Annotated in this window: 51 protein-coding genes and 2 pseudogenes (2 of these 53 running past the window's edge); 17 read left to right on the forward strand and 36 right to left on the reverse strand. The window is 57.7% G+C overall.

The features are described from left to right. From JKA62_RS14330 to JKA62_RS14340, 3 genes are all read right to left on the reverse strand, one after another. Positions 1 to 429, reverse strand: partial view of a TonB-dependent siderophore receptor gene (locus JKA62_RS14330; protein ID WP_201818334.1) — the beginning only. The gene continues 1818 nt to the left of window position 1, outside the view; only the first 429 of its 2247 coding nucleotides appear in the window; the start codon lies at positions 427 to 429; the stop codon falls past the left edge of the window. A 145-nt stretch (positions 430 to 574) separates the two neighbouring features. Further along, positions 575 to 2320 carry a phosphoethanolamine transferase CptA gene (locus JKA62_RS14335; RefSeq protein ID WP_201818336.1) on the reverse strand — a complete coding sequence of 582 codons (1746 nt, stop codon included), beginning with the start codon at positions 2318 to 2320 and terminating at the stop codon, positions 575 to 577. A 211-nt stretch (positions 2321 to 2531) separates the two neighbouring features. Next, the gene (locus JKA62_RS14340; RefSeq protein WP_011334000.1) at positions 2532 to 2714 is read right to left on the reverse strand and encodes a DUF6026 family protein; all 183 of its coding nucleotides are present in this window, start codon (positions 2712 to 2714) and stop codon (positions 2532 to 2534) included. 272 nt (positions 2715 to 2986) lie between these two features. Here JKA62_RS14340 and gnd point away from each other — a divergent pair, with 272 nt between their 5' ends. Genes gnd through JKA62_RS14355 form a run of 3 tightly spaced genes read left to right on the forward strand, consistent with a single transcriptional unit; the run spans position 2987 to position 6293 of the window. Continuing rightward, positions 2987 to 3967: a phosphogluconate dehydrogenase (NAD(+)-dependent, decarboxylating) gene (gene gnd, locus JKA62_RS14345; RefSeq protein ID WP_085654068.1), complete on the forward strand. Its 981-nt coding sequence runs from the start codon at positions 2987 to 2989 to the stop codon at positions 3965 to 3967. After that, positions 3964 to 5487 (forward strand): glucose-6-phosphate dehydrogenase, encoded by a 1524-nt coding sequence (gene zwf / locus JKA62_RS14350; RefSeq protein WP_201818338.1) that lies wholly within the window; start codon positions 3964 to 3966, stop codon positions 5485 to 5487. Before gnd ends, zwf begins: the two co-directional genes overlap by 4 nt. Then, on the forward strand, positions 5484 to 6293 hold the full coding sequence (locus JKA62_RS14355; RefSeq protein WP_201818340.1) for an HAD family hydrolase: 810 nt from the start codon (positions 5484 to 5486) through the stop codon (positions 6291 to 6293). The genes zwf and JKA62_RS14355 overlap by 4 nt, the downstream gene beginning before the upstream one ends. A gap of 45 nt (positions 6294 to 6338) precedes the next feature. On the opposite strand, the gene nhaB is transcribed toward JKA62_RS14355, so the two are convergent. From nhaB to JKA62_RS14370, 3 genes are all read right to left on the reverse strand, one after another. Continuing rightward, positions 6339 to 7841 (reverse strand): sodium/proton antiporter NhaB, encoded by a 1503-nt coding sequence (gene nhaB / locus JKA62_RS14360; RefSeq protein WP_201818347.1) that lies wholly within the window; start codon positions 7839 to 7841, stop codon positions 6339 to 6341. A 74-nt stretch (positions 7842 to 7915) separates the two neighbouring features. Beyond that, on the reverse strand, positions 7916 to 9205 hold the full coding sequence (locus tag JKA62_RS14365; RefSeq protein ID WP_201818349.1) for a hypothetical protein: 1290 nt from the start codon (positions 9203 to 9205) through the stop codon (positions 7916 to 7918). A 285-nt stretch (positions 9206 to 9490) separates the two neighbouring features. Next, a complete protein-coding gene (locus tag JKA62_RS14370; protein WP_011334006.1) occupies positions 9491 to 9757 on the reverse strand; it encodes a hypothetical protein in 267 nt (88 codons plus the stop codon). A gap of 344 nt (positions 9758 to 10101) precedes the next feature. Here JKA62_RS14370 and JKA62_RS14375 point away from each other — a divergent pair, with 344 nt between their 5' ends. Next, positions 10102 to 11427, forward strand: a complete 1326-nt coding sequence (locus JKA62_RS14375) for a sigma-54 dependent transcriptional regulator (RefSeq protein WP_201818350.1) — start codon at positions 10102 to 10104, stop codon at positions 11425 to 11427. An 82-nt stretch (positions 11428 to 11509) separates the two neighbouring features. Here the strand turns inward: JKA62_RS14375 and JKA62_RS14380 are convergent, their stop codons facing one another. From JKA62_RS14380 to JKA62_RS14420, 9 genes are all read right to left on the reverse strand, one after another. Beyond that, the gene (locus JKA62_RS14380) at positions 11510 to 12814 is read right to left on the reverse strand and encodes a hypothetical protein (protein WP_201818351.1); all 1305 of its coding nucleotides are present in this window, start codon (positions 12812 to 12814) and stop codon (positions 11510 to 11512) included. 45 nt (positions 12815 to 12859) lie between these two features. Continuing rightward, a complete protein-coding gene (locus JKA62_RS14385) occupies positions 12860 to 13606 on the reverse strand; it encodes a hypothetical protein (protein WP_201818352.1) in 747 nt (248 codons plus the stop codon). Positions 13607 to 13649: 43 nt separating this feature from the next. After that, positions 13650 to 14330 carry a C39 family peptidase gene (locus JKA62_RS14390; protein ID WP_108561817.1) on the reverse strand — a complete coding sequence of 227 codons (681 nt, stop codon included), beginning with the start codon at positions 14328 to 14330 and terminating at the stop codon, positions 13650 to 13652. Between the two features lie 63 nt (positions 14331 to 14393). Next, on the reverse strand, positions 14394 to 15383 hold the full coding sequence (locus tag JKA62_RS14395) for a hypothetical protein (RefSeq protein WP_011334011.1): 990 nt from the start codon (positions 15381 to 15383) through the stop codon (positions 14394 to 14396). A 71-nt stretch (positions 15384 to 15454) separates the two neighbouring features. After that, positions 15455 to 16024 carry a hypothetical protein gene (locus JKA62_RS14400; RefSeq protein WP_011334012.1) on the reverse strand — a complete coding sequence of 190 codons (570 nt, stop codon included), beginning with the start codon at positions 16022 to 16024 and terminating at the stop codon, positions 15455 to 15457. Beyond that, positions 16025 to 16474, reverse strand: coding sequence for a hypothetical protein (locus JKA62_RS14405; RefSeq protein ID WP_011334013.1), 450 nt, complete (start codon positions 16472 to 16474; stop codon positions 16025 to 16027). A 357-nt stretch (positions 16475 to 16831) separates the two neighbouring features. Further along, positions 16832 to 17356, reverse strand: a complete 525-nt coding sequence (locus JKA62_RS14410; RefSeq protein ID WP_011334014.1) for an AAA family ATPase — start codon at positions 17354 to 17356, stop codon at positions 16832 to 16834. Next, positions 17353 to 17916 (reverse strand): nicotinamide riboside transporter PnuC, encoded by a 564-nt coding sequence (gene pnuC, locus JKA62_RS14415; RefSeq protein WP_201818353.1) that lies wholly within the window; start codon positions 17914 to 17916, stop codon positions 17353 to 17355. The genes JKA62_RS14410 and pnuC overlap by 4 nt, the downstream gene beginning before the upstream one ends. An 82-nt stretch (positions 17917 to 17998) precedes the next feature. Continuing rightward, positions 17999 to 19633, reverse strand: a complete 1635-nt coding sequence (locus JKA62_RS14420; protein ID WP_041475262.1) for a methyl-accepting chemotaxis protein — start codon at positions 19631 to 19633, stop codon at positions 17999 to 18001. A 303-nt stretch (positions 19634 to 19936) separates the two neighbouring features. Between JKA62_RS14420 and JKA62_RS14425 the strand changes: the two genes are divergently transcribed. Next, the gene (locus JKA62_RS14425; protein WP_011334017.1) at positions 19937 to 20767 is read left to right on the forward strand and encodes an undecaprenyl-diphosphate phosphatase; all 831 of its coding nucleotides are present in this window, start codon (positions 19937 to 19939) and stop codon (positions 20765 to 20767) included. Next, positions 20764 to 21192 (forward strand): DUF1294 domain-containing protein, encoded by a 429-nt coding sequence (locus JKA62_RS14430; RefSeq protein WP_011334018.1) that lies wholly within the window; start codon positions 20764 to 20766, stop codon positions 21190 to 21192. Before JKA62_RS14425 ends, JKA62_RS14430 begins: the two co-directional genes overlap by 4 nt. Here the strand turns inward: JKA62_RS14430 and JKA62_RS14435 are convergent. After that, positions 21189 to 21548, reverse strand: a complete 360-nt coding sequence (locus tag JKA62_RS14435) for an MmcQ/YjbR family DNA-binding protein (RefSeq protein ID WP_011334019.1) — start codon at positions 21546 to 21548, stop codon at positions 21189 to 21191. The two genes, JKA62_RS14430 and JKA62_RS14435, sit on opposite strands and share 4 nt — an antisense overlap. Next, positions 21545 to 22453, reverse strand: coding sequence for a LysR substrate-binding domain-containing protein (locus JKA62_RS14440; protein ID WP_011334020.1), 909 nt, complete (start codon positions 22451 to 22453; stop codon positions 21545 to 21547). Before JKA62_RS14440 ends, JKA62_RS14435 begins: the two co-directional genes overlap by 4 nt. Positions 22454 to 22580: 127 nt before the next feature. Between JKA62_RS14440 and JKA62_RS14445 the strand changes: the two genes are divergently transcribed. Beyond that, complete coding sequence (locus tag JKA62_RS14445; RefSeq protein WP_011334021.1) at positions 22581 to 23192, forward strand: FMN-dependent NADH-azoreductase; 612 nt, start codon at positions 22581 to 22583, stop codon at positions 23190 to 23192. Between the two features lie 235 nt (positions 23193 to 23427). Beyond that, positions 23428 to 24465 (forward strand): alpha/beta hydrolase family protein, encoded by a 1038-nt coding sequence (locus tag JKA62_RS14450; protein WP_011334022.1) that lies wholly within the window; start codon positions 23428 to 23430, stop codon positions 24463 to 24465. A gap of 4 nt (positions 24466 to 24469) precedes the next feature. Here the strand turns inward: JKA62_RS14450 and JKA62_RS14455 are convergent, their stop codons facing one another. The 4 genes and pseudogenes from JKA62_RS14455 to JKA62_RS14465 all read right to left on the reverse strand — a co-directional run bounded on the left by JKA62_RS14455 (position 24470) and on the right by JKA62_RS14465 (position 29732). Beyond that, complete coding sequence (locus JKA62_RS14455) at positions 24470 to 25657, reverse strand: MFS transporter (RefSeq protein ID WP_011334023.1); 1188 nt, start codon at positions 25655 to 25657, stop codon at positions 24470 to 24472. A gap of 144 nt (positions 25658 to 25801) precedes the next feature. Beyond that, entirely contained in the window at positions 25802 to 27388 is a 1587-nt protein-coding gene (locus JKA62_RS14460; protein WP_011334024.1) for an ABC-F family ATPase, read from the reverse strand. A gap of 72 nt (positions 27389 to 27460) precedes the next feature. Beyond that, positions 27461 to 27619: pseudogene (locus tag JKA62_RS28935) on the reverse strand (site-specific integrase); the annotation flags it as partial. A gap of 163 nt (positions 27620 to 27782) precedes the next feature. Further along, positions 27783 to 29732 (reverse strand): acyltransferase family protein, encoded by a 1950-nt coding sequence (locus tag JKA62_RS14465; protein WP_041475263.1) that lies wholly within the window; start codon positions 29730 to 29732, stop codon positions 27783 to 27785. A gap of 383 nt (positions 29733 to 30115) precedes the next feature. Between JKA62_RS14465 and lpxO the strand changes: the two genes are divergently transcribed. Beyond that, entirely contained in the window at positions 30116 to 31015 is a 900-nt protein-coding gene (gene lpxO / locus JKA62_RS14470; RefSeq protein ID WP_011334027.1) for a lipid A hydroxylase LpxO, read from the forward strand. A gap of 43 nt (positions 31016 to 31058) precedes the next feature. Here lpxO and ku read toward each other — a convergent pair whose 3' ends face one another. Next, positions 31059 to 31919, reverse strand: a complete 861-nt coding sequence (gene ku / locus JKA62_RS14475; RefSeq protein ID WP_201818354.1) for a non-homologous end joining protein Ku — start codon at positions 31917 to 31919, stop codon at positions 31059 to 31061. A 193-nt stretch (positions 31920 to 32112) separates the two neighbouring features. Between ku and JKA62_RS14480 the strand changes: the two genes are divergently transcribed. Then, positions 32113 to 32454: a hypothetical protein gene (locus JKA62_RS14480; protein ID WP_201818355.1), complete on the forward strand. Its 342-nt coding sequence runs from the start codon at positions 32113 to 32115 to the stop codon at positions 32452 to 32454. Positions 32455 to 32504: 50 nt separating this feature from the next. Then, a complete protein-coding gene (locus JKA62_RS14485) occupies positions 32505 to 33650 on the forward strand; it encodes a PQQ-dependent sugar dehydrogenase (RefSeq protein WP_201818357.1) in 1146 nt (381 codons plus the stop codon). A gap of 5 nt (positions 33651 to 33655) precedes the next feature. Here JKA62_RS14485 and rimI read toward each other — a convergent pair whose 3' ends face one another. Next, positions 33656 to 34759: a ribosomal protein S18-alanine N-acetyltransferase gene (gene rimI, locus JKA62_RS14490; RefSeq protein ID WP_201818359.1), complete on the reverse strand. Its 1104-nt coding sequence runs from the start codon at positions 34757 to 34759 to the stop codon at positions 33656 to 33658. 92 nt (positions 34760 to 34851) lie between these two features. Between rimI and JKA62_RS14495 the strand changes: the two genes are divergently transcribed. From JKA62_RS14495 to ilvA, 3 genes and pseudogenes are all read left to right on the forward strand, one after another. Further along, the gene (locus JKA62_RS14495) at positions 34852 to 36426 is read left to right on the forward strand and encodes a RimK family protein (RefSeq protein ID WP_007957450.1); all 1575 of its coding nucleotides are present in this window, start codon (positions 34852 to 34854) and stop codon (positions 36424 to 36426) included. 7 nt (positions 36427 to 36433) lie between these two features. Beyond that, positions 36434 to 37357 (forward strand): magnesium transporter CorA family protein, encoded by a 924-nt coding sequence (locus JKA62_RS14500; protein ID WP_085683743.1) that lies wholly within the window; start codon positions 36434 to 36436, stop codon positions 37355 to 37357. A 204-nt stretch (positions 37358 to 37561) separates the two neighbouring features. Further along, positions 37562 to 38551: pseudogene (ilvA, locus tag JKA62_RS14505) on the forward strand (threonine ammonia-lyase, biosynthetic); the annotation flags it as partial. Between the two features lie 26 nt (positions 38552 to 38577). Here ilvA and eco read toward each other — a convergent pair. Beyond that, complete coding sequence (gene eco, locus JKA62_RS14510) at positions 38578 to 39063, reverse strand: serine protease inhibitor ecotin (RefSeq protein ID WP_201818362.1); 486 nt, start codon at positions 39061 to 39063, stop codon at positions 38578 to 38580. Positions 39064 to 39433: 370 nt separating this feature from the next. On the opposite strand from eco, the gene JKA62_RS14515 reads away from it, so the two are divergent. After that, positions 39434 to 39703: a DUF1652 domain-containing protein gene (locus JKA62_RS14515; RefSeq protein WP_011334036.1), complete on the forward strand. Its 270-nt coding sequence runs from the start codon at positions 39434 to 39436 to the stop codon at positions 39701 to 39703. Here the strand turns inward: JKA62_RS14515 and JKA62_RS14520 are convergent. Further along, positions 39700 to 40098, reverse strand: coding sequence for a hypothetical protein (locus JKA62_RS14520; RefSeq protein WP_011334037.1), 399 nt, complete (start codon positions 40096 to 40098; stop codon positions 39700 to 39702). The two genes, JKA62_RS14515 and JKA62_RS14520, sit on opposite strands and share 4 nt — an antisense overlap. Positions 40099 to 40188: 90 nt before the next feature. After that, positions 40189 to 40449, reverse strand: a complete 261-nt coding sequence (locus JKA62_RS14525) for a DUF2790 domain-containing protein (RefSeq protein ID WP_011334038.1) — start codon at positions 40447 to 40449, stop codon at positions 40189 to 40191. Between the two features lie 489 nt (positions 40450 to 40938). Here JKA62_RS14525 and JKA62_RS14530 point away from each other — a divergent pair, with 489 nt between their 5' ends. Beyond that, positions 40939 to 41235: a hypothetical protein gene (locus tag JKA62_RS14530; protein WP_011334039.1), complete on the forward strand. Its 297-nt coding sequence runs from the start codon at positions 40939 to 40941 to the stop codon at positions 41233 to 41235. A 99-nt stretch (positions 41236 to 41334) separates the two neighbouring features. Here the strand turns inward: JKA62_RS14530 and JKA62_RS14535 are convergent, their stop codons facing one another. The 7 genes from JKA62_RS14535 to JKA62_RS14565 form a co-directional block, all read right to left on the reverse strand. Next, positions 41335 to 42231 (reverse strand): tetratricopeptide repeat protein, encoded by an 897-nt coding sequence (locus tag JKA62_RS14535; protein WP_285355686.1) that lies wholly within the window; start codon positions 42229 to 42231, stop codon positions 41335 to 41337. 77 nt (positions 42232 to 42308) lie between these two features. Further along, positions 42309 to 43280, reverse strand: coding sequence for a tetratricopeptide repeat protein (locus JKA62_RS14540; protein ID WP_041475264.1), 972 nt, complete (start codon positions 43278 to 43280; stop codon positions 42309 to 42311). Positions 43281 to 43485: 205 nt separating this feature from the next. Then, a complete protein-coding gene (locus tag JKA62_RS14545; protein ID WP_111539340.1) occupies positions 43486 to 44460 on the reverse strand; it encodes a sel1 repeat family protein in 975 nt (324 codons plus the stop codon). A 177-nt stretch (positions 44461 to 44637) separates the two neighbouring features. Beyond that, positions 44638 to 45624, reverse strand: a complete 987-nt coding sequence (locus JKA62_RS14550; RefSeq protein ID WP_011334043.1) for a tetratricopeptide repeat protein — start codon at positions 45622 to 45624, stop codon at positions 44638 to 44640. Beyond that, positions 45621 to 48911: a hypothetical protein gene (locus JKA62_RS14555; protein WP_236676533.1), complete on the reverse strand. Its 3291-nt coding sequence runs from the start codon at positions 48909 to 48911 to the stop codon at positions 45621 to 45623. Before JKA62_RS14555 ends, JKA62_RS14550 begins: the two co-directional genes overlap by 4 nt. A gap of 35 nt (positions 48912 to 48946) precedes the next feature. Then, positions 48947 to 49810 (reverse strand): DUF4123 domain-containing protein, encoded by an 864-nt coding sequence (locus tag JKA62_RS14560; protein ID WP_011334045.1) that lies wholly within the window; start codon positions 49808 to 49810, stop codon positions 48947 to 48949. After that, positions 49801 to 51855 carry a type VI secretion system Vgr family protein gene (locus tag JKA62_RS14565; protein WP_011334046.1) on the reverse strand — a complete coding sequence of 685 codons (2055 nt, stop codon included), beginning with the start codon at positions 51853 to 51855 and terminating at the stop codon, positions 49801 to 49803. Before JKA62_RS14565 ends, JKA62_RS14560 begins: the two co-directional genes overlap by 10 nt. A 362-nt stretch (positions 51856 to 52217) precedes the next feature. Here JKA62_RS14565 and JKA62_RS14570 point away from each other — a divergent pair, with 362 nt between their 5' ends. Continuing rightward, a complete protein-coding gene (locus JKA62_RS14570) occupies positions 52218 to 53519 on the forward strand; it encodes an OprD family porin (RefSeq protein ID WP_201818364.1) in 1302 nt (433 codons plus the stop codon). 57 nt (positions 53520 to 53576) lie between these two features. On the opposite strand, the gene JKA62_RS14575 is transcribed toward JKA62_RS14570, so the two are convergent. The 3 genes in view from JKA62_RS14575 to xylB are tightly spaced (at most 44 nt apart) and all read right to left on the reverse strand, a layout consistent with a single transcriptional unit that may run on beyond the window. Beyond that, complete coding sequence (locus JKA62_RS14575; RefSeq protein ID WP_011334048.1) at positions 53577 to 54197, reverse strand: transglycosylase SLT domain-containing protein; 621 nt, start codon at positions 54195 to 54197, stop codon at positions 53577 to 53579. Between the two features lie 44 nt (positions 54198 to 54241). Then, positions 54242 to 55180 carry a carbohydrate kinase family protein gene (locus JKA62_RS14580; RefSeq protein WP_201818365.1) on the reverse strand — a complete coding sequence of 313 codons (939 nt, stop codon included), beginning with the start codon at positions 55178 to 55180 and terminating at the stop codon, positions 54242 to 54244. 13 nt (positions 55181 to 55193) lie between these two features. Next, positions 55194 to 56515, reverse strand: the 3' portion of a protein-coding gene (xylB, locus tag JKA62_RS14585; protein ID WP_201818366.1) for a xylulokinase. The gene runs 175 nt beyond the window's last position; 1322 of the gene's 1497 nt are visible here — the last part of the coding sequence; the start codon falls outside the window, past its right edge — the gene reads right to left on this strand; the stop codon is at positions 55194 to 55196.

Consider the following 56515-nt stretch of genomic DNA (forward strand, 5'->3'; position numbering starts at 1 on the left):
GCTGAAAGTGTTGAGCATCCCGTCAATCTGAAAGTTGTTGATCGAGTAGCCACGGGATGAATAGTTGACCCGATCCGAGTCGTAATGCTGCACCACGACGCCGGTGGTCTGGCTCATGGCCTGGGTCAATGTACCGAGCTTGAAATCATCCATCTGCTGACGAGTGACCACAGACACTGACTGCGGGGTTTCCTTGAACGACAGGTTCAACCGCGTTGCCGTGCTCATGGCACCGGTGGTGTAGGCGTGGGTGTTTTCAGTGGTGCTGCCCAGGCCTTGGGCGGTGATGTTCGTGGAGGCCAGTTCCAGCGCCGGTGTAGCGGGGGGTAACTGTTTTTCTGTGTCGGTTTCAGCCAGCAGATCCGGGCTCAATGCAACGCTGCACAGGCCCAGGGTGAGGGTCATGGAACGGGTGATGGGCGCGAACATCGCAGCCGACTCCTTGTCTTTGAGGGAAAAATTCCGTTTGTTCAAAGACGAAGGTGAAGAGGGCGATTTAGTACCAAACGAGAAATATTATTATTTGAAGGTGTTTCAGTCAGACGAAAAAAAGGGCCGTTTCCGGCCCTTCTCGTTACTGCTGCAGCACCACTTCTGTGGCGGCGGGTTTTTTCGGCTTCATCAGGCTGAAGTCGATCAGGGCCCGCTGTTCGCGTTCGTAAGGATTGCCGATCAACAGCGGACGCGGCTTGAAGCTGTCGCTGACCAGGCTCTTGCTGCGATCCAGTTCATCGAAACTCAAACCGGCCAGATCCGCCCAGGTGTGGATCAGGTGCGAGCTGCTGTAAGGGCGGCTCAGATCCCCGGCGAAGCTCCAGTCATGGGTTTCACGCCATTTTGGCGAGGCCCAGGCCATGAACGGAATGGTGTACATCGGCGCTGTCGGCTTGTTTTCGTTGCGACCCAGAGTGCCGTGGCCCACCGAGTCGAACACGTCTTCACCGTGGTCGGAGAGGTACAACAAGAAGCCGTTCGGATCGGATTTGGCGTAGTCCTTGATCAGGCTCGAGACCACGAAATCGTTGTACAGCACCGCGTTGTCGTAGCTGTTGTAGGTCGGCACCTGATCGTCACGCACACCGGCCGGAACGCCGTTGCGATCCTGGAACTTGTCGAAGCTCGGCGGATAACGGTACTGGTAGCTCATGTGTGTACCGAGCAGATGCACGACGATCAACTTGCGCGGCGCCGCATCGGCCAGGGCCTTGTTGAAGGGCTCGATCACGTCGCCGTCGTACTGCGCGGCGTTCTGGTTGCGGTTGTTGTTCAGGTACACCTGCTCGTCGGCCTGTTCGGAGAACGTCGTGAGCATGGTGTTGCGCTTGGTCATGGTCTGCTGGTTGGTGATCCAGAACGTCTTGTAGCCGGCCTGTTTCATCATGCTGACCAGCGACGGCGTGGACAGGTACAGGTCCGGGTTCTCTTCGTCGGCGAAGGTCAGCACCTGCTGCAGCGCTTCGATGGTGTACGGGCGCGGGGTGATGACGTTGTCGAAGACCGCCAACTGATCCTTGAGCTTGTCCAGTTCCGGCGTGGTTTTACGCGGGTAACCGTAGAGGCTCATGCGCTGGCGGTTGGTGGATTCGCCGATGACCAGCACCAGAGTCGCCGGCTGGTTGGCGCCCGAGTCCTTGAGGTTTTTCAGCGGTGGGATCTTGCTCGCGCTGTGCAGCATGCCCTGCATGTCGGCCAGGGTTTCCTGATAGCGGTGATAAGCCACGGCCATCTGCCACGGTACGGCCGGCTCGATGCGGGTTTCGAATTTCTCGAAGCCTTGGGCGAAGCTGCCGGTACGCATGGTCTGCTTGACCAGCGGATAACCGATCACGGCCACCAGAATCGCCATGGCGGCAACAAATGCCCGGCCACGGGGCAGGTAGACCGGACGCAGGCGGGTCCACAGGAAATACGCGAATGCGGTGTGCGCGAGGAACGCCGGGACCATCCACCAGGCAAAGTACTGGGTCATGTACTCGCCGGCTTCGGACACGTTCGACTCGAACATGATGAAAATCACGCTCTGGGAAAATTCCTGCTGGTAGATGAAGAAGTAACCCAGGCTGGCCATCGAGCAGGCCCACAGCACCACGCCGATCAGCGCGGCGAGCAGTCGGGTGCGTTTGGGGAACAGCAGCATCGGCGCGAGCCACACGGCGCTCATCACGAAAGCCTGGCGGAACCCGGTGAACCCTGAGGTGCCCGTCAACTGGATCAGCAGTTGGGTGATACCGGAGAAGTACCAGAAGAACACGAACAGCCAGATGAAACCGGCCCAGTCGAAACCTGTCGCAGTCGTTTTGCTGCGTTTGAACACCGCCATTCAGCACTCCAGCTCAGTCGTCACATCCACCGCCGGGCGCTTCATGCAACCGGCGCATGAACCCGACGAACGGAGGCCGTGCACACACGCACGGCCAGAATGCGCCGGAGTATCAACAAGCGGATGTGAAAACTTTGTTAGTTGCCGAAAAGGGCCAGAGGTGCAGCATGTCGGGAACGGCGATGGCCGCTCCCGAAGCGGGCGGGGGAGATCAGGCGTGGGGCGAGCGCTGTACGCGCGGCAGAGGCTGTGGCTCGGCGCCCTGGGTCAGCAGGCGCAATTGCGCGAGTTCCTGCTTGAGCTGATCGCGTTCATCTTTCAACTGCCGCAATTCATCGCGACGGATGCTGACGTAGAGGGTTTGTGGCGGCATTGCTGTGTGTACTGTGCCCATTGCTCACCTCGCAAATGGCGTGTCTCAACTGCAGATCAGCCCCGGTTTCGGGCCTTGACCTGCTATCGGCGCCGATTTTGATTTCTTTTGCTCGTGAATGGAACTTTTTTATTTTTCATGGTCGTTGTGTCTTCGGCACGTTTCCAGACGTTATCAGTCTGGATCGGGCACAATGCACGGAAACTTCAACCCGACGCTCTGGACTAACCTCCATTAGTCCCGTTGGGCTATACCTTTGACACACTTTTATTTGTAGTAAGGAGCATCAGCACATGCAACTCGGGATTATTGGACTGGGCCGCATGGGCGGCAATATTGCGCGACGTCTGATGCTCAACGGTCACACCACCGTTGTTTACGACCGCAATACCGCCTTTGTCGATACCCTGGCCGCCGAGGGCTCTACCGGCGTCGCCGACCTGCCTGCACTGGTCGCAGGCCTGGCCAAACCGCGTGCGGTGTGGGTCATGCTGCCGGCCGGCGCACCGACTGAAGACACCATCGAAACCCTGAGCCATCTGCTCGAGGCGGGCGACACCATCATCGATGGCGGCAACACCAACTACAAGGACGACATCCGTCGGGCCAAGACCCTGGCCGAGAAAGGCCTGCACTACATCGACGTCGGCACCTCCGGCGGCGTCTGGGGCCTGGAGCGCGGTTACTGCATGATGATCGGCGGCGATGCCGAGACCGTTAAGCGTCTGGACCCGCTGTTCGCCTCGCTGGCGCCGGGCATGGGCGACATCCCGCGCACCAGGGACCGCAAGTCCGATGACCACCGCGCCGAGCACGGCTACATCCACGCCGGTCCCGCCGGTGCCGGTCACTTCGTCAAGATGATCCACAACGGGATCGAGTACGGCATGATGGCGGCCTTCGCCGAAGGCTTCGACATCCTCAAGACCAAGTCCAGCGAGTTTTTGCCGCAGGACCAGCGTTTCGACCTGAACGTGGCCGACATCGCCGAAGTCTGGCGTCGTGGCAGCGTGGTGTCGTCCTGGCTGCTCGACCTGACCGCCGATGCCCTGGCGGTCGACCCGAAACTCGACGGTTTCTCCGGCTCCGTGGCTGACAGCGGCGAAGGTCAATGGACCATCGAAGCGGCCATGGAACAGAAGGTGCCGGTACCGGTGCTGTCCAACTCGCTGTTCTCGCGCTACCGCTCTCGCGGCCAGGGCACTTTCGGCGACAAGATTCTTTCGGCCCAGCGCTTCGGCTTCGGCGGCCACGTGGAGACACCGAAGAAATGACCCATACGATCCGCAGGAAATCCAAGGCAGAACCCGCGCCACCGACCACGCTGTTTCTGTTCGGCGCCCACGGTGATCTGGTCAAGCGCCTGCTCATGCCGGCGCTGTACAACCTGAGTCGCGACGGCCTGCTGGATGATGGCCTGCGGATCGTCGGCGTTGACCACAACGCCATCACCGATGAAGCCTTCGCGCAAAAGCTTGAAGACTTCATCCGCACCGAGGTGGCAGCCAAGGTCGGCAAGGGCGATCAGATGCTTGATCCGGCCTTGTGGGCCAAACTCGCCAAAGGCATCAGCTACGTCCAGGGCGATTTCCTGGACGACAGCACTTATTCAGCCCTGGCGGCGAAAATCGCCGACAGCGGCACTGGCAATGCGGTGTTCTACCTGGCCACCGCGCCACGTTTCTTCAGCGAAGTGGTGCGCCGTCTCGGCAGCGCCGGATTGCTCGAAGAAACCCCGGAAGCCTTCAGAAGGGTGGTGATCGAAAAACCGTTCGGCTCCGACCTGCAGACCGCCGAGGCGTTGAACGCCTGCCTGCTCAAGGTCATGTCGGAAAAGCAGATCTACCGGATCGATCACTATCTGGGCAAGGAAACCGTGCAGAACATTCTGGTCAGCCGGTTCTCCAACAGCCTGTTCGAAGCGTTCTGGAACAACCACTACATCGACCACGTGCAGATCACCGCTGCCGAAACCGTCGGCGTCGAAACCCGTGGCAGTTTTTACGAACACACCGGCGCCCTGCGGGACATGGTGCCCAATCACCTTTTCCAGTTGCTGGCCATGGTCGCGATGGAACCGCCAGCGGCGTTCGGCGCCGATGCGGTGCGGGGCGAGAAGGCCAAGGTCGTCGGTGCGATCCGGCCCTGGACCACCGAGGAAGCACGGGAAAACTCGGTGCGCGGTCAATACAGCGCCGGTGAAGTCGCCGGCAAACCGGTGTCCGGTTATCGCGATGAGAACAACGTCTCGCCCGACAGCACCACGGAAACCTACGTGGCGCTGAAAGTGATGATCGACAACTGGCGCTGGGTCGGCGTGCCGTTCTACCTGCGCACCGGCAAGCGTATGAGCGTGCGCGACACCGAGATCGTCATCTGCTTCAAACCGGCGCCGTATGCGCAGTTCCGCGATACCGAGGTCGACGAATTGCAGCCGACCTACCTGCGTATCCAGATCCAGCCCAACGAAGGCATGTGGTTCGACCTGCTGGCCAAACGGCCGGGGCCTGCGCTGAACATGGCCAATATCGAGCTGGGCTTCGCCTACAAGGACTTCTTCGAAATGCAGCCGTCCACCGGCTACGAAACCCTGATCTATGACTGCCTGACCGGCGACCAGACGCTGTTCCAGCGCGCCGACAACATCGAGAACGGCTGGCGCGCGGTACAGCCGTTCCTCGACGCCTGGCAACAGGACGCGAGCGTGCAGGGTTACGCCGCCGGCGAAGACGGGCCGAAAGCCGCCGATGATCTGCTGACTCGCGATGGTCGCGTCTGGCATGGTCTCGGATGAGTGAGCCGATCCGTTTTCTGTTGAGCGACATGGACGGCACGCTGTTGTTGCCCGATCACAGCCTGAGTCAGCGCACTATCGACGCGGTTCGTTCGCTGCGCGAAGCGGGCGTGTTGTTCAGTCTCGCCACGGGGCGGCCGCCCAAAGCGATGCTGCAACAAATCGAAGCCCTGGGCGTCGATCTGCCGACGGCGGCGTTCAATGGCGGCACGATCGTCAATCCGGACGGCAGCATTCTGGTCGCGCATTACCTGCCGGCCACGGCAGCGTTGACCGCACTGGCACTGTTCGCCGATCAGCCGGAGGTCGAAATCTGGGTGTTCAGCGGCGGCGACTGGTTGCTCAAGGATCCGCAAGGACCGATGGTGCCACGTGAGCAGCATGGGCTCGGTTATCCGCCGGTGGTGGTGGAGAGCTTCGAGCCGTATCTGGAGCGCATCGACAAGATTGTGGCGACCAGCAACAACACTGATCTGTTGATCGAGCTGGAGGCGCGGTTGCTGCCGAAGGTCGAAGGCATGGCACAGGTGTCGCGCTCGCAACCGGTGTACCTGGACGTGACGGCGCTGGAGGCCAACAAGGGCTCGGCGCTGGTGACGCTGGCTGAACATCTGGGCGTGCCGCTGGCGCGGACGGCGGCGATTGGCGATGGTGGCAATGATCCGGCGATGTTTCATGTCGCCGGTTTGGCGATTGCCATGGGACAGGCCGAGGACGCGGTGAAGCGTCAGGCCGATGTAGTCACCGGGCCGAACACTGAGGACGGGGTGGCGCAGGCCATCGAGAAATACATTTTGCCGCGCTGATTCATGCATAAAAAAACGGGAGCCTCAGGGCTCCCGTTGTCGTTTTTACAGCCAGTAGCTCACGGCATACCAGCCGAGCAAACCCATCACCACAGTGTAAGGCAACGCCATCCACACCATCCGCCCGTAGGACAACCGTACCAGCGGCGCAATCGCCGACGTCAGCAGAAACAGAAACGCCGCCTGACCATTGGGCGTCGCCACGCTCGGCAGATTGGTGCCGGTGTTGATCGCAATCGCCAGCGTCTCGAAGTGCTCGCGGCTCATGTGTCCGGACAGGAAAGCCTGTTTTACTTCAGTGATATAGATCGTGGCAACGAACACGTTGTCACTGATCGCCGACAGCAGGCCGTTAGCGATGAACAGCATCCCCGGTTGCTGGTCGGCCGGCAGTGCCAGGACCCACTGGATCAGTGGTGCAAACAGTCGCTGGTCGTGAATCACCGCGACCACGGCGAAGAACACCACCAACAACGCGGTGAACGGCATCGCGTCCTTGAATACGCTGCCCAGTCGGTGCTCGTCGGTGATCCCGGTGAACGCAGTGATCAACACAATCACCATCAGTCCGATCAAGCCGACTTCCGCGATATGGAACGCCAGCCCGGCGATCAGGATCAGCGCAGCGCAGCCTTGCACCAGCAGGGCGGCGCGTTGACGCGGGGTGCGCTCGGCGTTGTCTTCGGCGGCGTAGTTGGCCAGCACGGCACGTACGTTGTCCGGCAGCAGCGTGCCGTAACCGAACCAGCGCAATTTCTCCAGCAGCAGGCAGGTCACCAGTCCCGCAACCAGAACCGGCAGCGACACCGGCGCGACCTTCAGGAAAAACTCGGCGAAGTGCCAGCCCATCTCGTGACCAATCAGCAGGTTTTGTGGCTCACCCACCAGGGTGCAGACGCCACCCAATGCAGTGCCGACAGCGCCGTGCATCAACAGGCTGCGCAGGAAGGCGCGAAACTGCTCCAGGTCCTCGTGATGCAGTTGAGGCAGATGCTGGTCATCGCTGAATTCGCTGTCCTGGCGTGGATCGTTGCCGGAGGCCACCCGGTGATAAACCGAATAGAAGCCCACGGCGGCGCTGATGATCACTGCGGTTACGGTCAGTGCGTCGAGAAACGCCGAAAGAAATGCCGACAGAAAGCAGAACATCAGGGCCAGCAGCGCCTTCGAACGCACGCCCAGCAACAGGCGCGAGAACAGGAACAGCAGCAGGTCTTTCATGAAGTAGATGCCGGCGACCATGAACATCAGCAGCAGAATCACCGGGAAATTGTGCTGCAGCTCTTCATACAGCGCCTGGGGCGTGGTCATTTTCAGCAGCAGCGCTTCGATCAGCAGCAAACCGCCGGGCATCAGGGGGTAGCACTTGAGCGCCATGGCCAGGGTGAAAATGAACTCGATCACCAGCAACCAGCCAGCGGCGACCGGACCGACGCTCCACAGCACCAGCGCGTTGAGCATCAGAAACCCGACGATGCACGCCTTGTACCAGCGGGGCGAATGCCCGAGAAAGTTGTGCGCGAACGCTTGGGCCATCGAACCGGACATCGGTTGCTCCTTGTATTAAGAAGCGCGCAAGTTGCCGTAAGCCATGGGCAAGATCAAGTGTAGGAAGGTTCGCATCAATGATTCAGATAACGCGCGACTACTGCGCGGTAGTTGCCATCCAGCGAATAACCGCCCACCAGAATCTCGCCCCCCGGCTGGATCGCCAGCGAAGTGGCGGTATCGAGGCTGCGCCCCAGCCGTGTGCGTAACCAGCCATTACCGGAACCGAAGCTTCGATCAAGGCTGCCGTTGGCCAGATAGCGGGCGACGATGAAGTCGGCTTCAACCCCGCCGATGGTCGCGCCGACCGCGAGGGTGCGACCGTCCGGCATCACCTGCGCTGCGCTCCACTGGCAGCCGCTGGGGCCGATTTCCAGAAGATGCGGCTGACCACCGTTGCAGTGCAGGTCTGGGCGGCCGTTGCCATGGACACACAGCGCCATGCATCGAATCGGATCGCGGCTGCTGCCAAAACAATGCAAATGCTCCGCTGATTCGATGACCTGGTTGACCAGGGTGCTGTGCCCCTGGGCCTTGAAGGCCATGAAACCGTCCACCGCAAAACGTTCATCGAGCCGCCCGTCCGGCAGGTAGCGGGCGAGCAGGCCTTCCTGAGGGAAGTCGATGGAACCGGCCACTACGATGCGTCCATCGTCTTGCAACAGCAAGCCACCGAGCCAGGTATTGAGCAGCAAGTGACGGACCATGACGAACCCGCGACCGTTGAAGGACGGGTCGAGGCTGCCATCGGGTTTGAGGCGGATCAGCATGCCGACGTGGTCGGCCAGTTCGAAGTGATGGTTGGCGATCAGCAGGATATGCCCGTCCGGCTGCACCGCGAAATCGCAGGCTTCGGCGCCCGGAACGCCTGGCGGGAGCCAGGCATCGCGGGTGCCCATGGACAGGTCGCCGGGCAGACGGACAATCTGTCGACCGTTGTCACCGAAATCCCGGTCAGTTCGGCCCTGAACATCGAACATCGCCAGGGCGGGCAGGGTGCGATGTTCTGATTCGTAGTGCAGGCCCGCCAGCAGAATCCGCCCGTCGGGCAAGACTTGAACCTTGCCGCCGGTGGCTTCGAAACCGGCAGCGAACCGGCCTATCACGCTGCCTTGAAAGCCGAACCCCAGATCCGCCGAGCCGTCCTCAAGCAGACGGGCCAGACCGAAACAACTGCCTTGAGCAGTGCCCACCTTGGCGGCGACCAAGATCCTGCCCTGCGCGTCGAGCGTCACGCTCTGGATCAGGCTGGACGTACTGCCGGCGAAATAGACCTGCGCAACACCGTTGCTCGAAAAGGTCTTGTCGAGTTGTCCGGCGTTATTCGCAAGCGTCGGCAGCGCTATGGCGATCTGGGATGACATGCATGCTTCTCCTTGCAAGTCGACCGATTTCCGGGAGGCGAAACGGGTAACTGCATGAGCGGAACATTCAATCCCTGAATACGCGCAAGTACAACTGACATAACTAACAGGTGGAGGGTCGCACTGTGCCAGAACAGTGTCTTTTTGAACCAGTCGCAAGCCTGCCAAGCATTCAGGCGCGAAAGTATTGAGGAAAGTTGTACAAAAAGACTGAAGTTGGAAAAAGATTCGCAACTAACAGAAGAGGGCGGATGACTTGAGCGTCATCCGCATTACCCGCAAATATCAGTGTGGCATCGACCAGGATTGCAACGCGTAGCCTTCTTCGCTCAGTTCGGCGCGGGCTTGTTGCAACAGGTGTTCAAGTTGCGCCGGATCGGAGTAGGCGCTGCTTGGGATCTGGGTGCGACCGATGTGGGAGTTGGTGCGGTCGATAACGGTCAGGCTCAGTTCGCCATTGCCGTCTTGTGGGGCCCAGGCGACGCATTGAAAAGGTTCAAATGCGCGGTTGGCAATCAAAAGAGCTTCGTTGATACGGAGCGGGGCGGTCATGGGGTCTTCTCTCTATAGTGCCCAATCAAGTGATGTGCCGTCGGTTGGGCTTACCGTTCGGCGAGTTACTTGTACTGATGCACGCAACCCGCTGACAGGTCACACAGAATCTGAAGAAATTTCGACTTTCTTTCATACACTCAATATTCAGACAGATTTTGAAAGCCTGGCGAAAGAATCAAGTCGATAGCTAACTAATAAAGCGCGTTCTTATAACTGCTTCACTTGCACGCCTATAAGCAATCGATACAAGACGCCGTCAAATTCTTGCTAATGTAACAGTCAGGTTTGCCAAATGACTGTTTTTACGATCATTTCCTAAAATTTGGCGCCAAGGAACAGTCATGAGCGAAGCGCCTGCATTAAGACGTTTATTGGTCGTCGACCCGTGCGACGACTGTCACCGATTGTTGCCGGGTTTACGTGCCGTGGGTTGGGACGTCGACAGTTGCAGCCTGGAAAATGCCGCCGACCGAAGCTGCGATGTCGGCCTGTTGCGATTACAGCCTTTTCACCTGGAACGTCCCGAAGCCGTCAAAGAGCTGATCAGCCGCAGTGGCACCGAGTGGATCGCCGTGCTGAATCAGGAAGTGCTGCGCTTGCAGAACGTCGGCGATTTCGTTTGCGAGTGGTTTTTCGATTTCCATACCTTGCCGTTCGACGTGTCGCGGGTGCAGGTCACCCTCGGAAGGGCGTTCGGCATGGCGCGGTTGCGCGGTCAGGGCACAATTCACGTCGATCAGCCGGAACATGAACTGCTGGGCGACAGCAAACCGATCCGCGAGCTGCGCAAGTTGCTGAGTAAACTGGCCCCCACCGAGTCGCCGGTTTTGATCCGCGGCGAAAGCGGTACCGGCAAGGAACTGGTCGCCCGCACCCTGCACCGGCAGTCGCAACGCCACAGCAAACCGTTTGTGGCGATCAACTGCGGTGCGATTCCCGAGCATTTGATCCAGTCCGAATTGTTCGGCCATGAGAAAGGTGCGTTTACCGGCGCTCATCAACGCAAGGTCGGGCGTATCGAAGCAGCCAATGGCGGCACTTTGTTTCTCGATGAAATCGGTGATCTGCCGTTGGAGCTGCAAGCCAATCTGTTGCGTTTTCTCCAGGAAAAACACATTGAACGGGTCGGCGGCAGTCAACCGATTCCGGTGGATGTGCGGGTATTGGCGGCGACTCACGTCGATCTTGAGGCCGCGATCGCGAAAAAGCGCTTCCGCGAGGACTTGTACTACCGTCTTAACGTCCTGCAGGTGGTAACCGCGCCGTTACGCGAGCGCCACGGCGATCTGTCGATGCTGGCCAACCACTTTTCCCATTTCTACAGCCATGAAACCGGCCGTCGTCCGCGCAGCTTCAGTGAAGACGCGCTGATCGCCATGGGCAAACACGACTGGCCGGGCAATGTCCGCGAACTGGCCAACCGGGTGCGTCGAGGCCTGGTGCTGGCCGAAGGGCGGCAAATCGAAGCGCGTGACCTGGGGCTGATCAGCCAGCAGTCGATCGCGGCACCGATGGGCACCCTGGAAGACTACAAGACCCGCGCCGAACGCCAGGCGTTGTGCGATGTGTTGAACCGGCACAGCGACAATCTCAGCGTTGCCGCCAAAGTGCTGGGGGTTTCCCGACCGACTTTCTATCGTTTGCTGCACAAGCACCAGATCCGCTAGGGCGCGGCGCTTTCTGAGTCCAGGAAGCTGAAAAGGCCCGCTGCGATGCAAGTCGCAGCGGGCCTTTTCATGCTGTTGCGGTTTAGAAGTAATACGGGAATTTCAGGCTGAAGGAGAAGTCCGGGGCATCGTCCGTCATGCCGATGGACAGGTTGGGCACAATGGTCAGGTTGTCGGTGGCCGCGATGGTCATGCCGACGTTGAAGTAACCGGCGTTGGCGTCGCTGGACACCACCGATTCCCAATCCCCGCCATCCTGTTTCAGCTTGCTCTTGCGTTGTACCAGGTCAGACACTGAGAACGACATACTCATCTTCTCGTTCAGTGCGAAGGCAACGCCCGCACCAATCTGGAAGCTGTCGCCGATGCGAACCTTGCCCGGGTTTTTCTGGTTGACGGTCGAACTGATGTCGTCGAACGACTCCTCGAAGTTATGGGTGTAGGACAAACTGCCGAACAACACGGCAGGGTCAAACGTCTTGACCAGCGAGATGCCCGGGGTGATCGACCATACGCCGTTGCCGGTAGGCAAGGTGTCAGGCACGAACAGGTTCGAGTTGGCATCGGTCTGGCGCAGCTTGATCCCGAACGGGTCCTTGCCGGTTGGCGCCTTGACCCGCAAGGAAACCACGGCATCCGGAGTGTTGACCGACTCGTCCAGGAACTTATACGCAATGCCGAAGTTGACGTCGCCGAGAGTCGGGTCGCGGCTGACGTCCTGTTCGGTGGTGACGTTGGATGCACCGCCGTTGCCGCCGCCGGACTGATAGGTCGATTCGCGATACACGACCGGCACGTTCAGGTCGAATTGCCAGCGGTTGTCGAAGTTATAGCGGCCCGTCAGGTCCAGCGTCCAGGTATCGGCCTTGATCCGGTCGAGGTTGATGTTGCCCAGAAAAATCGAGTCCAGGGCGAGGAAACCGTTGAGGATCAGTTGGCGGGTGTCGTAGCGCGAATAGGTCACGCCGGTTTCAAAGCTGAACTTGCCGCCGCCAAAGAAGCCGCTGGCTTCGTCATACAGGTTGGACACGCTCTGTGCCGGTTGCGAATCGTCGGCCAGCGACTGGCCATAGGATGCACCGCTGCCCCCGGCGGCGCCCCCCGACGCTGCTGCAGCCCCGGTCCCTGCAGCCACCCGGTTGCCTTTCATGTCCGAAGGCGATTTGGCCAGGCGTTTTGGGGGTGGTGAGGCGGGCTGTTCTTCAACCTGGCGGACCCGTTGTTCGAGCACCGCCAGGGCTTTCTGTTGTACTTCGTATCGTTGCTTCAGCTCCAGAAGTTCCTGTCTCAGGGCTTCTACGTCGGCGTCGGGTGCTGCTTGCAGCATCGCCGCGGGTAGAAGAGTACTCAAACATACAGCAGCACGCAGTGATACTGATCGATACATGAATAAGCCGTCCCTTTAAGCCCAATGATCGAGACTCAGCGTAGTTCAATATCCGATATTGCGTAGCGCCCCGAGTTGAGTCAGGTTGCAGTCCAGTGCGCCGGCACTTCTGCCGTTATTGTTCAGGACAACGTTGAGTTGTGTCAGGTTGTTGACTACGTTTGCGTTACCGAGCAAGCGGGTGTTTTGCAGCAGTCCGCCCTGGGCGACCTGTTGCAAGGCGGTACCCTGATTGCCGGAGGCCTGAATGGCCATTTGTACACCGCCGCCTGTGGCCGAAACCGCGACGCTGCCGGCGCCGTTGCTGCCGGTAATGGTCTGGCCGGCCATCAAGGCCTGGCCCTGTGCGGGCATCAGTGCGGGTGCCTGACTGGCTTCTTTGACGTTGATCGCAACGTTGTTGTAGGCGGCGTTGCCATCGCCAGCGGCGCGCACACTCTGCGTTACGCCCTGGCTGGAGTTGAGTCCCGCTCCACCAATGACCGCGCCAGTGCCCAGTTCCGGGGTACTGCCGTTGCCGTGTTCCTTGATGGTCGAGACGTAGAATTCAGGTTTTACCGAAGCGGCCTGCAATTGCATGGTGGCCGATGCCCCGATCAGATCTCCACTGGCATTGCGCCAGGTACTGCTCATGACGACACCGAAGCTGATGATCCGGCCCGGCATGACATAGCGACCGCGTAGCTCGGCGAGCTCCTGGTCCTTGATTTCGATGGGTTTGAATCCTGCATTGGCATAGCCTGACGCGCTCGCTGCCAGGCAGGCGGCGGCCAGCCAGTATGAGGTTTTCATCTGCTGCTCCCGGGACATCCAGCCCCACTCTTGTAATCGGCGATTAAAAGAAGTCGCTCTGTATGAACCCGAAGTCCATCAATTCAGCATCTTTGACCGGGTTGAATCCATCCAGCTTGTTTTTGGCCGTCAGCGGTGTCGGAGGACTGCGTAATGCATTGGTCTTGTCGTATCCGGGGCCGACGATGGCAAAGACAATGCCGTTCCAACCTTTGACAAAGTCATCATGGGAGTAGCGTTTGTGTCCTAAAACCGGGTCTCCGATGTAAACCCAATCCTTGTCCGCCCGCTGCATCACCACGAAATGCTTGTAGCCGCGAATTTCCATCAGTACCACCACCGGGATCGTGACTGCGTCGAGTTTTTCTCGGGGAATCTTGTAGCCCCTGGCGCGCATGCCGATGCTTTCTATGTAGCGCTTCATGTCCAGCATGGAGAAACCTTGAGTACGGACAAGGTCCTGGTCAGCGTTGACCAGCATGCCTTTGATGATGTGCTCTTCATCGACGTCGAGCCAATAGGCCTGGCGCAATACCGTCGCCAGTGCGGCGGCGCCGCAGCTGAAGTCGGTTTTCTGTTCGACGATGTCGGCAAACTTGCGCTCACGGATGCTTTGCACGTTCTTGTAGACAAGCGTGCCGCCCGGCAAGGCAGCAACGGGCATCTGGGCAGCTTGGGTCAGGCCACAGAAGCAAAGCAGAGCGAGAAGGGCAGTCTTACGCATGATCGATACGCCTTTGCGGACTGAGGAAAAGCCCCGTTTCCGGGGCTTTCGTTTCGATCGCGATTACATGCAGGCTTTGCAACCTGCGGCGATGGACAGCGAGTTGCTTTGTTGGTTGCCAACACCAGCGGCGTTGTTGTAACCAGCGTTACCCGAGAAGTTGTTACCAACATTGGAGATGGAAGCGTTGTTGGTCACAGGGTTTTTCCAGCCATCAGGGGTCATCACTTGTTGAGTGGTCACACCTGCCAGGCCGAATACGCCCACTGCTTCGAATTTGGCTTTTTGATCTTTGTCGCCACCATGGCCTCTGTCGTTATTGCCATATCCGCCATGACCGTGATCGTCGTCTTCGATTTTTGCAGTGCCCTTCGCGTAGAACGCGCCAGCCCCGGCGAAAGTACCGGTGAGGGTATCTTTTTTGTAGGTTTGAGTGCCGTTGTTGGCCACAGTCAGGCCAGTGGAGCTTTGGTTCGCAGCAGCAGCAGCGTTAGCTACACGACCACCCGATACAGCAATTGCCAGGTTGTTTTTCTGTTGGTTGAAGTTGCCGGCACTGTTGTTCACGCCAATGTTGCCGGAACCGCCGTTACCCACGTTGTTGAGGTTGGCGTTGTTGGTGGTGGAGTAGTTTGCAACAGCGTTGTTGTTGTTGACCTGAGTTGCGCTGGAAACAGACACCGCAGAGCCGAAGATGAAGCTTTCGTCGGCAGTGGCCAGAGCGGCGGCGTTGTCTTGCTGGTTGCCATCGCCGGCGGTGTTGTTCATGCCAACGTTGCCGTTGGTGCCATTGGCAGAGTTGTTGACGTTGGCATCATTTTTGGTGCCTTGGTTGCCAACCAGGTTGCCATCGCTGTTTTGAGTGTCGAGCACTGCAGCGCCGGCGCCAGCGCCGATTTGCAGCAGTTGTTCCAGGGTTGGGCCTTTTGGTTCATGGTTGCCATGCCCGTTACCATGACCGTGATTATCATCACGACCGCCTGCCTGTGCTGCGATTGCCATCACTGCTGCGAGTGCGAAAACCAGTGGTTTGAGGGCCATTGTAGGTTTCATGGTGTTTCTCCGTCGTGCTTATTAGTTGGTTAAGTGTTGGTACTTTCTAATTGCACTGCTTCTTGTTTGGGTCAGTCAGCGACCCGGATGCTCAGGGTGTTAGCCATTCGGTTCCCCACCCCGGCACTCTGGTTCACCTGGATTACCCCGCGACTGCCGGTGAAGGCCTGATCACTCGTCGTGACCTGGCGACTGCCGGGGGTGCCAGTTGCTCCTGAGCTCGGTAACAACGCCACGTTCTGTTGGGAAAGGGCGCTATCGTCAACGCTCTGCGGGGCAGCACTGATGCTGACGCGCGTCACGTTGGCCATCTGGTTGTTGGCCCCGGCACCCTGGTTCACGCCCAGGATCCCGTTGCCGTTAGTGAAAGAGTTGCCGCCGATGTTGGCGCTGGCATTGCCCGTACGGTCGGCGGGCGTATTGATGTGCTGAATGACACTGGTGGTCGCGCTGGCACTGGTGCCGATGGCGATCGCTTTGGTGTTGGTTTGTTGCATCTGGTCGCCGGCCGCCTGGTTGACGTTGTAGTTGCCGCGGTACTGGATGCCGGTTTCCTGAATGTTCGCGTTGTTCACGGAACTCGGGTCAGCCATTGCGCTGGTGCAGCCGAGGAGGGCGAGCAGGAGCAGAGAGTGGTTCATTTATTGGCCTCCAGCCATGCGAGTCAGAGGGGCAAGACCGGAGCTCATGGCACGGTTGACGGTATTGGAGATCGAGCCACCGGCACCGCCGCCGTGACCGCCTCCCATACCAGGCAAGCCATTCGGATTGGTCACAGTGTTCATGCCGGGGATGTTCGAAGTCGGGGTGGTGATACTTCCGCGAATCGAGGATCCGCTGGCTACACTGGCAAATTCACCGTCATTGAGTTCGGTGCTGGTCATCGCTTGATCGATGCGGCCCGAAGGATTGGCATTGACGGTGGTGGGGTACGGGTCTTTGCCGCCGCTTCGGCCGATCGGGATCGGCTGGACATCACGATTGAGTACGATCACGCCATTGCCTTCGGCCTGAACGTTGAAACTGAGGAAAGTGCTGGCAGCTGATCCGATCAGCAGAAGGCAGGTGAAGGCTTTATTGATATTCCCCACGACGGCAATTCCTTCTTCAGTGGGCTGAGCCTGTTCAGCGTTGTGAAGGAGAGAGCGAAAGCTGTGCCGCTTTTGAAATATCTTTAAATTTCAATGCGTTGGGTTTGACGAGTGCAGGCCTGATACAAAAGCTGTTTCATCGTTGAAACAAGTCATTGTCTTCGCAACCCCTTAATGCCATTGCAAAGCTCTGGAACAAGGGTTTGCGCGCAGGTGTTTCAGTTGCGTAACAAGTCGCATGACAAAGGGATGAAGGGCGCTGAGACGGGCACTTTGCACCCGCAGGAGTGTTTCAGGAACGGACACTTTTGCCCCAATACAGGGGGCTACGGCGGGGCAAACGCCCCGAAAACCCGGTCAGTCCGCGAGCAGGGCGCGCACCGCGTCGAAGGCTTGCTGATGGCGTTCGAGCCAGTTGCCCTGAATGATCTGCAAGGGTTGGTGATGGGTTTCCAGCCAGGTCCGGGTGGCCTGATAGAACGCGAGCCGTTCACTGAAATCGGGCTGGCAGCGCTGACCATCGTCCGTCCACTCGATCTGTTCGGGGGAGAGCAGCAGGTGCAGGTCGTAATGCCGCGCCAGCAACTCGGTTTCCAGCCAGGGCGGGCAGTCGCCGAACAGCGTCTGGCTCCACAGGATATTGCTCAGCAGATGCGTATCGAGAATCAGCAGCCGCGGCTGCTGCGCACGTGCCGCGTCTTCCCATTGCAACTGGCCGCGAGCGATCTCGGGAATATCGGCCAAGCAGGTATCCCGAGGGTACTGCTCGATAAACCAGCGCACGTATTCATCCACCCGCAAGCCGCCGAACTGCTGTTGAATCCCGGCCGCCAGCCAGCTCTTGCCCGTGGACTCGGGGCCGGTCAGGACAATCACTTTCATCGTTGCAACGCCGGGTCGGCACGCCATTCGCGCCAGCCTTGCACCGCGATCAGGGTGAACAGGGCATACAGCGCCGCTGTGAGGTACAGCCCTTTATAGAGGAACAGACCGACGAAGATCACATCCAGCACGAACCACAACGCCCAGCATTGCAGACGTTTGTGGGCCATCCAGAACTGCGCAACCAGACTGAAACCGGTCAGCGCGGCGTCGAGCCAAGGTTGTGCAGCGTCGGTCCAATGGGCCATCGCAGCGCCCAGCAGTAGACTGCCGACAGTGCCGATGGCCAGTCCCTGCACAATCGAGCGACTGTTGAGCCGGCTGACTTCGCGCCCGTCATGCATCGTCCCGGCCCGCGTCCATTGCCACCAGCCATAGATTTGCAGCCCGGCATAAACCACCTGAAGCAGCATGTCCGAATACAGCTTCACCTCGAAGAACACCCAGGTGTAGAGCGACACCATGACCAGCCCGATCGGCCAGCACCACGGATTCTGTTTGACCGTGAGCCACACGGCGATCACGCCGAGGGCGGCGGCAAACAGTTCTAGCCCGGACATGCAGGATCCTTGGGGGGAATAAAAGAGGGAGCGGATTGTACCGAAAAAGAGGTGGGAAACGAGTTCCCACCTGTTGAAGGGATCAGACTCGGAACTGGCGCAGCAGCCCGTTCAGTTGTTCGCTGAGCTGGCCGAGTTTCACGCTGGCCACGCTCGACTGCTCGGCCGCCAGCGCGGTGCTGTGGGACAGGCCCGCGGCCTGGGTGACGTTCTGGTTGATGTCTTCGACCACGTGCGCCTGTTGCAGCGTTGCGCTGGCAATCGAGGCGTTCAGACCATTGAGGTTGCGCAGGGCCTGGCCGATCGCATTCAGGCTCGCACTGGCCAGGCCGGCCTGTTCGATGGTCAGTTGCGAAGCCTTGCTGCTGTCGCCGATCACCTTCACGGCGGCTTCGGAATGATTTTGCAGGCTTTCGATCATCGTCTGGATTTCCGCCGTGGACTTCTGCGTGCGCTGAGCCAGCAAACGTACTTCGTCAGCAACCACCGCAAAACCGCGACCCTGTTCGCCAGCGCGAGCCGCTTCAATCGCGGCGTTGAGGGCCAGCAGGTTGGTCTGCTCGGCAATCGAGCGGATCACTTCCAGCACGCTGCCGATCTGCGTGCTTTCGGTCGCCAGCGTGCGGATGACCTCGACGGCCTGATCGATGGTGCCGGAGAGCTTGTCGATCTGTTGCAGGCTGCCGTCGATGTTGATCTGGCCCTGTTGCGCCTGGGCTTCGGCATCACGCATTTCGCTGGCAGCGTGTTCGGCGTTTTTCGCCACGTCCTGCACGCCGTAGGTCACTTCGTTGACGGCAGTGGCCACCAGCTCCATCTGCTGTGACTGCTGCTGGCTGCGTTGCTGCGCTTGCGCCGCGTCGTTGCCCAGTTCGCTGGACGATTGGCCCAAAGCGCTGGCGGACACCTGCAAGTCACCGATCACCCGGCGCAGCTTGGCGGTGAAGGCGTTGAAGTGATGGGCCAGCTGAGTGACTTCGTCCTGGCCGTGGGTATCGAGACTACGGGTCAGGTCGCTTTCGCCGCTGGCGATGTTGGCCATGGCGTTCACGGTTTCTTGCAACGGACGGACGATGCTGCGGGCAATCAGAATCACCAGCAACGCCATGATCACCGCGATGACCAGACCTACCACCGACGCCTTGATCACCTGGCCCTGGAACTCGGCCTGCACGTCATCGACGTAAACGCCGGAACCGATCACCCAGCCCCAAGGCTCGAACAATTTCACGTAAGAGGTCTTGGCCACCGGTTCACTGGCACCGGGCTTGGGCCAGCGATAGTCGACCATGCCGGCGCCCTTGGCCTTGGCGATGGCGACCATTTCATTGAACACCGCGAAACCGTCCGGGTCGCGGATCGCCGAGAGGTTCTGGCCTTCGAGCTTGGGATTGGTCGGGTGCATGACCATCACGGGCGTGAGGTCGTTGATCCAGAAATAGTCATTCTGGTCATAGCGCAGGCCACGGATCGCGGTCAGCGCCTGTTTCTGTGCCACATCGCGGGTCAGGGTTCCTGCGGCTTCGAGGCCTTGGTAGTAAGTCAGCAAACCGCTGGCGGTCTGCACCACATGCTGGGTTTTCTGGGCCTTGGCGTGGTAGAGGTCATCATGGATCTGCTTGAGCATCAACACGCCCAACGTCAACAGCATGACCACGGCCACAATCAAGATGAGCCACAAGCGTCGGCTGATCGACACACTGCGCAAGCTGTTCATAACGCTGTCACTCCGGATTCTTTTTCTTGTAATAAACCACCGCCAGCATCCAACCACGTTTCGGTGACCGGGCATACGCGACCCAAGTCGTAGAACGCGGCAGCGCTATTACGGCTTGTCTGTTAGGATTTCGGCCCCGCGCGTGAAAACCTGAATCGAAATTGATTTTTCACGGAATTTTGACTGTTTCGTGTGGATTCTGTGCGCGCGGAATCGGTACAGCTTTAACCAGCTACGCTGAACGCAGTGAACGTAAAAAATACTATCGGGGCATGCCTCTGTGCATCGCTCTCTGGGGGATTGATGGATCTTTGGACGGCCTTGCAGGCACTGATTCTAGGAGTTGTAGAGGGGCTGACGGAGTTTTTGCCCATTTCCAGTACCGGACACCAGATCATTGTTGCCGACTTGCTCGATTTCGGAGGCGAGCGGGCCATGGCGTTCAACATCATCATCCAGCTCGGCGCGATTCTCGCGGTGGTCTGGGAATTCCGCCGCAAGATCCTCGACGTGGTCATTGGCCTGCCGACCCAGCCGAGTGCGCGACGTTTCACCGCCAACCTGCTGATCGCCTTCCTGCCCGCCGTGGTGCTTGGCGTGATCTTCGCCGACCTGATTCACCATTACCTGTTCAACCCGATCACTGTGGCCGCCGCGCTGGTGGTGGGCGGCATCGTGATGTTGTGGGCCGAACAGCGTCAGCATGAAGTGCACGCCGAAACGGTTGACGAGATCCGCTGGACGGATGCACTGAAGATCGGTTTCGCCCAGTGTCTGGCGATGATCCCCGGCACTTCGCGCTCCGGCTCGACCATCATCGGCGGCCTGTTGTTCGGCCTGTCGCGCAAGACCGCCACCGAGTTCTCATTCTTCCTGGCGATGCCGACCATGGTCGGTGCGGCGGTGTATTCGGGCTACAAGTATCGCGACCTGTTCGTACCGGCAGACTTCCCGGTGTTTGCCATCGGTTTCGTCACGGCGTTCATCTTCGCGATGATCGCGGTGCGCGGCCTGCTCAAGTTCATCGGCAGCCACAGCTATGCGGCGTTTGCCTGGTACCGGATCGTTTTCGGTCTGGTGATTCTGGCGACCTGGCAGTTCGGCTGGGTCGACTGGACGGCCGCTCAGCCATGAGTGACTCCCGCGCACGTCGCCCGGATCGTGGTCGTTCCGGTGGCAATATCCAGCACTTGAAATTGAAGCTGGCGGTGCTGCTGATCGTCTGCGCGTTGCCGTTGTCCGGCTCGTTTTCGATGTGGCTGCGCGGGATTTCCCTGGTACCGCTGACGGCTTACGGGCTGGTCAGCGTGCTGGCGTTTTTCCTGTACTGGGCGGACAAGCGCAAGGCGCGGGCCGACGCCTGGCGCACACCGGAAAACATCCTGCACGCGGTGGAACTGGCGGGAGGCTGGCCGGGTGCGTTGATCGCCCAGCAGGTCTTCCGGCACAAGACGCGCAAGGTGTCGTTTCAGGTGCTGTTCTGGATGATCGTGGCGTTGCACCAGGTGTTCTGGATCGATCAGTTGTTCCTTGGTTCGAACCTGCTGGCGCTGTTCTAGAGCAACAGCCCGACCTGCACGCGCTTGGGCAGCTTGCTCACCACCAGTTGATGGGAACGCTGCAGCAAGCCTTGCAATTCCTCGGCGCCCAGCGGGTAGGGCGGGTGCATGATGACCCACTGCGCACGGGCCAGATACGGCGCCGGGTGAATGCCCGGCCGGTCGCAATGACCGATAAACAGATCCTTGTCGACCTTGAACGCCAGCGAATCACCACGCAATCCCTGCAAGGCGAACATCTTGTTGCCGGCAATCGAAAACACCCGCACGCCACCCCATTTGTAGTCTTCCCGGGCGCCGGGCAGGGCCAGGCAGAAGTCCGCGACATCCTGCTCGCTCATCTTTCCTTGTTTCATAGCAGCCGTTCTCCACAGGCATTGAACGATTCGACCAGATGATCGATCCACGCGCGCACCGCCGGCATCACCCCGCGCCGATGCGGATACACCGCTTGCAGCCAGCCACCGGGCAGTGACCAGTCCGGCAACAATTGCACCAGCGTGCCGTTGTTCAGTTCCGTTTCGCAATACATCATCGGCAACAGAGTGAAACCCTGGCCGGCCAGCACACACGCCTTGCGCACGATGAAATCGTCGATCCCCAGCCGGGCTTCCAGTGCCAGATCACAACTCTTGCCGTGCTGATCGAGCAGGCGCACATGCACCATGCGATCGGCTTCCAGAGCGCCCAGCACCGGCAGGTTTTTCAAGTCCTGCGGATGATTGATTTCCAGACCCTGGACAAAGGAAGGGCTTGCGACCACCACCATCTGCGCCTGACGCAGGCGGCGGGTCACCAGCATCGGTTCTTCATCACCGTGTTCGCGCACGCGTAGCGCCACGTCGATGCCTTCGGTAATCAGATCGACCCGGCGATTGATCAGGGTGACTTCCAGTTGCACCTGGGGGTATTTGCCAAGGAAATTGCTGATCACCACCGGCAGCATTTCATGAGCCAGCCCCGTCGGGCTTGAAACCCGCAAGCGTCCACGGGGCTCGCTGGACATGCTGGCCACCGTCTCGTCGGCCATTTCCGCTTCCAGCAGCATTGCCTGACAGTGACGCAAATAGCGTTCGCCGACCGCCGTCAGCTTCAGTTGTCGAGTGGTGCGTTGCAGCAAACGTGCGCCGAGGCGCTCTTCCAGCTCGGCGATGCGCCGCGAAAGGCGTGACTTGGGTATGCCGAGCAAGCGGCCGGCTGCGGCGAATCCGCCGGCCTCCACCACTTTGGCGAAATAGTAGAGATCGTTGAGGTCTTGCATGGAGAAATCCGACTGTTCTATCAGTGGGACAAACTATCGCATTGTTGCCGTCTAATCAGCTATTGGTTTCGTCGGTAGGATTGTCTCCATTCCGTCGCCACCGGCGATTCATTCCAGGAGATTCCACATGAAACTGCTGCACATCGATTCGAGCATTCTGGGCGACAACTCCGCTTCCCGTCAGCTGAGCAGTCAAGTCACTAAAGCCTGGCAAGCTGCCGAGCCAAGCGCTGTCGTGACCTACCGCGATCTGGCTGCTGATGCCATCAGCCACTTCTCGTCGACCACCCTGGTGGCCGCCGGCACCACCGCTGAACTGCGCAACGCCGCACAACAGCACGAAGCCGAACTGAGCGCCACCACCCTGGCCGAATTCATCACCGCTGACGCTATCGTCGTCGCTGCCCCGATGTACAACTTCACCGTGCCGACCCAGCTCAAAGCCTGGATCGACCGCATTGCCGTCGCCGGCCAGACCTTCCGTTACACCGAAGCCGGTCCTGAAGGCCTGTGCGGTGGCAAGAAAGTCGTGATCGTCTCCACCGCTGGCGGCATCCACGCCGGTCAAGCTTCGGGCGTGGCGCACGAAGACTACCTGAAACTGGTCTTCGGCTTCCTCGGCATCACCGACATCGAAGTCGTGCGTGCCGAAGGCCTGGCCTACGGCGAAGAAGTGCGCAACAACGCGATGAGCGCTGCTCAGGCGAAGATCAGCGAGCAACTGTTCGCCGCCGCGTAAGGCTTGCGTAAAGAACAGCTCCTGTTCAGGTAAACCCAAAAAAACTCTGTATTCTGGTTACGCAAGGGCCAGATACGGAGTTTTTTGTTTCTGACTGTTACATAATCTGGCCCGGGTTATGCAGTCCGATGATCAACGTCTGAGTGCAACGCCGCGCCGGATCAGCGAACCTCGGAATCTCGGGCGTCGAACACAACGGATCTTTCGATTGAGTAACAACAGGGTGGGGCATCCCATGATGCGTCTTTGTGCAGCGTTACTGATTTGCCTGCTCGGCAGCCTGAATTCAGTGCACGCTGCACCCGGGCAGCACCCGCGCTGGAGCGTCGGCTACCACGAGATGACGTTCCTCGACCCGCTCGACCTGCAACCGATGCGTGCCATCGCGTTCTATCCCTCCAGCGACCGCGAACACCTGAGCCTGCTCGAAGGCTATTCGGTCGAGGCCGGCGAAGACACCAAAGTCGCCATCGGCCGTTTCCCGATGCTGATGCTGTCCCACGGCAACACCGGCACGCCACTGGCGCTGCACGACCTGGCCACGTCATTGGCACGCAAGGGCTTTGTGGTGGTGGCGGTGATTCATCCCGGCGACAACTCCAAGGATCACAGTCGCCTCGGCACGTTGAGCAATCTTTATGGCCGGCCGATCCAGATTTCCGAAGCCATTACCGCGACGTTGGGCGACCGCATGCTCGCGCCTTATGTGAACGCCGAACAGGTGGGCGTGATCGGCTATTCGGCGGGTGGTGAAACGGCGTTGATTCTGTCCGGTGCACAGCCGGATCTGGATCGCCTGCGCCGTTACTGCCAGGAGCGCCCGGACGACCGCGACGCCTGCAACACCCAGGGTGAGTTGATTGTCGACCGCGACGATCTGCAACCGGTGGCCGATCCGCGTGTACATGCGTTGCTGCTAATGGCGCCGCTGAGCCTCAAGTTTGGTCGTCACACCCTGGCCGATGTGCATGTGCCGGTACTGCTCTACAGCGGCGACGGCGACAAACTGGTGGCCTTCGACAAAAACGCCGCCGCTCTGGCGCGCAAACTGCCAACGGCACCGGATTTCAAATTGCTGGCTGGGGCAGGGCACTTTGTGTTCATGGCGCCATGCAATGAAGAGCAGATTCGTGCGATGCCGGCCCTGTGCACTGATGCCGATGGCGTGGACCGCGAAGACATTCACCGCAACCTGATATCCGAGGCCGGGCGGTTTTTCTCCCATGCCTTGGGCCGGCCGACCCGCGCGGGGATGCAGACGGCGGATCAGTGAGCGTTTACGCCATCGCCCGGCGCTTGAGCAGCAAGGTCAATCCCAGTCCGGTCACGGACAGCAGCGCCGCACTGAAGAAAATCCACGAATAACCCAGATTCAGCGCCACCGCGCCCATCAACGGCCCGGCAATCGCCAGCGCCAGATCGAAAAACACCGCATAGGCACTCAGCCCGGCGCCGCGACTGGAGTTGGGCACTTGCTTGATCGCCTCGACGCCCAGCGCCGGGTACACCAGTGACAGACCGAAGCCGGCCAGACCGGCGCCAATCAAGGCATACGCGGTCGAGGGCGCCAGCCACAGCATGACCAGGCCGACGGTTTCGATGATCATGCAGGCAATTGCCGAGGTGAACCCGCCAAAACGCCCGATGGCGGAAATGAACAGCAGCCGCGACAGAATGAAACACACGCCGAACACCGTCAGGCAGTACGCCGCACCGGTCCAGCCGCGATTGAGGTAATACAGGGTGATGAAGGTGGTCAGCGTGCCGTAGCCAATCGAGGCCAGGCTAAGGCTGGCGCCGAATGGCGCGAACCGCCCGAACACCGCCCAGAACGGCAGCCGTTCACCGCGCACCACCGGAACCGACGGCTTGTTGCGGATCAGCAGCAAGGCGCCGGCCGCGAGCAGTGACAAGGCGATGCCGAGGCTCTCGAAACCATAGTCGGCCACCATCACCACGCCCAGCGGCGCGCCGATGGCAATAGCGCCATAGGACGCGATGCCGTTCCACGAAATCGAGCGCGCGGTGTGTTCGGCACCGACCTGGCCCATGCACCAACTGATGGTGCCGACGCCGATCAGGCCCTGGGCGATCCCCAGCAGCAGGCGACCGACAATCAGGATCGACAGGCTCAACAACGGCAGGCTCTGCAGCAACGTCGAAACCAGCGTCAGCACACCGCTGAGCACAATCCCCGACAAGCCATACACAATCGCCCGTTTGGTGCCGATGGTGTCCGACATGCGGCCGGCCATTGGCCGGCTGAGCAGGGTGGCCAGGTATTGCGAACCGATCACCAGCCCCGCGATCACGGCACTGAACCCCAATTGTTCGTGCACGTAGCCGGGCAGCACCGCAATCGGCAGGCCGATGCAGAGGAAGGCAATAAAGGTATAGAAAACGATGGAGACGATCTGCAGGGTGATCGCCATGGAGCTTTGCGGTGGCAGTTGCTGCGCAGACATGAGGACTCGTTCGCGGGCGGCGGTGGGAGAGTCCGCATCATGGCTTGGCGCCAAACTAAAAGAAAGCAGGCTAACGATCTTTTCCTCAACGCAAAAAAAGCCCCGTCACAAGGACAGGGCTTTCTGTTTACCGCTCGATTCGACTCAGAACACTACGCCTTGGCTGCGCAGGTAATCGTCGTAGGTGCCGCTGAAGTCGGTCACGCCATTCGGGCTCAGCTCGATGATGCGCGTGGCCAGGGACGATACGAACTCACGGTCGTGGCTGACGAAGATCAGCGTGCCCGGGTAGTTTTCCAGCGCCAGGTTCAGCGCCTCGATCGATTCCATGTCCAGGTGGTTGGTCGGTTCGTCCATCACCAGCACGTTCGGCTTTTGCAGGATCAGCTTGCCGAACAGCATGCGACCTTGCTCACCACCGGAAATCACCTTCACCGACTTGAGGATCTCGTCGTTGGAGAACAGCATGCGACCGAGGGTGCCACGGATCACTTGTTCGCCTTGAGTCCACTGACCCATCCAGTCGAACAGGCTGACGTCCTCTTCGAAGTCGTGGGCATGGTCCTGAGCGTAGTAGCCCAGCTCCGCGCTTTCGGTCCACTTCACCGAGCCTGTGTCCGGGGTCAGTTCGCCCATCAGGGTGCGCAGCAGGGTGGTCTTGCCGATACCGTTCGGGCCGATGATCGCCACGCGCTCGCCGGCTTCAACGGTAAAGCTGAAGTTCTTGAACAGAGTCTTGCCGTCGAAGCCCTTGGACATCTGCTCGATGGTCACGGCCTGGCGGTGCAGCTTCTTGGTCTGTTCGAAACGGATGAACGGGCTCACGCGGCTCGATGGCTTGACCTCGGCCAGCTGGATCTTGTCGATCTGCTTGGCGCGGGAAGTGGCCTGCTTGGCTTTCGAGGCGTTGGCCGAGAAGCGGCTGACGAACGTTTGCAGTTCGGCAATCTGGGCTTTCTTCTTGGCGTTGTCCGACAGCAGTTGCTCGCGGGACTGGGTCGCCGCGGTCATGTACTCGTCGTAGTTGCCCGGGAACAGACGCAGCTCGCCGTAGTCCAGGTCGGCCATGTGGGTGCAGACGCTGTTGAGGAAGTGACGGTCGTGGGAAATGATGATCATGGTGCTGTTACGCGCCGTCAAAATCGTTTCCAGCCAGCGGATGGTGTTGATGTCCAGGTGGTTGGTCGGTTCGTCGAGCAGCAGCACTTCCGGATCGGAGAACAGTGCCTGAGCCAACAGAACACGCAGTTTCCAGCCTGGCGCGACTTCGGTCATCGGACCGAAATGCTGTTCCAGCGGAATGCCCAGACCCAGCAGCAGTTCACCGGCGCGGGATTCGGCGGTGTAGCCGTCCATCTCGGCGAACTCGGTTTCCAGCTCGGCCACGGCCATGCCGTCTTCTTCGCTCATTTCCGGCAGCGAGTAGATGCGGTCGCGCTCGGCCTTGACCTTCCACAGCTCTTCGTGACCCATGATCACGGTGTCGATCACGGTGAATTCTTCGTAGGCGAACTGATCCTGGCGCAGTTTACCCAGGCGTACGTTCGGCTCCAGCATGACCTGGCCACCGGACGGCTCGAGGTCGCCGCCGAGGATTTTCATGAAGGTCGACTTGCCGCAACCGTTGGCGCCGATCAGGCCATAGCGGTTGCCGCCGTTGAATTTGACCGAAACGTTTTCAAACAGCGGCTTGGCGCCGAACTGCATGGTGATGTTGGCTGTGGAGATCAATTACTTTACCTATCAATGGGTTGCAGGCTTCAGGATTGGCGATGAGGCCACTCCTGAGGCAATTTTGAGCTTTTACATCTCTCCCTGATCGCCGCTGGAGCTGAGCTGGCGGGCATAGGTGGAGAGCAGCATCTGGACGTTTCGTCCAAGCTGTTGGGCAATAAAGGCGGGATTTATGCCGGACATTGCGCATAGTGTCGCATAAGTAGGACGGCAGTTGTATGACGGACGATCACCAGACTCCGGACATTTTGTCAGTGGCCCGCCGACCATGCCCCCGCCAGCCTGTGTTCTCTCGCCTGCCCAACGGTGAGGAGCACTGTCGCACATGCCGATAGCGCCAGAGTCCGGTCGGGTCGGGCAAGTCGCAATGACTTGCTCAATGTCCCTCCAGTCAATAAGCATTCGTCGTGCGCAGCCCGGTTTTTATCCGGATATCTTCGAGGATTTTTTTGGAGGCGAGCAAGGAGCCGTCGATCGAGAGATGAGCGCTGTCTGAATACAGAATCTTCCCACCCAGAACGGTGCTGCACGTGCCCGTCATGCAGAAAGTATCCAGAGTATCGACATAGAATGTCCGACTGTGGGTTTCAGCAAACTTCTTGAGCACCTGATTGATTTTGTAGGCTGACGATTGCTCCATTTTGAACTCGAGGAACTTTTCACAACCCTGAGGTAAATATCGTGGCCGGAGCAAACAGGTAACCGTTGGCGACGTACCTGGCGGGATAGGTTGGCTGCCCACCAGGATGAAGTCTCGATCGCCTATGTCGTTTCTGGTTCTTGAAAGCATATCTTCGATAACGGCGAAATAGTCTTTCCCGGGCGTTACTGCGTTCTTGCCTGTGTGATCTGCCACCAGTAGGGAATAGGCTGGCCAACCTTCTGCAAATATGAAAGGCAGCGTGTTGCCGTTCAGAAGCTCAAGAACTTTTGAATAGGTGGCCCGGCAGTCCTGTCGGGGTACGCCGTCGAGAAGGCGAGTGTATTCATTGGAAAGAACACAGCCATGGATGTATTGCGCTTGAATGGATTTCCCGCTGTTCTTCAACTCTCTGTCAAAGCCACTCGCATACTGGTGGGCGAAACTGTCTCCGGCCATGATTGCAATTCTCTCCCCCGACGCGTCGCCGAGTATTGGTGAGAGCGTGTAGCCTGTGCCGCCGTAATTGTTGATGTGGAAGTTTTTTGGATCCTTTGTAAAGGATAGATATTTTGCGTCTACGCGATTAACCCAGCCGCCTGTTTGTATGACTGACAGGGCACCGGCTGCTGTCACTGCAACAGATGCCGCTAATGCACCATATACGACAGGCTTTCGAAAACTGTATTTACCCATGAAGATGCGCTCTACGGAATGGTAGAGCACAGCTCCCATTACGATTGACAACGATAGCAGTGCGAGCTTTTCTTGAGTGTTGAGTTCTCTGAAAACATAATATTTGTAGAACACCAGCAGCGGCCAATGCACCAGATATACAGAGTAGGAAATCAGACCAAGATAAGTAATGGGTTTGAGTGTGGTGAGCACCGCTGCAATTTTTGCTCGACCTGCATATATGCATGCAGCTGCGCCCATACATGGCAATAAAGCTCTCAATCCCGGGAATGGCGAGGATGAGTCAAGAATAAAGGCAGCGCCAAAAACGAGAGCAAGCCCCATCACATAAGTCAGTGCTTCCAGGGCTGGTTTGAGCCTTTGTTGAAAAACAAAGGCCAGCATTCCGCCCAACGAAAGTTCGAATATTCGAAAGGGCATCATGTAATAAGCAGCGGATGCATTAACCGACAGCATCGCTTGTGAGGCGACAAGAGACAAAATTGTCAGTGCTGACAGGGCCACCAATCTGGATGTTTCAGGGATTTTTACCAGAAAGCAAATGACGACCGGCCATACTGCATAGAATTGCCATTCTGTAGCTAGCGACCATGTATGTAGCAGTGGCTGAGTGTTCGCCGCCGCGTCGAAATAGCCTTGATTCTGCCAGAAATATATATTGGAGAACGACAGAAGGGTGGGAACTGATGATTTCGCCAACTCAATCAATGAGGCTGGATCCATCAAGATAAATCCCGCTCCCAGACTGAGAGCGACTGTTGCAATCAGTGCGGGGTGCAGGCGTCGTAGCCTGCGACTGTAAAAATCTACAAACGAAAACCGGTTCTGCTCGATCGCGCAGCGAATCACCTCGGTTATCAAAAAGCCCGAGATAACAAAAAACACATCCACACCGATAAAGCCACCTGGCACCCCCAAGCCAAAGTGGAAAAGCAGAACAAGAAATACGGCAATTGCGCGCAGTCCATCGATGTCTGGGCGATAGCTGAGATTATTGCTTTGCATGAGTTCCTTTCACTTGGGGGCTTGGTCAGCATGGATTTTCGAGCGCGCAATCATACAAGCCAAGCACTCCTCATGCATAAAAAAACCAGAAAGGAACATCGCCGGACAACACGCGCAGTCGTGCCGCCAGCGCATTCAGGCCTCGCGCTTGCATCGGCGCGGTTGCCCGGTGGCGCTATCGCGAGACAGTTTTTCACAGATGAAGGTTCACTATTGGTTACAAACTGTGGCTAAAATGCCATCCATTCACCCAATGCCTTGTCCGGCATGGGCTCAAGGATGCGCCACCGGGACGTTTTTTTGATTTCAGACCACTGCCACAGACCTTGGGCCACAGCCCGAAAGGCGCGCAGTTTGTTCACTTCTGACGTGTGACGATTTCCGTGAAACTCATCATTGCCGCTGTATATGTCATTTCCATTGCATACGTTCACCTGCGCGGTCGCGTGCGCCACAAGCTCGGTCGTCAACTGAGCGACCACTCTTCGTTCCTGGCACCGATCAACTGCTTCCTTTATCTGTTCTCCAAAAAGCCCAACACGCCGTACTTGGACCCGAAGGACTTCCCAGAGCTGAGCACGTTGCAGGCCCACTGGGAAGAAATCCGTGAGGAAGGCCGCAACCTCCTGCGCGCTGGCGAGATCAAGCGCTCGAATCAGTACGACGATGTCGGTTTCAACTCGTTCTTCAAGACCGGCTGGAAGCGTTTCTACCTGAAGTGGTACGGCGACAGCCACCCGTCGGCGCTGCAACTGTGCCCACGCACCACTGAACTGGTGCAGAGCATCGGCTCGATCAAGGCTGCGATGTTCGCCGAGCTGCCGCCGGGTTCGAAACTGGTGCGTCACCGCGACCCGTACGCTGGTTCCTATCGCTATCATCTGGGCCTGGAAACGCCGAACGACGCCGGTTGCTACATCAATGTGGATGGTGAGAACTATCACTGGCGTGATGGTGAGGCGGTGATGTTCGACGAGACGTTCATTCACTACGCGGAAAACACCACCGACCAGAACCGCATCATCCTGTTCTGTGACGTCGAGCGCCCGATGAAATATCGCTGGGCAGCGGCATTCAACGGCTGGTTCAGCCGTACCGTGATGTCGGCGGCCGGTGCACCGAACGACGCAGGTGACCGTACCGGTGGCATCAACCGCTTGTTTACCAAGATCTACAAGATTCGCCTGCGTGGCAAAGAGCTGAAAAAGCGCAATCGCAAACTCTACTACATGGAGAAGTGGGCGATCTTCGGCGGTCTGCTGGCGGTCTTCATTCTCATCTGACGAATTGGGCGACTGTTGCAGGACAGTCGCCCGATTTTCATTTTCACGAGGCCTTTTTGGTCTTCTTCGCCGCTGGGGTCTTGCTGGTAGTCTTCTTCGCCGGTTTCGCCGGGGCTTTCCCGCCGAGGCTGCGCTTGAGCAGTTCGGTGAGGTCGATAACATCGGCAGTTTTGCGCTCTTCTTCACCGGAAACTGTCTCAACGTCTTCGATCTTGCCTTCATGGGCCTTTTTGTTCACCAGCGCCATGATCTTGTTTTCGAACTCGTCGTTGTAGTCCTCGGGCGTCCAGTCCGCCGTCATGTCTTCCACCAGTCGTTTGGCCATGTCCAGTTCACCCTTGGCCAGTTGCGGCTTGGTCACTTCGCTGCCCAGTGCCAGTTCATCGAGGCTGCGCACTTCCTGCGGCCAGCGCAGTTTCACCAGCACCAGCGCCGACTCCAGGGGCATCAACGCCGCCAGATACTGACGCGTGTGTAAAACCACGCGGGCGAGGGCGACTTTCTGGGTTTTGCTCAGGGTCTCACGCAGCAAGGCGTAGACCTTGCCGCCGCGCTTGTCCGGGGCCAGGTAATAGGGTGTATCGATGTTCTGCAGCGGGATCTGTTCGCTGTCGACGAAGGCGAAGATGTCGATGGTCTGGGTCGAAACCGGGTGCGCCGAACGGATCTCTTCCTCGCTGAGCACCACGTAGCGGCCTTTTTCGAACTGCACGCCTTTGACGATGTGCTCTTTGGTGACTTCCTTGCCGGTGACCTTGTTGACCCGTTTATAGCCGACCGGGTCCATGCTGCGGCTGTCGAGCCAGTCGAAGTCGACGCCCTGGGACGAGGTCGCCGAGACCAGCGCCACGGGGATGTGCACCAGACCGAAACTGATTGCGCCTTTCCAGATTGCCCGAGCCATGGTGCTGTTCTCCGAGTGATGTTCGGGTGACCCGTGGCTCGGTGTAAAAGTTTCCGTTGTTTGCAGGGGTGGTGGTAAACGGCAGGTCAAGCCGTGTTACATCTTGTTTAGCGGTGACGGGTTAACAAATCCGAACCCACGGCGTAGCGTGGACTCGAAGGCTCTAGTCCCTGCGCACCGAAAGAGGCCGTTCATGAACCGTTTCCTGCTTGGCATTGCGTTGCTCGCCCTCAGTGGCGGGCTGGTTCACGCCGATAGCGCAATAACCCGTTCATCGCTGTTGCTGGCACAAAGTCCGACCGGCAACAGCAACAATCCCTACAACAGCCCGATCCGCAGGGCCAACCCCAACAGCATGCAGGGCACCCAGCCCGGCACTCCGCCCGTTCGCGGGCCGAACACCGTTCCCGTGTCGCGTCCGCCGACCCTGGAAAATCGCGGCATCGGCAATGGCCAGCCGCTGCGCTCGGTCCCGAGCAAGTCACCCACCTTCATTCCCAATCCTCCAGCCCGTGACAGCGGGAGCAACCGTTGAATGGCAGAACCGTTTCTGTCAGCCCTTCAAACGAACAAAAGGAATCGTGCATGTTGCGTAATACCCTTCTGGCCAGCCTGTGTGCCAGTGCACTGATCGCCGCCCCGGCGTTTGCCGCCGCTCCCAAAGAGCTGCAAAGCGAGCAGGGCACCCTTGAAGTCACGACGATTACCCAAGAGCTCGAACACCCATGGGCCTTGGCGTTCCTGCCGGATCGTCAGGGCATGCTGGTGACCGAACGCCCCGGCAACCTGCGTGTGGTAGGCGCTGACGGCAAACTGTCCGCGCCGATCACCGGTGTGCCGGACGTCTGGGCCAAGGGGCAGGGCGGATTGCTCGATGTGGTGCTGTCACCGGATTTCAAACAGGATCGCCTCGTGTACCTGTCCTACGCCGAGGGCGGCGGTGCAGGTGACAAGGCCGGAACGGCGGTGGGGCGCGGTCGCCTGTCGGACGACCTGAAAACCCTGAAGGACTTCCAGGTGATTTTCCGCCAGGAGCCAAAACTGTCGGTCGGCAACCACTTCGGTTCGCGACTGGTGTTCGATCGGGACGGTTATCTGTTCATCACTTTGGGCGAAAACAACGACCGCCCGACCGCACAGGATCTGGACAAGCTGCAAGGCAAGGTCGTGCGGATCTACCCCGACGGCAAGGTGCCCGATGACAATCCCTTTGTCGGTCAGTCCGGCGTACGCCCGGAAATCTGGTCCTACGGCCACCGCAATCCCCAAGGCGCCGCGCTCAATCCATGGACCGGAACCGTGTGGGAAAACGAACACGGCCCGCGCGGTGGCGACGAGGTGAACATCATCGAACGCGGCAAAAATTACGGCTGGCCGCTGGCGACCCACGGCATCAATTACTCCATGCAACCGATCCCGGAAGCCAAGGGCAAAACCGCCGAAGGCACGGTCGGGCCGCACCATGTCTGGGAAAAATCCCCGGGTGTCACCGGCATGGCCTTTTACGATGCCGATCGCTTCAAACCGTGGCAGCACAACGTGTTCATCGGTGCGCTGGTGACGCAGGAATTGATTCGCTTGCAGTTCGACGGCGACAAGGTGGTGCATGAAGAGCGCTTGCTCGGCGAATTGAAACAGCGGATCCGTGATGTGCGTCAGGGACCGGATGGTTACCTGTATGTGCTGACCGATGAGTCCGACGGTTCGCTGTACAAGATCGGACTCAAATAAATGCGTCATGCGGGCGGGCGAGCGTAAAGCACCACCGCCGCCCGCAACTTGCCACGGCCGAAACGGCACATCTTCTCGAACTCCCCATGGCTGACCGGCACGTGCTGGCAGTCCATGGGCTGGCGATGCTGGCTGTGGTCGACATCCGGGTCGTGCAGGTAAACAAAGTCTTCATCGCAGTCGGTAACGATCACCCAGTGCGGCGACTTGGAGCGGGTCAGGCGATAGCTGCTGATCAGCACTAGGGTTTGTCCACCGTTGGCCAGCAGCGTGGGTAAATCCAGCGTTACGCCGATGACTTGATCGACATCGGTGTCGTTCAGTTGCGCCATGAACTCGTCATGCACCAGACGCATGACGTCTTTTTTATGCGCATCGCGTACGCCATCGAGAAACAGCGGCCCGGTCATGCTCAGTTGCAAACGTACTTTGAAGCCCCGGCGCCACGCTGCCAGTGCCAGGCCTTGCGGGCTGCAACCGCCATGGCCGGCCGTCATGAACACCGTGGTTGCTTCGCGCCACAACTGCAATTCCTCGCGCCGCTCCAGCAAACGATCGGCCTGCAATGCTCCCATGGCCATCAGCAGGCAGGCCGGGCCGCAGGTGAAATCGGTGGTTTGTCGGTAATAGGGGACCTTGATGTTGCGTGAGTAGCGGTGCTGGAGAATGCGTTTCTCCAGACGCAGCGCGTCGGCGTGATCCTCGTAGTAGTCATGGATCAGCGCAAAGCGCCGGTAACCGTTGCGCTCGTACAGGGCGATGGCGGTGGGGTTGTCGGTGCGCACTTCCAGCCGCAGGTAGGCGCAGTCGTGCTCGAGCGCACAGGTCTCGATCCGTTGCAGCAATTGCTTGCCCAGACCGCCGCCGCGCGCCTCGGGGGCAATTGCAATGGAATACAGTCGGGCCAGCGAGGTGCCGCGATGAAACAGCACCAACGCATACCCAGCCAGTTGACCCTCGCGTTCGGCCACCCACAATTGCCCGTGGGCACGGGTGATCATCCATTGGAAACTGCGGCGGGTGAGCCGGTCCGTGGTGAAACAGTGCATCTCCAGCGCGAGCAACGCTGGCAAATCCTCAATGACCGCCAGGCGAAAAACAGCATTCATATGACCACCGTAAAAGTTGCGTAACGAAACGGGACTTTCGAAAAACTTCGTGCTTAATAGAAAAGGTCTTGTTCTCCAACGGATCAATTTCTATGTCAGCGGTACAGGGTCATTGGCGCGAAGTATCCAGTCAAAGTTTGCCACCGGCAACTTATTTAAAACCGCAGATCAGAACGTCCAGTCAAGTGTTGATCATCGTCGAACGCAAGGAAGACTGGGCCTCGTACTTCCCCAGCGAAGACATTCTGACGGCGCAGGAATACCTCGAACAACCTCCCGACAGCGAGCCGGGAAAACGGGTGCAGGTGATCAACCTGTGCCGCAGCTACAAGTACCTGGGCCACGGCTACTACTGCTCGCTGCTGGCTGAGGCCCGCGGGCACAAGGTGATTCCGTCGGTGCGCACCATCAGTGAACTGACCCGAAAATCCCTTTACGGGTTGGCGCTGGATGATCTGGATAAAACCCTGGAAAAAGCCCTCAGCCATCATCTCTACAGCGACACCGAAGGTTTTACGCTGACACTTTATTTCGGCAGAACGCATATCGAGCCGTTGCAGGATCTGGCCCGGCAATTGTTTGAAGTATTTCCATGTCCGATTCTGTTAGTTGAGTTTCGTCGAACTAACGGCTGGCACATCGAAGGTATAAAATCCGGCGCCTTGCACAAGTTGCGCGACGATCAGGAAGATCAGTTCGCCAATGCGCTGGACGGCTTCAGTCGCAAGATCTGGCGTGTTCCGCGTTCGCCGCAAGTGGCGCGTTATGACCTGGCGATCCTGCATGATCCGCAGGAAGCCCTGCCGCCGTCCAATGCCCGCGCATTGGAAAACTTCGTGCGAGTCGGCAAAGGCATGGGCATCGATGTCGAGCTGATCGAACGCAAGGATTACGCAAGGCTGGCCGAGTACGACGGCTTGCTGATTCGCGAGACCACCAGCGTCGACAACCACACTTATCGCTTCGCCAAGAAGGCCGAGAGCGAAGGGCTGGTGGTGATGGACGACCCGACGTCGATCCTGCGCTGCACCAACAAGGTCTACCTCACCGACCTGCTCAACAGCCATCAACTGGGCATGCCGGCCACGGAAATCCTATACAAGGAGCGACCTGAGGACTTCGAGCGGGTCGGCGAGCGCCTCGGTTTTCCGTTGGTACTGAAGATCCCGGATGGCTGTTTCTCCCGTGGCGTGATCAAGGTCGAGAGCCAACAGGCCTTGCTGGAAGCCACCGCCGAACTGTTCGAGCATTCGGTGCTGTTATTGGCCCAGGAATTCTTCTACACCGAGTACGACTGGCGCATCGGCGTGCTCAACCGCAAACCGATCTTTGCCTGCCAGTACTTCATGTCCAAGGGCCATTGGCAGATCTACAACCACAAGGCCAAGGGCCAGGACGTCAACGGCGAATGCCGCACACTGGCGATTCATGAGGCGCCGCGTGCGGTGGTGGAACTGGCGGTGAAGACCGCCAACCTGATCGGCGACGGCTTGTACGGTGTTGACCTGAAACAGGCCGGCGACAAGGTGGTGGTGATCGAAGTGAACGACAACCCGAACCTCGACGCCGGCATCGAAGACGCCTACCTGCAGGACGACCTGTATTCGCTGGTACTGGAAGAGTTTGTGCGGCGCCTCGAACTCAAACGCCGTGGCCAGGCCTGGTGACCGGCCGATGATCAACAGCTTTGCACTCAATCACGGCGGTTTGCAGCGGGTCGAGCGGCTGGACGCCGAGGTGATGCTGTTCAGCGATCCCGACGCTGCCGAGCGCGACTTGCTCCACAGTCACTTCAAACTCGATGAACACGCGCTGGCCTCGGCGCTGGATCCGGACGAGGTGTCGCGGATCGAGTTTCACCCCGATCACTTGTTTCTCATCTGGAAGCGCCCGGAAAACTATTCCGGCGGCGGCAGCCTGGCGTTCGAGGTGTCGTCCTGTGGTTTGCTGTTCTCACCGGGCCAGTTGCTGGTGATCGCGACCGACGACACGCCGCTGCACGGCGTCGGCACACGTCAACCACTGAACACGCCGCTGGATGTGTTGCTGGACCTGCTGTTCAACAACATTCATCACTACCTCGGGCATCTGAAGGTGATCAAACTGGTCGCCCGGGAGTTGCAGCAGAAATTCAACGCCTCGATGCAAAACCAGCATCTGGTGCAGATGTTCAACCTCAGCGAAAGCCTGATCTATTACATCAACGCCTTGCACAGCAACGGCGCGGTGCTCACGCGGCTGCGCAATCACGCGGAAAAACAGCATTTCGGCAGCGAAGCCATCGGCCTGATCGACGACCTGATCATCGAAAACAACCAGTGCTACAAGCAGGCGGAAATCTATTCGACGGTGTTCTCCGGGCTGATCGACGCCCGGGGCAACCTGATGAACAACAGCATGAACAACCTGCTGCGCAAACTGACGCTGATCAACGTGGTGTTCCTGCCGCTCAACCTGATTGCGAGCATCGGCGGCATGTCGGAATTCAGCATGATGACCGCCGGCACGCCGTGGTGGGTGTCGTACCCGTTGTTTCTGGCGGCGATGCTGCTGGGGGCGGGCGGGATGCTGTTCGGGCTCAGGCGTCTGGCGAAATGAAAGCAAAATTCGCCATTGACTTGCCCGCAGCACCCGGGCTAATTTCGGGGCCATGACTTCCACCGTACTGCGCTGCCAGCCAAGCATTATTACCGCCATTCCTCATTTGGCGGGCTAGCTCACGACTGCAGCACCCAACCCGCCCTAGAGGCGGGTTTTTACTTTCTGTCTCCGGGGTTACGAATCAAACGTCAGGAGACGACCATGCGCTACAGCCCCGCCCAGCAAGCCCTGCTTGAGCAGTACGTGAAAAAGATCCTCGCCGCGCCGGTGTATGAACTGGCGGTGCGCACGCCGCTACAACCGGCGCCGGCGTTGTCCGAAACTCTGGGCAACCGGATCCTGCTTAAGCGTGAAGACCTGCAACCGACGTTCTCCTTCAAGATCCGTGGTGCCTACAACAAACTAGTGCAATTGAGCGATGAGCAGAAGGCGTGCGGGGTGATCACGGCGTCGGCGGGCAATCATGCGCAAGGCGTTGCGCTGGCGGCGCGGGAACTGGGCATTGCCGGGACCATCGTCATGCCGGCAACCACGCCTGAGTTGAAAGTGCTGGGCGTCAGTAGTCGCGGAGCCGAGGCGCTGTTGCATGGCGAAAGCTTTCCCTTTGCCCTGGCCCACGCGCTGCAACTGGCTGAGCAGACCGGCCGAACCTTCGTCTCGCCATACGACGATCCCGATGTGATCGCTGGCCAGGGCACGGTTGCGATGGAAATCCTGCGCGAGCATCAGGGCGCACTGGATGCGATCTTCGTCCCGGTGGGCGGTGGCGGGTTGATCGCGGGCATCGCGGCGTATGTGAAATACCTGCGACCTGAAGTACGGATCATCGGCGTCGAGTCGGAGCACTCGGCCTGCCTGAAGGCTGCCATGCTAGCGGATGAGCGAGTGGTGCTGCCCAACGTGGGCACATTCGCCGATGGCGTGGCGGTGGCGCAGATCGGCGCCTACGGGTTCGAGGTTTGCCGCTTCTGCGTGGATGAGGTCATCACCGTCAGCAACGACGAACTCTGCGCGGCGATCAAGAATATCTACGACGATACCCGCTCGATCACCGAGCCTTCCGGTGCTTTGGCGGTGGCGGGCATTAAAAAGTACGTGGCGCAAACCGGCGCACGGAGTCAGACGCTGATCGCCATCGATTCTGGCGCCAATATCAATTTCGACAGCTTGCGACACGTCGCCGAGCGAGCGGCGGCGTGCGGCGTTGTGGCTTGAAGTTACTCGGGAATGGCCACGCCAATCTTGTCCGAGGCCGACCAGATGCGGAAGCGCACTTCGACGTCCTGCGGTGCGTAAATCACGATCGGCAGCTTGCTGTTGTAGCGCACGGTGAAACCGTCACCGATCACCGGCACGAACGCTCGCTTTTTCTGGGTGCCGGGCGGGCAGGCCATCAGCGTGCTCATCGGGCCGCTGACTTTTTCCAGGCGGTAGAACGGAAAACCCCAGCCTTCGAGGTTTTTCTCTTCGAGGGTACCGCCCAGGCGTTGGCGGTTGCAGTCGACTTCGAGGGTCTTGCCAGCGAGGATTTCGACTTTGAAGTTTTCTTCCTGGGCCTGTTGCGGCAGGTGGATGACCTGGCGCGTGAAGCCCGCTTCGGCCTTCGGATAAGGCGCGGTGTCTTCAAGTTTGGCGGCGTGGGTGAGGGTGGACAGGCTGGCGAGCATCAGGCCGGCGGTCGCGTAAACAGTGAAATTTCCCATTGAAGCCTCCTGGCGGGTGTACGTTGGTTGACGGGCATTCTCACTGCCAAGGGCGATGAATGCAAACCGCCAGCCGCATGCAAATTGCAGTGCCTGCACGATCGAATCTTGCATTTTGCAACTGGCCAGTTGCCTGCCTTTTCGCCAAACCATTGATTTGCAAGGAGGTGAATGCAACCTGATGAAAGGCACGTTTTATGCGTTGATTTGGTGCAGCGCACCGAGTTCGGGCGCCTACACTCCAATGGGCATTTCGCAGTACAGCCGCTTGTCACACCCAAGGATTTAGCGGGGACACACCCGTGGGAACCGTGGCATCGGTCGACGTGAATACTTGATTGGCAGTCTCACAGTAAGGAGAGGTTTCGCCATGTTTCTGTCTGCCTTGGAACTCCGCAACATCATTGAAAGCAGCTTTCTACCGAAACGCTGCCAGTGCACGCTGTCCCCGGATCTGTCGATGACCGTCAAGGTGTATGGCGATCACCAGACCGATCAGGTTGAGCTGCAGGTGAGTGGCATCGATGCCAGTCATTTGAACAGCTGTCGCGAAATCAACGGCCTGATCGCCGGGTTGCGCTCAGATCTTGCGCTACAAACGGCGACCCAACATTCAGTGCCGCGATCCCGAGTCGTCTAACCGACTGTTTCACCCAGTTCGACCGTCACGCGCCGGGCCTGCAAGAAGCCAAGGCCCAGCGCGAACTCGACCAGCACCGCAAGCAGAATCCCGGGGCCGGCGTGGCCGTTGAGCCATTCAGCAAACCCCAGCACCGCCAGGCCAAAACAGCCGACGATAAAGCCGTTGCTCAGCGCATTGCGCGCGATCGATACCGGCGCGTTGCGCACCAGATAAAACATCACCCCCAACGCCGCAAACAGCACCGCGCTGCGCCGTGCGACGAATCCGGCGGCTTCCGAATACTCGATGCTCCAGATCGCCAGCAACATCTGTGGTGCCAGACCCCACGCCAAGGAAAGCAGAAAACAAAGGGAGAAGGTGAGGGTCGAGAGCGTGCGGAACGACAACTGCATGGCGAATCCTTGCGGCAGTGAGGAGGGCCCCGAGCATACTCTTCGAGACCCGTGCTCGCCTACCGCAAAGCCGCAAATCAGAGCTTTCTGTCAGTTCTGGAAGCTGCAGGCGTCAGATAATTTCCGGTAACTGATTTCTTCCGGTTTACCGGTGTTGTCGAGGTACTTCATGTCGGCGGTGATGACCTTGCACTCCTGCGTCTGCGGCTCGGTCAGGGAAACCACTTTGGCGACATGCAGCGGCATGCCGTATTCATAGGGAACAGCCTTGGAGGTGTCATTGGCCTGGGCCAGCCCGGCAAACGCGGTGCAGGCGAGGGCGGTGGTGAGCAGGAACGGACGAATGTTCATGATGGACTCCGGTGCGACGGAAATGGAGTTCGGCGGATTGCCAGCCAAACCTGCCGCACTCGGCGTCAGCCAGGGCTGAGGGTGTGCGGTTCAGTAGAGTTTTTGACCGCGGCGTTAAGCGATGGTTAACCGGGCTGAACGCCGGCTGTCTGGGTGAGGATTGTTTCGCGGGGGAGACTCGGCGGATTCCTACAAGGGTGGATGCCTTGTCTGCTTTCGGGGGCTGGAGCGGGGCGGTTATGGTTTGGCGTCGCTGCAAAATCAGCGGCTTAGGTTTGGTCACCTAAAATAACAGCCCTCAAGTGTGCCATTATTCGCTCCGTGGACATCTATGTCCTCGAAGTGCATTGCAGTGGCGGCTGTGTGCAGGGTCGCCTTCGGGCGTGCTGAGTTGGGTTGTTCTCGGTTGACCAAGCCTGCGCACAGTCCGCCTCCCCATCGTTTGGTCACGGTGTCGGCGGTTACTTACAACCTAATCGAGTAACTCCAATGCCAATCCTGAAAATAAGCTCCGCTCGCTATCTCCCGCTCAACAGCGGCGTCACTGACAGCGCACCGCTGGTCATCGACACCCAAGCCAACCCGAAAGACCTCTTCGAAGCCGCCGTGCAACGCATCCGCGCCGCAGCCGACCTGCTCGAAACCCTGCACTGCCTGTGCTTCAAACACGCCGACGTCCAGGACATTCCCCACATCACCCATGCGCTGTACCTGCTGACGCAGGATGGCAGTGATCTGCTGCAGGTTGCGCAGCAGAAAATGTTGAACTGGCAGGCGCCGGTTTGATGCTGTGACTAAAAAGCGGAAGGAGTGAGGCATCAATGCACTTCACTCCTTCCGCTTTTTCTATGCGCGACTTTCCGAATTCCGTTGGAGAACTTCGAACTAGTTTCCAAGCTTGTCAGGGAAAAAGGAGAGCGGCGGGTGGGTGGCTTTCCATTCCTTTGCTACGATCTTTGATTCTTCGATTTGTTCGGCTGTCATTTTGTTGCGAATTTCGTCACTTTTTCGCTCAACATACCGTCCGATTCCACCGCTATCATCAAGCTCGCCAAGCAAGGTGAACAGTGCATACCCTTTTATCATATCGAGTGGGTAACCAACTTTATCCGGCGTATGGGCTATGTAGGCGCCATAATTGCTTACAGCAGCTTGGTAACCGGTCTCGGCTCCTAACACAAGCCAATGGCGAATGCTCTCTGTATCACCTTCTATATGCAGTATTTCAAGATAGTCCATCATTGCTTTGGGATAGCCGCCTTCAGAAGAAAGCAAAAGCCAGTTTTTAACAGAGGCGTCACGTCTTCCTGGGATAAAAAAGAAACCCTCACCTTGTCGTTCACTTACCGCCATCCAGTATTGTGCGAGGGCATATCCTGCATTTGCGGACTTCTCGAGCCAAATGCGATCAAACGTTATCTCATACATTAGATACAACGACTCAGGATCACCGTTGTTGGCTTTTGCCAGCAGCAATTCTTTGGCATGTGTAAGCCACTCAACAGGAGACTTGGCGCTGGCAGGACAGTTATCCATGATTTTGCATAAATCTTCATTTTTGCGACCTAACTGGATCATTGCATATATGGAACCATTCACTGCCGCTGTTTCATACCAGTGCTGTGCTTCTGGTGTCATATAACGGTTGCGTTTTCGCAGAGCCTCCCCTAAGTAGTACTGAGACTCGACGCTTCCAGATTGTGCCTCTTTTTCTAACGCGGAGATAGCTTCTCCGAGTTTTAACTGATTGAATAAAATAATGCCTGAAGAAGCTTCACGCACCGGCTCCGAGAAAGAGTTAGGTGTGAAGCATATAAAAACCGTCAAGATTAAGCGGTTTATTAATAACCTCACTGGTTTCAATGTCCTAATTTTTCCGGATAAAACGAGAGAGGTGGATGGGTGGACTTCCAGGTTTTTGCGAGCCTTTTTGCTTCTGCCAGCTGCTCTTTGGTCATGTTTTTTTCAACCTCGGGCAATGTGTCTTTAACATTGTTTATCATGTTTCCGCCGCCATCAAGCTCTAGCAGGTTTGTTAGTAGAGCAAATGACGTTATTGGGTCAGGTGTAAATCCGTATGTTGGCTCTATTCCCCCAATATATAACGCATAACCAAAAACACCTGATACATAGCTCGACGCAGCAGCTCGTTCATTCCAAAGTCTGAAGGACGATAAATCTTTTTTTTCCATTCTGGATGCTGCGAAGCCCATCATGCCCGGTGGATAGCCATTTTCCGCAGACGCCTTCATCCATTTTTCAATCGCATCAGATCTTCTTGATGGCAATAGGAATGTACCGCCCCCTTCTTGGTACTTAGTGGCCAAACGAAACTGAGCCAACGCGAAGCCACCTTCCGCAGATTTTTCTAACCAGTCATCATTTCCTGTTATTTTCCATAACAGATACATTGACTCAGTGTTTCCTTTTGATGCCAGTTCAGTTGCAAGCTCTTTAGCTTTATTTGTCCACTCTTCGGGCGAATGCTCCGCAAAAGAACAATTTTTCATCGTTACGCACAAATCTTCGCCCGCTTCACCAAGCCGTATCATCGAATAGATATTGCCTCTTTGGGCAGACTCTTCGTAAGCTTTTTGCGCGTCCTTAGTCATATAGTGGTTATTTTTCCTTATCGCTTCGCCTAAGTAGTAAAGTGCTTCGTCATCACCGCCGTCGGCTGCGATTCTTAGGAAATCAATTGCAGAAATAGCTTTATATTGATTGTAAAGTTCAATGCCTTTGATTTTCGCTTGAGACTGTTCCTGTGTGAGCGCGAACGATGGTGAAGTCGCTAGGCTCAACAAAATTAACGCGAAAGTCACCAATTTCATTTTTGGCTGCCTGGTTATTTTGAATTAGCAAGGGAAAGACTCTGAGTAATTGGATCAATTACCCAGTTTGTCGGGGAAAAGAGAGGCGGTGGGTACCTTTCTTTTCATTGTCACAGATTTCGAGCATTCAATCTGCTCGATAGTCATATTACCTCTAATCACTTCGTATTTAACTTTAGTGACGCTTTGAGTGGCACGGTCCGCATCACAGGCCATATTTCCCTGGGTAGAAAGAAAGTGGCGGGTGAGTGTCTTTCCATTGCTTTGCAAATGCTTTTGCTTCTGTAATCTGCGCCGGACTCATTTTGCTTGCTATTTCTGGCAGTACTTCATCGACATAAGGCTTTATGTTTCCACCGCCATCAAGTTCTGTTAAAAGCGATGTGAGCGCGTAACCTTTAACTAAGTCCAGTGGGAAGTCATAAAGGGAAGAGGCATGTGCTAGGTATGCTCCATAACTGCTTACCCCGGATTGATAGCCGGTCTTGGCCGCTTCTTCGATCCAGTAGCGAGCATCGCTGAGATCTCCTCCGTGTTCATACAGATACGCCGCATATTCAAGCATACCTGCGGGGAAACCATTTTCTGCCGACGCCTTCAATAATCGCCCAACTTCCTCCGAACGTTTCCAAGGTAGAAAAAATTTCTCACCTTCCTTGTACCGGCTTGCCAGTAGCCATTGGCTTCTCGCGAATTTGAATTCAGCGGATTTTTCAAGCCACTCTAATTGCCCAGTGTACAAATACTTAACATACATGGCTTCGCCATCGTTGTTGTTCGCTCTTTTTTCCGTTTCTTTGTTTAAAAGGTCAATCCAGTCAGTACGTTTTTTTGAGCTTTGAGTGCAGTTGTTCATTACGTTGCACAGGTCGTTTTCTGATGTTGCTAATCGCAGCATTGCATAGAGGTCGCCTTGAAGAGCCGCTGCTTCATACCAGTTCTGAGCTTCAGCGGTTATATACTGACTCTGCTGGCGTAGCTCTTCACCTAAATAAAATTGAGCCTCCGTATCTCCAGCTTCTGCTGCAATACGTAATTCGGGTTCGGCTGTTTTATATTGATTGAATAGTGTAATTCCGCGCTTTTTCGCGGCTTCTTGTTCAGGAGTGAGCTGAGCGAAAGCGTAGGTTGAAAATATTAATGCAATCAATGCCATGGCTTTTATTGGTGTGCGGAACATCTTGCTTCGTCCTTCTGCGTGTTGCATCCTCTTAACTGTTTTTCCACATGTGACAAAAGTCTTTCTTGAAATTTAGCGCGATGACGTGGGTAGTTCAATTTTGTGTAGTTCCCCACGCCAGTAAATATAGTAGTTCCAAGCGCTGTCTTTCAAAGTAATTAAGGGGGTGCGACCGTATTAGTCACCTAACTTATCAGGGAAAAAAGAGAGCGGCGGGTGTGTGGCTTTCCACTTTTGTGCGAATACTTTTGCTTCCGCTATTTGCGTTTGTGTCATTTTTGCAGCGATTTTAGGAAGCTTATCATTGACGTTGGCATCCATGCCGCCTCCGCCATCAAGTTCTTTCAATAAATAAATCAAGGCGTACCCTTTGATTATGTCATAAGGGAAGCCATACGTATCAGGCTCATGGGCCAGGTCTGATCCATACCCGTACACCGTAGTGGCGAAGCCAATTGAGGCAGCCTGTTCGTTCCAATATCGAAAACTTTCCATGTCACCCTTCTCGAAAAGAATGGCAGCGTACTCCATCATTCCCTTGGGATTGCCTCCAAGAGCAGACGCCTTTGCCCAGTTCTCGACAGCTTCCGACCGTTTCCAAGGCAACAAAAAGGATCCATTACCTTCCTTATATCGAATAGCAAGCAGCCATTGACCTTGAGCAAAACCAGACTCTGCGGATTTTTTTAACCACTCCAACTGGCCAGTCGCCAAATACATGACATAAGCGGATTCGGCGTCACCCTTTTCAGCTTTAGATGTAGCCAACTCTTTAACTATATTCATCCACTCTGCCGAAGTTTTTTGCCCGGGAGGGCAGTTTTTCATCGTCGTACAGAGATCATTATCCGAGCGGGCGAGCCTAAGCATGGCGTACAGATCACCCTGTGCACTTGCCGCTTCCAACCATTTTTTTGCCTCAGGCGTAATGTATTGGCTTCTTTGTCGGATTTCTTCAGCTAGGTAGAACTGTGCTTCAGCGTCACCTGCTTCTGCAGCAATCCGAAGTTCCGCTTCAGCAGATTTATATTGATTAAAAAGCGTAATTCCTTTTTCTTTAGCAATCGCCTGATCGCTTGTAAGCGCCATCGCGGAATGAGATGCAAAGGCTAGGAACACAAAAAAAACTTGGGCTATTGATTTGTAGTGCTTATTTTTAATCATTTTACGCTATCGTCCGGTCCGGTATAGGTTGCTTTTCCACCTGGCAAATATGTTCTTCCGTAGTGTGTAATCCGAGAGCAATAGCCGTCTAGCCGCTCGCCAAGAGTTTTTACGTGCGCTTTGTATCGGGCTCGGGTGTCGTCACTTGTTCGATCTTGAAGTCGCATAACTGCTTCTGACATGAAGTTATCCATGTGCAGGCGGTTCTCGCAGTACTTCTGGTTTTGGTTCTGCTCTTTTGTCCCAAACCTGTTCATGCACATACAGGCTTCTTCAAATTGGCTTTTCGCCTTTGAAATAGTTCCATCTTTTTCGGCGCGCTTTAATATCCAACCAAGAATGCGCTCAATTGCTTTTTGCTGAAGAAGGTGAGCTTGGTCATGACTATATTCGGAAGCCTGGCTGCTGTCGGATAGCTTTAGTGGAATTTTGAATGCTTCCGCTGCACTGGTAAGTGTCATTAGCATTGGGCCCAGCGCTCCCGGCGTAGCTGCTATGAACCACTCTTCCAGCTCTGCTTGGTTTCGATATGTCATGATGGTATGAGCAACGGTACCACCTCGACCACCCCCCGTTAACGCCTCATACAACGACATCACCATATCAACACCCTGCATATAAGACATCGCTACTTCCATGCCGGCAGCACCTAGGAAGTTGAGCTTATCGATGTAATCAGCCGCATCATCCGTCACAAAAATCAGCGATTTGTCCTGATTTTTGTGCATCTCACGGCGCAGCAGGTTAATCAGGTCAGTAACGCCGTCATACCCGACTTCAAACTGGAATTCGCCGCCGGCACCTGTGCCGACAATGAGAGAGGCCTTGAACCGCATGATGAAGCGGCCTTCGTGCAAGGAAATGCCAATGTCTGCGTTTGCACCGAGGCCGTAAGCGGCAGTAAATCCAGCTGTCAGTCTCGCTAGACTCGACCATTGGCTGGCTTTCGTGCTGTTGACGCTGTTACTCATTCCCGGTGTTGGCGCTGCGCGCAGGGCTGCTATGTCTTTTGGTGGTGCCCAGTTCAAGGCACCGGTCAGCAGAATCCCGGCTTGCACCCCAGCAAAAAGATTGAATTGGGCTTTAGCGCCGTCTTCCACCCGAACCTTGGCAGCGTCGCCCTCAAGTACAGGTTCACTTCGCGCGGTTGCGGCAGTCGCATTGGTGGTATCCGCGCGTTTTGCATCGGTGATTTCCGGAAGGTTGAGCCCGCCTTGCACGTTCGCGCGGCCCAACTGCACGCTGGAAGAAAGGAGGAGGGTTGCACCCGTATACCCCCAGGCTCTAGCGCCCAAGTGAATCGAGAACCGACCCAGGTTCAGATTTTTGCGGTTTTTCTCATAATCCAGGTAAGGCACCAGGATGTCTTTCGCTTGATCTCTCCCCGGAAGATCCATTTTCATCAATTCAACCTCACCGCGAGCGAGGTCGATTCCCAGACTTGCTTCGGCTTTGGCGGAGGCTTTGAAATTATCCGCAACGCTGAAGCTTGGGCCGCTGACTTTGGTAGCGGTGTGAATTGATGACTGCGGTGGGGTGAGGCAGCGAACCAGTTGAGCTTGAGGGCTGTTGTCGAACAGACGCAACGAGCTTCTGACTTCTTCCTTAAAAAGCAACTGACGAAGACGGAGCCCCCAATCTTTGCGCGCCCCCGCATCCTCAAACGTTTCGACCTTGTAGTTCTTTGACTTCAAGTAAGAGTGGAACATCTCAACGTCAAACCAGCCTTTTTCATCAAACCAGTCGCTCTGTTGGTCCTTGATGGCCAAAGCGCCTTGTTCACGAAGCCATTCATGGAAGGGGTTGTCGTCAGAGTCCGACTCTGCCTTTCCGTTGCTGTTACCTGGAAGTTTCTGCAAGTCCTTGCTTGCAGCGGCACCGATTTCGCTTGCGTCTTTTTTCAGCACCTTTGTGATGCCTTCAAGATTGAGCAAGCTCAAGTGTTTGACTGGACTGTTGGGGCTATTGAAAAGCGCGACTTCGCGCAAAGGAAATCCTGCCTTGACCAAGCGCTCTTCCGGTTTCGGTTGAAACTGCTCGGGCTCCCATAACAGGTGACGTAATGGCAAGGCAGCAGCCACTGCTGCCTCGGCGTCTTCACGAAGCTTCAGACGAGCTTGCTGGATACGCTGCCATTCTGCTTGCTCCGCTTCAACGATACCTGTAGGTGCCGCGACGTTCTGCCCGCTCGCGTCAATCCAGGCTTTATATTTCGAACGGATCTGCTCGGTGAGCTTGATCTGTTGCTGTTCCATCTCAAGGTAAGCCTTGAATTTCTCGATGCCTGCACTGATATCGCCAGTGTCGGGAATGAGTGCAAACTCCGGCAGGGCCAAACCGTAGTCAGCAACTTTCAAGATCGAATCAATATACGCGGCGAAGTCTTTTTCGACTTTCTTGCGCTCGTTGGCGACTTCCTTCAAATAGCCACACATCCGGGCTTTGCCATCGATTACGCAGTTAGTCGCGTCCAGATAGGCTTTTTTGTTTTTTTGGAAGTCTTCTTCTTTCAGAGTCGTCAGCTTGCCACTGGAGGTGAGTGCCGAACGTGCCTTCAGATAGGTCTGTACACGACTTCTCGCTTCGAGTGCTCCCGGAGAAAACAGGTTGCCACTTTCGTAGGTGTAGCCTGCTACTTTGGCTTGCGCGACGGCGATGTTTTTCAGCTTCTTCCATTCGCTGTAGAGCCGCTGCAGTTTCTGCCCATCAGAGTTGGCTTCAAGCAGACTCGCTTGTTGTTGATTGGCAAGTTCCCGATTGCGAGCGTATTCGCTCTGGTCCGGTTGCTTGTCCAGCGCCGCACTATTGCGGGCTTCTCGGCTGACAGCCTTCAAGCGCATAGCCATCGTGGGTTGCGCGATATCCGGCTCCTGAGCTTCGATTTCCAGCATTCGGCTTTTTTGCTCGCCTTGCAGGAAGTTAGTCAGCTTTGGCTCAAGGAAGTATTCCAGCAGCCCTGCGGTGTTCATCCCCTTGAGCCGTTCTTCTGGAGACTTGCTTACGCTGATATGTTGTTCAAGTTCATTCATCGCTTCTTTGATCGAGCTGGCAGCACGTTCTGGCAATAGATAGAACATTTTTTCCTTGGTGGCGTAAATCACCTCACCATAGGACGTCGAGCAAGGTGTCTTTACCTTGTCGAACGCGTTGGAACAACTGTCAGGCGCTTTGGGCTGCGGATCAAGCTCCAGCGCTGGCTTGCTCTCAACCGCTGCTGTTTGGGTCGATGCATTTGCAGTTGGACCGTTGAGATTTTCCTTGGGGGCTTTCGAAATACCAGTTTCCATTTCGCTTCCATTCATTCTTTACGCGGACGGGGTCATCAGGCAGCGCTGGTGGAGAGTTGCTGCAGCTGCTGAACCTTGATGAACGACTCTTCCCTGGATTGCAGGATGGTCATTGCCTGAGGCTGCGCTTCGAGCAGCGGGCCGTTGGTGATCTGGCCCAGCTTCAGTAAATGACGACCTTCATAAATGTTGTGGGCAACCAGTACATTGAGGTTTTCGACGAGGTTGGGCAGTTCCTCGTCAGTGGGTTCGCCATAGATGGCGTAATGCTCATCAACCCAATAAACCCAGCCCAGATATTCCTGAACCTTTGGCGCTGCTGGTGGCAGGTTGAACGCTGAGACGTCGCCCAGCCATTCAAGTTCCGAAACGCTGCGCCAGCTTAGCCAATGGCCCCGACTGCTGCCAAAGTGAACCGGGGCAGGGCTGTAGACGCGTTGCCATGGGCCGAATAACTGATGCGAAGTTTCGTCTGCGGTATAGGCCAATGCGGCCCAAAGGCTTGGCTTTTGGTAACTCAGAAGGCTTTGACCGCCGGACCCATCGTTGGCACGCAGCAGCCAGCGAGCATGGGCCAGTGCCTTGGCCGGCTCATCAGTGATGAGTGCAATGCCGGCGTAATCTTCTTCGCAGAGTTTTGCTGCTTCGGCAGCCAGGCGACTGCCCCAAGGCGCGATCAGCCATAACGGGCCGTCATTGGCCATTTCAGCGAAATCGGTGGCGAGAAACAGGCCTTGGGAGTCGATAGGCTCGCCGATGCGATAGAGGCGGCTCATGGTGTCAGGCTGACGGGTACGGTCAATGATGAAACACAGTGTCGAGCCGGCGCTCTCTCGGGGTAGCTGTTCGAATGTGTGGCGCGGAGCCGCCAACAAAGCACTCAGCGCTTTTACATGCATGTGCAATCCTTACGGCTGCAAGCGCCGTTACTCTGTTTTCCGCACAGCGGCGTGATACCGGATTCATTCAGTCGTTTAGGCAGCGGAATCGGGACTTTCCCAGCCTTATCCGCATCCACCACCTTCATCGGCCCCGGCAACAACGGCGCTGCCGGTGTTCCCACGCCCGGCGCGCCGCCGGTGTTGATCTTCACTTCGGCACCACTGATGGTCACGCCGCCGGCATCGGCTTTGACGAAGCTGCCGCCGGCCTTGGCGGTCAGTTCCATTGCGCCTTCGATCACGACTTTCTGGCCGGCGTAGTAGTGGATCTCGGTTCCCGCTTCGACCAGTTGCGCCGTGCCGACCTTGAGGTGCTGGGTCACGGCGACGGTCAGGTGATCGTTGGCACGCATTTCACTGATGCGATTCAAGTGAGTGATGCGGTGTTCTTCGACCTTGAACTCGCTGTACGTGTTGGCTTCAACCGTGTCATGCCGTTCGTTGCCGACGCGGATTTTCTGGTCGTGCTCGATGTTCTCGTCCCAGTCGCGCTGGGCGTGGATGTAGATCTGTTCCGCGCCTTTCTTGTCTTCGATGCGGAATTCGTTGTAGCCCTTGCCGCCCGGTGAACTTAGGGTCTTGAAGGTGCTGCGGGTCTTGTTCGCCGGCAGGGCGTAGGGGACGACGTTTTCCTTGTGGTACAGGCAACCGGTCACCAACGGTTGGTCGGGGTCGCCTTCGAGGAAGGTCACCAGCACTTCCATGCCGATCCGTGGAATGGCGATGCCGCCGTAGGCTGCGCCGGCCCAGCCGCTGGCGACGCGCAGCCAGCAGGTGGTCTTGTCGTCGGCCTGGCCGTCGCGGTCCCAGTGGAATTGCACTTTCACGCGGCCGTACTGGTCGCAGTGGATTTCTTCGCCAGCGGGGCCGGTGACGATGGCGGTCTGGCTGCCGAGGACTTTCGGTTTCGGGTGTTCGAGGGCAGGGCGGTAGTGGGCGTCCCACGGGGTGGCCACGAAGCTGTTGCGGTAGCCCTGGTGGAAATCGCTTTTGTTGTCGGTGACGTCGCTGGTGACGTTTTCGCCCAGCACTTGCGGCTGTTTGCCTTCGTGGAAGACTTCCAGCAACAGCCACAGATCGTTCCATTCGGCGCGCGGGTGTTCGGCCAGGGTCATGAAGTGGCCGCTGGTCAGGGTCGGCTCGTCACCTTTGCCTTCGGCGAGTTTGTAGTCGCTGCGATGGCGTTCCAGCGCGCGGGTCGAGAGGAATTTGCCGCGCTCGCGCGTGGTGAAGCGGCCGGGGTAGTCGTAGTCTTCCAGGTCCGGCATGAACTCGGATTTAGCGGCGCCTTCGGGCAGGATCTTCGGTTTTTCGAAATCGTAGTCGCGGCGGCTGACGCGGCTGGTACGGGTTTCCAGGCGCAGGTTGAAGCGCTTGATCACCGGTTTGTCGGCGGTCATGCCGGAGTCTTGCTGGTAGTTGACCGGTTTCAGTTTGCGGAACACGGTCTGGTCGTCGCCGAACACCAGTTTGTGGCCGCTGCTGCTGTGCTGGAAGTGGAAGTGAATGCCTTCCTCTTCGCACAGACGCTGGATGAAATGCAGGTCGGATTCGTCGTACTGCACGCAGTAGTCGCGTTCCGGGTATTCGGCGCCGAGCTGGAAGCTGTAGGCATTGCCCAGAATCCCGCGTTCTTCCAGCACCTGGGCGATGATCTTCGGCACGGTGAGGTTCTGGAAAATCTGCTGGTCATGGTTGTGCCGCAGGTAGGCCAGTTGCGGCACCAGGCTCAGGCTGTAACGGGTCAGGGTCTTGCCGGAATCGCCTTGTTCGATGCGATACACCAGGCCATGAATCGTGCCCTCGCCAGTGGCGCCGAAGGTCAGGCAGCCAGGCTTGTGCAGGAGTTCTTCAAGATTGAGGTCGGGACGGGCGCTGACCAGTTCGAGGTCGAAACGGAACGGTTCGTTGAGGGCTTCGCGACCGGTGAAACTGAGGACTTGCAGGTCGGCGGAAGCGCCTTCGAGCGTGAGGGTAATGTGGGTAGCATTGGCGTCCAGCATGCCTTGTTTTCCGTCCTTTGGATTAGCGTGGGCGGATGGTGCAGGATTAAACGGCCTCGTTCAAGGCGCAAATGCCGTAGATGCTGCGGTCCGAACCCATAGGGAAAACCCTTAGGCCCACGGTTGGGCCCAGTAAAACAGGCACTTTCGGACGGACCAATCTGCCGCGGACGCCGAATGCAGCGTCCAGGAACAACCAGTCAGTTTCAGACTAAAGTCGCCTGTAGCACGTCAAAGCCATCTGCCATCATTGCCGTTCACCCCCGCGTGTTCACTGCCTCCCGGTTCTTAACTGGTCCGGGACGGGAGCTATTTCTGGTTGTTTGCGCCTCTGCGCAATCGTTGTTCTGTTGGAGTTTTCAATGCGTCCCCCATTTCCCCTCATCACCCCGCGCCAGTCGCTTGGCTTCGGAGCCTTTGTGCTGTGCGCCGGTTTTACCGCACAGGTCCAGGCCAGCGATTTTTTCGAAGACACCACGGCGAAGATCGAGTCGCGCACGGTGTACTTCAACCGCGATTTCCGTGACGGGCACACCTCCAGTGATCAGGGCGCGTCCAAGCGCGAAGAGTCGGCGCAGGGTTTCATTCTCAATCTGCAATCGGGCTACACCGAAGGCACCGTCGGTTTCGGGATCGATGCGCTGGGCATGGCGGGATTCCAGCTCGATTCCAGCCCGGATCGCAGCAACAGCGGCTTGTTGCCGTCCAGCGGCGACAACCCGCGCGGCTCGAAAGGTCAGTACGCGAAAATGGGCCTGACCGCCAAGGTCAAAGTCTCGGACACGGTGCTGAAATACGGCGCACTGCTGCCGGATCTGCCGTTGCTCAAGTACAACGACGGTCGCCTGCTGCCGACCATGTTCAACGGTGCGATGCTGACCTCCAAAGAGGTGAAGGACCTGACCTTCATGGCCGCGCGTCTGGACAAGTACACCGCCCGGGACTCGAGCGATTCGCAAGACATCCGCGTGCACTGCAAGAACAAGCGCTATGCCTGCAACACCACCGCCGATCATTTCGACATGTACGGCTTCGACTACAAGATCAACGATCGCCTGACCGCGCAGTACCACTACGCCGAGCTGGAAGACATCTATCGCCAGCATTTCGTGGGGCTGTTGGCCAATCAGCCGCTGGGTGACGGCGTGTTGAAAGCCGATCTGCGTTTGCTGAAAAGCGCCGACAGCGGCGATGCCAAAGCGGGCTCCATCGACAACCGCGCCTTGAGCGGCATGCTGTCCTACGGCATCAGCGGTCACACTTTCAGCGCCGGCTGGCAGCGCATGAACGGCGACAATTCGATGCCGTATCTGGATGGCAGCAACCCGTATCTGGTGAACTACGTGCAGGTCAACGACTTCGCCGCCGCGCAGGAACGTTCCTGGCAGTTGCGTTACGACTATGACTTCAAGGCGATCGGCATCAACGGCCTGAGCTTCCTGACCCGTTACGTGAACGGTGATCACATCAAAGTTCCGGGCAGCGATCAGGAAGGCAAAGAGTGGGAACGCGACAGCGAGTTGAAGTACGTGATTCAGACCGGCACGTTCAAGGACGTCAGCCTGCGTTTGCGTAATGCGACGTACCGGACGAACTACGAGAAGTTTGCCCGGGACGTGGATGAGACCCGGTTGATTGTGAGTTACAACTTTTCGGTGTTGTAAATCCGCGCCAAAAAAAACCATCGCGAGTTAACTCGTGATGGTTTTTTTGGCTTGGGATCAGAGCCAATGCCAGAACCGGCTCCAGAACCCGCGATTCAAATCATCCTTGCACGCCGCGTATTGCTGGCCGTACATGTCCGAGCGGTTCTGCACCTTGCGCGCCACCGGCATCAGCCACGCCTTGCTGGCGTAGGTCTTCTGGCGAAAGCCGCCCCAGCCTTCGTGGTAGTTGAGGTACTGGTTGTAGGCGTCGTACTTGTACACGCCGTTGATCGAGGTGGTCTTGTCCATGTACCAGCCAACGAAGTCGATGGCGTCGTCGAAGTCTTCACGATCGGCGCCGTAGCGACCGGTGCTTTTCTGGTAATCGGCCCAGACTTCATCCTTGGCTTGGGCATAGCCCGAGGCCGTCGAAACCCGGCCCCACGGGATCACCCACAACAGGTATTTGCGCGGCGTCTTGGCGTCGTAGCGGTAACCGGACTCCTGATACATGATCGCGAACGGCACCTGGATCGGTACGCCCCAGCGCTTTTGCGTAACTTGCGCCGCGTCGTACCAATCACTCTTTTCGCGGAAAATCTCGCAGAGGTTTTCCGGCGAGCGCGGTGGCGATGTTCCGCAACCGCTCAACAGTGCCGCCAATACCAACAGTCCAACCGTGCGCCGCGAATTCAAAAGCCGTCATCCCGTCGTGCAAAAAAGGGCGCCAGTCTACGCGGTCAGGTCAACTGGTGGCGATAAGGCAAATCCGGACCTGTTTTACTGCATGTAAGGGCGGCGGCCTGTACGGCAAACCTGAGCATGCCGTCGATCTGTTCGCGGCTCAGGTGCTGCACGCCTTCCACCGAGTCCAGTTCATGTTCGGTCAGCCAGGTGATCAGCGCGGCCTGGAAGGTATCGCCGGCGCCGACGGTATCGGCAATTTTCACCGAGCTAGCCGGCACCGACCATGAACCGTGGGCACGGCTGAACACGGTCGCGCCTTCACCGCCACGGGTCAGGAACACCACCTGGCAGCGATGCTGCAACCAGCCTTCGATGACGCGCGCCGTATCTTGTTCGGGGTACAGCAGGCTCAAGTCTTCGTCGCTGACTTTGATCAAGTCCGCCAACGGCACCAGCGTAGCGATTCGTTCGCGCCAAAGGTCGATGTTCGGCTCGGGGTTGAGGCGCACGTTCGGGTCGAGGCTGATCAGGCGTTTGCCGCTTTCACGCTGCACCAGCGCAAGCAAGGTATCGGCAATCGGCTGCACCACCAGCGAGAAGGAACCGAAGTGCAAACCGCGCACTTCAGGGCCCAGCGTCGGCAGGTGCGCCAGGCTCAACTGGCGGTCGGCGCAACCTTCGCCACGGAAGCTGTAATGCGGCGAGCCATTGGCGCCCACCGCGACCATCGCCAGCGTGGTCGGTGCAGCGAAATCGACCAGATAATCCGGGTGTACGCCTTCATCCTGCAACACTTGCTGCAAGCGTCGTCCGAGGTAGTCGGTGGACAACCCGCCGAACAGCGCCGAATCCACGCCCAGTCGGCGCAAACCCACCGCCACGTTGAACGGCGAGCCACCGGCAATCGCCTTGAAATTGACTTTCGACGCCTGCCCGCCGGCATCGTCTTCGCTGAAGAAATCGAACAGCGCTTCGCCACACACCAGGTACATAGTTGTTTGCTCTTTATAAGGTTGCGACATGCAGTCGATAGCGTTCATAGGCCTGCTGGAACGCCGCGACATTCGCGGCAACCGGCAGGGTTTCACTGTTCAGGTCGAGCTTCACGCAGCGCTGGCACAGATCGGCCAGGGTGTCTTCGTGGCCGTTCGACCACGACTTGCACCACGCCGCCTGAATCGCCGCGCCCAGCGCTGCGGCTTCGCTTTGCTCGGTGCAGATCACCGGAGTGTTCATGATGTCGGCGACGATCTGCCGCCACACCGCGCTTTTCGAACCGCCGCCGATCAGGCAAATGCTGCGGCTTTGTAAACCATTCTGGCGCAACAGATCCAGTCCATAACGCAGGCCGAAGGTGGTGCCTTCGACGGCGGCGCGGCACAGATTGGCTTGCGTCAGGTTATCGATCGTCAGGCCATGCAGGCTGCCGGTGGCATGGGGCAGGGGAGGCACGCGTTCGCCGTTGAGGAATGGCAGCATGCTCACGCCCTCGGCGCCGATCGGGGCCTGGGCCACCAAGGCGTTGAAGGCGTCGAGATCGAGGTCGAACAGTTCGCGGATCGCGCCGGTGGCGTTGGTCAGGTTCATGGTGCAGATCAACGGCAGCCAGCCACCGCTCGACGAACAGAAGGTCGCGACCGACGCATCCGGGCTGACCTTCGGCGCTTCGGCGTAGGCGTACACCGTGCCGGAAGAACCGAGGCTCATGGTGATCGCGCCCGGCTGAATATTGCCGGTACCGATGGCGCCCATCATGTTGTCGCCGCCACCGCTGGAGACCTGTGCGTTGGGGTTGATGCCCAGTTGCTCGGCAACCGCCGGCAGGATCGTGCCCACCGCTTGATGGGCGTCGATCAGCTCGGGCAGCGCGGATTGCAGACGGCCACTGGCGTCGATGTCGCGCAGCAGCTGCAGATCCCATTGGCGGGTGCGCACGTTGAAATAGCCGGTGCCGGACGCATCGCCGTATTCGCTGCACGCACGGCCGGTGAGCCAGAAATTCAGGTAGTCGTGGGGCAACAGAATTCGTGCGATGCGGGCGAACACGTCCGGATGCTGTTCCTTGGTCCACACCAGTTTGGAGACGGTGTAGCCCGGCGCGATGACCACGCCGAGGCGTTCCAGCGAGCCTTGTTCACCGCCCAGGTGAGTCAGCAGGCGATCGTTTTCAGGCGTGGTTTCGGTGTCGCACCAGAGCTTGGCCGGGCGCAGGACCTGGCCTTGGTCGTCGAGCAGCACCAGGCCGTGTTGCTGGCCGGAAACGCCGATGCCCTGGATCGACTGGCCGTCGATATTTGCCGCCAATAAAGCGCGGCGGGTGGCGAGGG

Source organism: Pseudomonas sp. B7 (genome assembly GCF_016735645.1).
Lineage (GTDB): Bacteria > Pseudomonadota > Gammaproteobacteria > Pseudomonadales > Pseudomonadaceae > Aquipseudomonas > Aquipseudomonas glycinae.

What these genes read in the sequence shown, in the direction of transcription:
- pnuC (WP_201818353.1), bottom strand. Translation starts at nt 17,916, where the DNA reads ATGTCCGGGCTAGAACTGTTTGCCGCCGCCCTCGGCGTGATCGCCGTG.
- JKA62_RS14375 (WP_201818350.1), top strand. Translation starts at nt 10,102, where the DNA reads ATGAGCGAAGCGCCTGCATTAAGACGTTTATTGGTCGTCGACCCGTGC.
- JKA62_RS14540 (WP_041475264.1), bottom strand. Translation starts at nt 43,280, where the DNA reads ATGAAATTGGTGACTTTCGCGTTAATTTTGTTGAGCCTAGCGACTTCA.
- JKA62_RS14385 (WP_201818352.1), bottom strand. Translation starts at nt 13,606, where the DNA reads ATGAAAACCTCATACTGGCTGGCCGCCGCCTGCCTGGCAGCGAGCGCG.
- JKA62_RS14495 (WP_007957450.1), top strand. Translation starts at nt 34,852, where the DNA reads ATGTCAGCGGTACAGGGTCATTGGCGCGAAGTATCCAGTCAAAGTTTG.
- JKA62_RS14370 (WP_011334006.1), bottom strand. Translation starts at nt 9,757, where the DNA reads ATGACCGCCCCGCTCCGTATCAACGAAGCTCTTTTGATTGCCAACCGC.
- JKA62_RS14485 (WP_201818357.1), top strand. Translation starts at nt 32,505, where the DNA reads ATGTTGCGTAATACCCTTCTGGCCAGCCTGTGTGCCAGTGCACTGATC.
- JKA62_RS14480 (WP_201818355.1), top strand. Translation starts at nt 32,113, where the DNA reads ATGAACCGTTTCCTGCTTGGCATTGCGTTGCTCGCCCTCAGTGGCGGG.
- JKA62_RS14555 (WP_236676533.1), bottom strand. Translation starts at nt 48,911, where the DNA reads ATGGAAACTGGTATTTCGAAAGCCCCCAAGGAAAATCTCAACGGTCCA.
- JKA62_RS14365 (WP_201818349.1), bottom strand. Translation starts at nt 9,205, where the DNA reads ATGTCATCCCAGATCGCCATAGCGCTGCCGACGCTTGCGAATAACGCC.
- JKA62_RS14500 (WP_085683743.1), top strand. Translation starts at nt 36,434, where the DNA reads ATGATCAACAGCTTTGCACTCAATCACGGCGGTTTGCAGCGGGTCGAG.
- JKA62_RS14340 (WP_011334000.1), bottom strand. Translation starts at nt 2,714, where the DNA reads ATGGGCACAGTACACACAGCAATGCCGCCACAAACCCTCTACGTCAGC.
- eco (WP_201818362.1), bottom strand. Translation starts at nt 39,063, where the DNA reads ATGGGAAATTTCACTGTTTACGCGACCGCCGGCCTGATGCTCGCCAGC.
- gnd (WP_085654068.1), top strand. Translation starts at nt 2,987, where the DNA reads ATGCAACTCGGGATTATTGGACTGGGCCGCATGGGCGGCAATATTGCG.
- ku (WP_201818354.1), bottom strand. Translation starts at nt 31,919, where the DNA reads ATGGCTCGGGCAATCTGGAAAGGCGCAATCAGTTTCGGTCTGGTGCAC.
- JKA62_RS14335 (WP_201818336.1), bottom strand. Translation starts at nt 2,320, where the DNA reads ATGGCGGTGTTCAAACGCAGCAAAACGACTGCGACAGGTTTCGACTGG.
- JKA62_RS14515 (WP_011334036.1), top strand. Translation starts at nt 39,434, where the DNA reads ATGTTTCTGTCTGCCTTGGAACTCCGCAACATCATTGAAAGCAGCTTT.
- JKA62_RS14520 (WP_011334037.1), bottom strand. Translation starts at nt 40,098, where the DNA reads ATGCAGTTGTCGTTCCGCACGCTCTCGACCCTCACCTTCTCCCTTTGT.
- JKA62_RS14525 (WP_011334038.1), bottom strand. Translation starts at nt 40,449, where the DNA reads ATGAACATTCGTCCGTTCCTGCTCACCACCGCCCTCGCCTGCACCGCG.
- JKA62_RS14390 (WP_108561817.1), bottom strand. Translation starts at nt 14,330, where the DNA reads ATGCGTAAGACTGCCCTTCTCGCTCTGCTTTGCTTCTGTGGCCTGACC.
- JKA62_RS14550 (WP_011334043.1), bottom strand. Translation starts at nt 45,624, where the DNA reads ATGATTAAAAATAAGCACTACAAATCAATAGCCCAAGTTTTTTTTGTG.
- JKA62_RS14545 (WP_111539340.1), bottom strand. Translation starts at nt 44,460, where the DNA reads ATGTTCCGCACACCAATAAAAGCCATGGCATTGATTGCATTAATATTT.
- JKA62_RS14560 (WP_011334045.1), bottom strand. Translation starts at nt 49,810, where the DNA reads ATGCATGTAAAAGCGCTGAGTGCTTTGTTGGCGGCTCCGCGCCACACA.
- JKA62_RS14445 (WP_011334021.1), top strand. Translation starts at nt 22,581, where the DNA reads ATGAAACTGCTGCACATCGATTCGAGCATTCTGGGCGACAACTCCGCT.
- JKA62_RS14455 (WP_011334023.1), bottom strand. Translation starts at nt 25,657, where the DNA reads ATGTCTGCGCAGCAACTGCCACCGCAAAGCTCCATGGCGATCACCCTG.
- zwf (WP_201818338.1), top strand. Translation starts at nt 3,964, where the DNA reads ATGACCCATACGATCCGCAGGAAATCCAAGGCAGAACCCGCGCCACCG.
- JKA62_RS14580 (WP_201818365.1), bottom strand. Translation starts at nt 55,180, where the DNA reads ATGTACCTGGTGTGTGGCGAAGCGCTGTTCGATTTCTTCAGCGAAGAC.
- JKA62_RS14420 (WP_041475262.1), bottom strand. Translation starts at nt 19,633, where the DNA reads ATGAACAGCTTGCGCAGTGTGTCGATCAGCCGACGCTTGTGGCTCATC.
- JKA62_RS14430 (WP_011334018.1), top strand. Translation starts at nt 20,764, where the DNA reads ATGAGTGACTCCCGCGCACGTCGCCCGGATCGTGGTCGTTCCGGTGGC.
- JKA62_RS14395 (WP_011334011.1), bottom strand. Translation starts at nt 15,383, where the DNA reads ATGAAACCTACAATGGCCCTCAAACCACTGGTTTTCGCACTCGCAGCA.
- JKA62_RS14380 (WP_201818351.1), bottom strand. Translation starts at nt 12,814, where the DNA reads ATGTATCGATCAGTATCACTGCGTGCTGCTGTATGTTTGAGTACTCTT.
- rimI (WP_201818359.1), bottom strand. Translation starts at nt 34,759, where the DNA reads ATGAATGCTGTTTTTCGCCTGGCGGTCATTGAGGATTTGCCAGCGTTG.
- JKA62_RS14450 (WP_011334022.1), top strand. Translation starts at nt 23,428, where the DNA reads ATGATGCGTCTTTGTGCAGCGTTACTGATTTGCCTGCTCGGCAGCCTG.
- JKA62_RS14465 (WP_041475263.1), bottom strand. Translation starts at nt 29,732, where the DNA reads ATGCAAAGCAATAATCTCAGCTATCGCCCAGACATCGATGGACTGCGC.
- JKA62_RS14530 (WP_011334039.1), top strand. Translation starts at nt 40,939, where the DNA reads ATGCCAATCCTGAAAATAAGCTCCGCTCGCTATCTCCCGCTCAACAGC.
- JKA62_RS14440 (WP_011334020.1), bottom strand. Translation starts at nt 22,453, where the DNA reads ATGCAAGACCTCAACGATCTCTACTATTTCGCCAAAGTGGTGGAGGCC.
- JKA62_RS14570 (WP_201818364.1), top strand. Translation starts at nt 52,218, where the DNA reads ATGCGTCCCCCATTTCCCCTCATCACCCCGCGCCAGTCGCTTGGCTTC.
- JKA62_RS14410 (WP_011334014.1), bottom strand. Translation starts at nt 17,356, where the DNA reads ATGAAAGTGATTGTCCTGACCGGCCCCGAGTCCACGGGCAAGAGCTGG.
- JKA62_RS14400 (WP_011334012.1), bottom strand. Translation starts at nt 16,024, where the DNA reads ATGAACCACTCTCTGCTCCTGCTCGCCCTCCTCGGCTGCACCAGCGCA.
- JKA62_RS14425 (WP_011334017.1), top strand. Translation starts at nt 19,937, where the DNA reads ATGGATCTTTGGACGGCCTTGCAGGCACTGATTCTAGGAGTTGTAGAG.
- JKA62_RS14435 (WP_011334019.1), bottom strand. Translation starts at nt 21,548, where the DNA reads ATGAAACAAGGAAAGATGAGCGAGCAGGATGTCGCGGACTTCTGCCTG.
- nhaB (WP_201818347.1), bottom strand. Translation starts at nt 7,841, where the DNA reads ATGTCCGGTTCGATGGCCCAAGCGTTCGCGCACAACTTTCTCGGGCAT.
- JKA62_RS14565 (WP_011334046.1), bottom strand. Translation starts at nt 51,855, where the DNA reads ATGCTGGACGCCAATGCTACCCACATTACCCTCACGCTCGAAGGCGCT.
- JKA62_RS14355 (WP_201818340.1), top strand. Translation starts at nt 5,484, where the DNA reads ATGAGTGAGCCGATCCGTTTTCTGTTGAGCGACATGGACGGCACGCTG.